Origin of the sequence: Kaistella treverensis (assembly GCF_900114045.1) — a bacterium.
In the GTDB taxonomy this organism is placed as follows: domain Bacteria; phylum Bacteroidota; class Bacteroidia; order Flavobacteriales; family Weeksellaceae; genus Kaistella; species Kaistella treverensis.
The window spans coordinates 57,672-111,259 of the sequence record NZ_FORQ01000003.1 but is presented as its reverse complement, the minus strand read 5'-3'; the positions used below and the strand labels follow the sequence as shown (position 1 = coordinate 111,259).

Sequence of the window (53,588 nt, the reverse complement as noted above, 5' to 3'; positions counted from 1 at the left end):
AATGCTTTGTCTTCAACTCCTAAAGAAGTTAAGATATCATCTGCGGCTTTTTTAATGATGCGTGCGCGCGGATCGAAGTTTTTGTAAACGCGGTGACCAAAGCCCATCAAACGGAAATTATCGTCCTTATTTTTGGCTTTTTCTACATATTTTGCAACGTCGCCGCCGTCTTGCTCGATCATTTCAAGCATCTCTATTACCGCTTGGTTTGCGCCACCGTGAAGTGGTCCCCAAAGTGCAGAAATACCGGCAGAAACCGAAGCAAACAATCCAGTGTGTGCGGAACCTACCATTCTTACCGTTGAGGTAGAACAGTTTTGCTCATGATCCGCATGTAAGATTAAAAGTTTTTCTAAAGCATCAACTACAACCGGATCCAACTCGAATTCCTGGTTTGGACGACGGAAACACATTTTGTAGAAATTCTCTACATAGTTTAAGCTATCATCACCATGGTTGATTGGCAGACCCATTTTCTTACGGTATGTCCAAGCACAAAGGTGCGAGAATTTCGCGATCAACATTTCTGCTGCGTGGTCCATATCTTCTTTGGAATTCACGTCTACAGCTTTTGGATTAAAAGCGGTAAGTGCAGAAGTAAGTGAAGATAAAACACCCATAGGATGCGCGGAACGAGGGAAAACATCGATTAATCTTTTCATTTCATCAGCGACGAAATTGTATTTTTTGATGCCTTTTTCGAAACCGTTGAACTGGTCTGCTGTTGGTAAATTACCGTTCAGCAAAAGGTACATTACTTCGGTAAAATTGGATTTTTCAGCAATCTGGTCGATTGGATAACCGCGGTAATACAATTCGCCGTTGTCACCATCCAGATAAGTAATGTCGCTTAAAGTAGCGCCCGTGTTTTTATATCCTAAGTCTAAAGTAATTAACCCGGTTTGGTCTCTTAATTTAGAAATATCAATTCCTCTGTCACCAATGGTGCTATCAATGATCGGATATTCGTAAGAATTGCCGTCATAGTTTAAGACAACTTTATTATCTGCCATTTTTAATTTATTTTTTTACTAATTTATGAATATTGAAAGGAAAACACAAAAGATTTTCGGCGTTCCCAATATATTTTGTCTATTATCTGTTTATTTTAAAAGCTGATAAACCCGGGAAAATTGCGGTTTCACCTAAAGCCTCTTCAATGCGGAGCAATTGGTTATATTTCGCCATTCTATCGGAGCGTGAAGCGGAACCGGTTTTTATCTGACCGCAATTCATAGCAACTGCTAAATCTGCGATGGTAGAATCTTCGGTTTCACCGGAACGGTGAGACATTACGGAAGTGTAACGGTTGTGTTGCGCCATTTGAACCGCCGCCATGGTTTCGGAAAGCGAACCGATCTGGTTTACTTTTACCAAAATTGAGTTTGCAATACCTTCTTCAATTCCACGAGAAAGTCTTTCTACATTGGTTACGAATAAATCATCGCCGACAAGCTGCACGCGGTCGCCTATTTTGTCGGTAAGCATTTTCCACCCTTCCCAATCGTCTTCGTGCATACCGTCTTCGATGGAAATAATCGGGTATTTATTTGCTAAATCTGTTAAGAAATTTACCTGCTCGCTTCTGCTGAAATGTGCAGATTCCGGAGTTTCGAATTTTCGGTAATCGTACATTCCGTCTTTGTAAAATTCGGAAGACGCACAATCTAAAGCAAACATAATATCATCGCCCACTTTATAACCCGCTTTTTCTACGGCTTGGGAAAGCGTGTCTAAAGCATCTTCGGTCCCTTTAAATTTCGGTGCAAAACCACCTTCGTCACCAACAGCAGTTGACAAACCGCGGCCGTGTAAAATAGATTTTAAACTGTGGAAAATTTCTGTGCCTTTTCGAAGTGAATCTGAGAAAGATTCAGCTTTTACCGGCATAATCATGAATTCCTGGAAAGCAATTGGTGCATCGGAGTGCGAACCACCATTAATTACATTCATCATCGGAACAGGAAGCGTGTTTGCGTTAACACCGCCAACGTATTTGTAAAGCGGCATTCTGAGTTCTGTCGCCGCAGCTTTTGCCGCCGCCAAAGAAACTCCCAAAATGGCATTTGCGCCTAAATTTCCTTTATTTTTAGTTCCGTCCAAATCGATCATAATCTGATCGATGAAATTCTGGTCTGTTACCGGCATTCCGATTAATTCCGGAGCGATGACTTCTCTTACATTTTCTACCGCCTTCAGCACGCCTTTTCCCAAATAAGCAGATCCGCCGTCGCGCAGTTCAACTGCTTCATGTTCGCCGGTAGAAGCACCGGAAGGAACTGCTGCCCTGCCCATCGCGCCACTTTCGGTAAAAACATCAACCTCTATGGTTGGGTTTCCACGGGAATCTAAAATCTGTCGGGCTTCAATGTAAGAAATGTAACTCATCTTAATTTTTTTAATATTTTAATGTAAGACAAATTTAGTTAAAATTGAGGGAAACTGCGCGTGCGTAAACCTGATTTTAATATGCTTTCCGTTAAAATTTAGTTAATTCTAAGTCTTTGATGCAGATTAAAAATGGATTCTTTAAATTTGAGTTAATACAATGCAAAATACCATGAAAAAATTACTATTAACCGTGGCGGGCTGCGCAGTGCTGATGGCGACGAGCTGCACGAAAAATACGGAAGGAAATACAAGTGTGATCAAAGACGATAACGGCGCGATAACCATTCCGGTTGACACTACGGTTTCTAAAACGAATGGCGTGACTGACAGCACGTCTGCCGACCAATACACGGACCGATATGTAGCGGAAGACGGAAGTTCTGCTTTGGTGACTTTTAAAAATGGCTCGGACAAAACCATCAGCATCCAGAGCAATAACAAAACGATTTCGGCGCCGCAGAAAGAATCAAACGCAGAACGCAGTGTATATGGAAACTATGACATTGAAATTGTGGCGAAAAATGACAGCGTGACGATTACGCAGGGAAACAATGTCATCAGGCTTCGGAAAGCGAAAGGTGAGTAGAATTTAAAAAGTGAAAAAAAGCAGCTTTTAGCGGGAAATTTTTTGGGTTTGGTGAATGGGAAAATTAGGTGAAATAGCGGCTAATTTTTTTGGAAATTTTGATGGGAGAAATGCCACGAATGCACGAATTTATTGAAATGGAAATTGGAAAAAAATGCCGGTAAAGCGTCTAATTTTTTGGAAATATCAATGGAAAGAATCGAGCAGATTTCGCAGATTTTCACGGATGAACTTCCTTAATTATTTATTGAAAAGTTGCCACGAATGCAGGAATATATTTTTAATAAAATTTAAAAAAAACAGGCTTTCAGCAGGAAATTTTTTGGGTTTGGTGAAATGGAAAATTAGGTGAACTAGCGGAGAATTTTTAAAATTCCTCAATAATAAAAAAGCCGCTCAAAATAAATTGAGCGGCCTTTTTTTTGGGGAATTATCTAACTGATTAATCAGTTTTGTTATCTGATGACTGTGCGGCTTCGCCGGTAGTTTCTTCAGATTTCGTTTCGTCTTGTGCAGGAGTTTCTTTTACTTCAGCAACAGTTTCTGCAACTTTTGGAGTTGCTCTTCTGCTTCTTCTTGTAACTTTTTTCTCTTCTGCATTCGGGTTGTAAAGTTCGTTGAAATCTACAAGCTCGATCATTGCCATATCAGCTGCATCACCTTGTCTGAAACCAGTTTTGATGATTCTGGTGTAACCACCATTTCTTTCTGCAATTTTAGGAGCAATTGTTCTGAAAAGTTCAGTAACTGCTTCTTTGCTTTGCAGGTAAGCGAAAACTGTTCTTCTGTTATGTGTTGTATCTTCTTTAGCTTTAGTTAAGATAGGCTCAACATACACGCGCAAAGCTTTTGCTTTTGCAACGGTGGTGTTGATTCTTTTATGCTCAATAAGAGAACAAGCCATATTAGAAAGCAAAGCACTTCTGTGCGAAGCTGTTCTAGATAAGTGATTGAATTTTTTACCGTGTCTCATTGTTTGTTATTTATCAGCGTCTAATTTATATTTTGCAACGTCGAAACCGAAGTTAAGACCTTTTGCATGCACTAATTCTTCTAATTCTGTTAAGGATTTTTTACCGAAATTTCTGAATTTCATCAAATCAGACTTTGTATAAGAAACCAGTTCTCCTAAAGTTTCCACTTCAGCAGCTTTCAAGCAGTTTAGTGCTCTTACAGACAGATCCATATCTACCAATTTGGATTTCAGGAGTTGTCTTGTATGTAAAGTTTCTTCATCATACTGGATGCTTGCTTTCACGGCTTCTGTTTCTAAAGTAATTCTCTCATCGGAGAATAACATGAAATGATAAATTAATATCTTAGAAGCTTCTGTCAAGGCATTTTGAGGGCTGATGGAACCATCAGTTTCAATATCCAATACTAATTTTTCGTAGTCTGTTTTTTGCTCGACACGATAGTTTTCAACACTGTACTGAACTTTTTTGATCGGTGTGAAGATAGAGTCAATCGCAATGGTTCCGATTGGAGCGTTTGCGGATTTGTTCTGCTCGGACGGAACATAACCTCTTCCTTTTTCAATATTGAATGTGATTTCAAATTTCACATCTTTATTGGCGGAACAGATTACCAAGTCAGGGTTCAAAACTTCGAATTCCTGCATTGTTTTTCCTAAATCACCGGCTGTAATCGTATTTTGACCAGATATTTTCGCGGTAACTGTTTCTGCAGAAGCAGTTTCAGTTTTAGCGCGAAGTCTTAATTGTTTCAGGTTCAGAATTACTTCTGTCACGTCTTCAATAACACCTGGAATCGTTGAAAATTCGTGCTCTACGCCTTCTATTTTGATAGATGTAATAGCATATCCTTCCAGAGAAGAAAGTAAAACTCTTCTCAAAGCATTACCGATGGTAAGACCAAATCCTGATTCTAACGGGCGAAATTCAAATTGCCCTTTGAACTCATCAGAATTAAGAAGTATTACTTTATCGGGTTTAATAAATGTTAAAATTGCCATATAATTAGGTTGAGCAAAAATTTGAAAAAATTATTATTTAGAGTAAAGTTCGACGATCAGTTGTTCTCTGATATCTTCCGGGATTTGGATTCTCTCCGGAGCTGATACGAAAGTACCTTCTTTTTTCTCGTCGTTAAATTGTAACCACTCGTAAGTTGATTTGTAAGCTAATGAATCAGCAATTACTTCAAGAGATTTAGATTTTTCTCTTACTGCAATTACATCTCCTGCTTTCAAGGAATACGATGGAATATTTACCAATTCTCCATTTACGGTAATGTGTCTGTGAGAAACCAATTGTCTTGCACCCGCTCTGGTTTTAGAATAACCTAATCTGTACACTACATTGTCTAATCTAGATTCACACAACTGTAAAAGAACTTCACCTGTTACGCCTTTTGCTCGGTTGGCTTTTTCATAAAGGTTTGCAAATTGTCTTTCTAAAATACCGTAGGTATATTTAGCTTTCTGCTTTTCCATTAACTGAACAGCATACTCGGACTTCTTTGATCCTCTTCTTTTGTTCACACCGTGTTGTCCCGGTGGTTGGTTTTTTCTTTTCTCGAAGCTTTTATCGTCTCCGTAGATTGCAGCACCAAATTTTCTTGCAATCTTTGTTTTTGGTCCTATATATCTTGCCATATTTCTTTAGATTTAAAGATTCAAGATTCAAGATTCAAGATTTAATCAATGAATTTTAAATGTTGAATGTTGAATTATTATACTCTTCTTCTTTTTGGTGGTCTACATCCGTTGTGTGGCATTGGAGTCACATCTACGATTTCACTTACTTCAATTCCTGAATTGTGAATAGTTCTGATAGCAGATTCTCTACCTGCACCTGGACCTTTCACGTAAACCTTTACTCTGCGTAGCCCAGCATCGTGTGCTACTGTAGAGCAATTTTCTGCTGCCATTTGAGCTGCAAAAGGAGTATTCTTTTTCGAACCTCTGAATCCCATCTTTCCGGCAGATGCCCAAGAGATGACTTCTCCGCTTTTATTTGTTAAAGAAATGATGATATTGTTGAAAGTAGCTTGGATATGTGCCTCGCCGATTGCTTCAACTTTAACTTTTCTTTTTTTAACTGCTTTAGTCTGTTTTGCCATAATTCTTACCGATTATTTACTTGCTTTTTTCTTGTTAGCAACCGTTTTTCTCTTTCCTTTTCGGGTTCTAGAATTGTTTTTTGTTCTTTGGCCTCTTAAAGGTAATCCCAGTCTGTGACGTATTCCTCGTTGGCAACCAATATCCATCAAACGTTTGATGTTTATCTGAGTTTCAGAACGCAATTCACCTTCTACTTTGATGTTTTCGGTGATGTAGTTTCTGATTAATGCCAATTCATCGTCATTCCATTCGTTGACTTTCTTGTCTTCGCTGATGCCGGCTGCTTTTAAGATTTCAGAAGAAGTACTTCTTCCAATCCCATAAATATAAGTTAAGCCGATAACGCCTCTTTTGTTCTTTGGTAAATCAATACCGGAAATTCTCGCCATAATTTAATTTTAGCCTTGTCTTTGTTTAAATTTTGGGTTCTTCTTGTTGATCACAAAAAGAACGCCCTTTCTGCGAACAATTTTGCAATCAGCACTTCTTTTTTTGATAGATGCTCTAACTTTCATTTTAAGTTTTCTATTTTAATTTTGCAACGGTTAAATGAGATCTTACGGAATCATTCCCATTTTGTTTAAATTATGAACTCCATAATTTCACAACTACAGATGTTCTCTTTTATATAAAGCTCAGCGGACGCTGAATTAATATCTGAATGTAATTCTCCCCTTAGATAAATCATAAGGAGATAATTCTAATTTTACCTTGTCGCCAGGTAATAATTTAATGTAATGCATACGCATTTTGCCGGAAATGTGCGCGATAAGTACGTGCCCGTTTTCCAGTTCAACGCGAAACTGCGCGTTCGAAAGTGCTTCCGTAATCACGCCGTCCTGTTCAATATGTTTCTGTTTAGCCATTAATAAATTTACTGGTTGGTTGTTGTTCTGGATAATTTAGACTGCATTAAACCATCATAATGATGATTCAACAAATACGTATTGATCTGTTGTACAGTGTCTAAGATTACCCCGACCATAATTAAAAGCGACGTGCCACCGAAAAACAGGGCAAACCGATCGGTCTGAACAAATGCTCCATACACAAGTGCTGGAAGGACTGCAAAGATAGCTAAAAACAACGAACCTGGCAAAGTAATTTTGGACAAAATATCATCCAGATAATCAGCGGTTTCCTTCCCAGGTCTAACCTTAGGGATCAAGCCTCCATTTCTCTTTAAATCGTCCGCCATCTGATTCACAGGAATCGTAATTGCGGTATAGAAAAATGAGAAAATAATGATCAAAATTGCAAACAAAACATTGTACTGCCAACTGAAGACATTTTTGAATCCGGCTAAGAAAGTATTAGATTCATCAACCTTGGTTAATAATCCTGGCACAAACATCAGCGCTTGCGCGAAGATAATTGGCATTACTCCTGAAGCATTTACTTTAAGCGGAATCCACTGACGTGCACCTTGCATTAAGTTTCTGTTTACACCGCCTCTGGCCTGCGCTCTGCTTACATACTGAATTGGAATTTTTCTTACAGCGACCGACAGTACGATTGCCAATAGAACTACAACCATCCAGAATAAAACTTCAATCAGAATCATAATGGTACCAAAACCACCTTTACCTGTTTGGGTTGCAACTTCCTGAATAAAAGCTCCCGGAAAGTCAGCTAAAATCCCTACCATAATTAAGATAGAAATACCGTTTCCGATACCTTTGTCGGTGATTTTTTCACCTAACCACATGGCGAATACTGAACCCGCAACCAATATTACGATACTTGGCAACCAGAACATGATTGACTGCGGATGCACATAGTAAGCCGAAGCGAACTGCGCATGCGGCAGGAACATCTGTGTGATTGAAGTAAGATAAGAAGGTGCTTGTACCAAACAAACTGCAATTGTTAACCATCTTGTAATTTGGTTCAGGGTATTTCTACCGCTTTCCCCATCTTTCTGCAATTTCTGTAGATATGGTATTGCCATACCCATCAGCTGCACAATAATGGAAGCGGAGATATAAGGCATAATTCCGAGTGCCATAATTGACGCCCGGCTGAATGCTCCACCTGTAAAAGAAGAAAGCAACCCAAGAAGTCCTGCTCCCTGTTTGTTGCCTCCCTGATCTTTATAAATATCCAAAAGATTTCCTACTTCTGCCATGTTAATAGCTGGTAAGGAAATATAAGATGCGAATCTATACACGAGGACGATACCGAGAGTAAAAAGTATTTTATCTCTCAATTCCTTAAGACTCCAAATGTTTTTTAGTGTTTGTATAAATTCTTTCATGGGTAATATTAAAGAGTAATTGCTTTACCTCCTGCTTTAGAAATAGCTTCTTCAGCAGATTTAGTGAATTTGTGTGCAGAAACTGAAACTCCTGATTTCAATTCACCTCTACCCATAATTTTTACAATCTCGTTTTTCTTTGCCAAGCCATTTTCTACCAAAACTTCTTGTGTAATTTCAGTGATATTTTTGGTATCTGCTAAAATCTGAAGTGTATCGATATTAATACCTCGGTACTCTTTTCTGTTGATATTGTTGAAACCGAATTTCGGTAATCTTCTTTGTAACGGCATTTGCCCCCCTTCGAAACCAATTTTCTGTGAATAACCAGCTCTTGCCTGCTGACCATTGTGACCTTTCCCGGCTGTACCACCTTTACCACTACCTTGTCCTCTTCCGATTCTTTTTGTGCTGTGAGTAGAACCTGCTGCAGGTCTAATATTATTTAAATTCATTATTATTTAGATTTGAGATGTTAAGATAAGAGATAAGAGACTTTAAAAAAAAAGCCTCTTTCCCGGCACTTTTTTCTATTTTACCACTACTACAAGGTGACTGATCGCCGATACCATTCCTAAGATAGAAGGAGTAGCTTCGTGCTCAACAACTTGGTGAAGTTTTTTTAATCCTAATGCTTCAAGCGTTCTCTTTTGAGTTTTGGTTCTACCAATAGCGCTTTTTACTTGTTTTACTTGAATTTTTGCCATTGTTATTTTATTAACCGTTAAACACTTTATCTAATGAAATACCTCTCGCTTTAGCAATTTCTTCAGGTCTTCTGATATCCAATAATGCTTTGAAAGTAGCTTTCACAACATTATGTGGGTTTGAAGAACCTTTGGATTTTGAAAGAATATCTTTAATTCCCGCAGCTTCTACTACCATACGTACAGTCCCACCAGCGATTACACCGGTACCGTGAGTTGCAGGTCTTAAAAAGATATCTGCACCACCGTATCTTGCGGAAGTTTGGTGAGGAATTGTATGATTAATTACCGGTACTTTTACCAAATTTTTCTTAGCATCTTCTACTGCTTTTGCAATAGCTGACGCTACTTCCTTAGATTTTCCCAAACCGAAACCTACAGTTCCAGCTTCATCTCCTACAACCACGATTGCAGAAAAACCGAAAGCTCTACCTCCTTTGGTTACTTTCGTAACTCTGTTTACTGAAACGAGACGATCTTTAAGTTCTAATCCTCCCGGTTTTACTTTTTCTATATTATCTAGTCCTAACATATTTCCGAAATTTAATGATTAGAATTTTAGTCCGCCTTCTCTTGCACCATCTGCTAAAGCTTTCACTCTACCGTGGTACACGAATCCGTTTCTGTCGAACACTATATTTTCAATTCCTGCAGCTTTGGCTTTTTCAGCGATTGCTTTACCAACTTCTGCGGAGATTTCTGTTTTGTTTCCTTTCGCGTTCAATCCTCTTGAAGAAGCTGAAGCTAAAGTTTTACCGTCTTTATCATCGATCAATTGCGCGTAAATTTCTTTATTGCTTTTGTAAACAGATAATCTTGGTAATTCAGCAGAGCCAGAGATTTTCCCTCTTACTCTTCTTTTAATTCTATTTCTTTTTTCTACTTTGCTTAGTGCCATGTTCTTAAGTTTTAAAATTAAGCAGATTTACCAGCTTTACGTCTTACAATTTCTCCAACGAATCTTACGCCTTTTCCTTTATAGGGCTCCGGTTTTCTGAAAGATCTAATCTTTGCAGCTACCATACCTAATAATTGTTTGTCGAATGACGTTAAAGTAATTACAGGGTTTTTACCTTTTTCAGATAATGTTTCTACCACAATTTCTTTAGGAAGATCCAATACAATCCCGTGTGAGAATCCCAAAGCTAAATCTAATCTGTTACCTTGATTAGAAGCTCTGTATCCTACCCCTACAAGTTCAAGTTTTTTAGTCCACCCTTCGGCAGTTCCTTGAACCATATTGTTGATTAACGCTCTATAAAGACCGTGTAATGCTTTATGTTGCTTTGATTCTGACGGTCTGTCTAACGTAAGTATTCCGTCTTCCTGTTTTAGAGTGATTCCATCGCTTAACTGCTGTGTAAGTTCGCCTTTCGGACCTTTCACAGTTACCAGACCGTCTTTCTCGGTTACGGTAACATTAGCAGGAATTTCTATAATTGATTTACCAATTCTTGACATTTTCCTTTGATTATTTATTAATAAACATAGCAGATTACCTCTCCACCAACTTTTTCCTGTCTGGCTTTTTTATCTGTCATCACTCCACGAGAAGTTGAGATAATAGCCACGCCCAAACCGTTCAATACCCTTGGAAGCTCAGCTGAACCTTTGTATTGTCTTAAACCTGGTCTTGAAGCTCTTTGGATGCTTTTAATAACCGGTTTGTTGGTTAGTTTGTCGTACTTTAAAGCGATTTTGATGTTTCCCTGTACAGCGTTGTCTTCGAACTTGTAGTTCAAAATAAAGCCCTGTTCAAACAAAATTTTTGTAATCTCCTTTTTAATTTTCGATGCAGGAATATCCACCACTTTGTGGCCTGCGCTTTGTGCGTTCCTTACTCTGGTTAGGAAATCTGAAATTGGATCTGTTACCATTTTTCTATTTTAATTATTGGTTTGTGATAAACAGTTTTCTTAATGCTGTATGCGAAACGCTTTAGCTATAGGCTAACAGCATTAAGAACTTATTTATCTCGATTGTTCTAAATTTATTACCAACTTGCTTTTTTCACTCCCGGGATAAGACCTTTGTTGGCCATTTCTCTGAAAGTTACTCTGGAAAGACCGAATGTTCTCATGTAACCTCTTGGTCTTCCTGTTAATTTACATCTGTTGTGTAGTCTTACTGGCGAAGCATCTTTTGGCAATAATTGCAAACCTGCATAATCTCCGGCTTCTTTCAAAGCTTTTCTTTTTTCTGCATATTTTGCTACCGTAGCTTCTCTTTTGCGCTCACGCGCTTTCATTGATTCTTTAGCCATCTTTTTAGTTCTTTTTGAAAGGTAAACCGAAGTGAGTTAATAATGATTTGGCTTCTTTGTCAGTTTTCGCAGAAGTTACGAAAGTGATGTCCATCCCCTGAATTTTTTTCACTTTGTCAATTGCGATTTCCGGGAAGATAATCTGCTCGGTAATACCCAAGTTATAATTACCTCTACCGTCGAAACCGTCAGCTTTGATACCGTTGAAATCACGGATTCGTGGTAAAGCTGAAGAGCTTAATCGGTCTAAGAACTCATACATTTGGTCAGCTCTTAAAGTTACTCTGGCTCCTACCGGCATACCTTTTCTTAATTTGAAAGCTGCTTCATCTTTCTTAGAAATAGTTCCAACTGCTTTTTGTCCGGTGATTGCTGTAAGTTCTTCGATTGCATAGTCAACAATTTTCTTGTCAGCTGTTGCAGCTCCTAAACCTTGTGAAACAACGATTTTAAGTAATTTAGGAACCTGCATAACAGATTTGTACCCAAATTCTTCCATCATTGCAGGAACAATTTTCTCTTTATATTGTTGTTTTGGTCTTGCTATATATTCCATCGTCGTTTAATTATAAAGTTTCACCGGTTGATTTCGCAACTCTTACTTTTATATCACCCTCCATTTTAGATCCGGTTTTAGTGCCTTTACCGTTTTTGTCGGTAAGCATAACGTTGGAAATATGAATGGATGCTTCTTTCTCTACAATTCCGCCCTGTGGATTTCCTGCTGATGGTTTGGTATGTTTTTTAACGATATTCAAACCTGCAACAATCACTCTGGCGTCTTTGCCTTCTTTACGGATCACTTCAATAACTTCACCTGTTTTACCTTTGATTTCTTTTCTTCCGGTAGTGATGATTACGTTATCTCCTCTTTTGATTTTTAACTTTGTCATTTTTTGTAAATTTTAAAATTAAAGTACTTCAGGAGCTAATGAAATGACTTTCATATATTCTTTATCTCTCAGTTCACGTGCAACAGGACCGAAAACACGGGTTCCTCTCATTTCGCCGGCAGCGTTTAAAAGAACACAAGCATTGTCATCGAATTTGATGTATGAACCATCTTTTCTACGTACTGCTTTCTTAGTTCTTACCACTACTGCTTTAGATACAGTTCCTTTTTTAGCCTGTCCTTGTGGCGTAGAATCTTTGATAGTAACTACGATCTTATCACCAACTGAAGCATATCTTCTTCTGGTTCCTCCCAGAACTCTGATTACAAGTACTTCTTTGGCACCTGTGTTATCAGCAACTTTTAATCTTGATTCGGTTTGTAACATTACTTAGCTTTTTCAATGATTCTTACTAATCTCCATCTTTTACTTTTACTTAAAGGTCTAGTTTCTGTAATTAAAACTGTATCGCCTTCAGTACACTCATTATTTTCATCGTGAGCTGTATATTTTTTCGTTTTAAGAACGAATTTCCCATACATTGGGTGCTTTACTCTGGTGGTTTCACTTACAACAATGGTCTTTTCCATTTTATTGCTGGAAACAATTCCAATTCTTTCTTTTCTTAAATTTCTATCCATGATAAAATGAAATTCTTATTGTTGTTTTAGTGTTAATTCAGTTTCCAGACGCGCAATAGTTCTTCTCAGGTCTTTGATCTGAATAGGATTTTCAATAGGGCTAATGCTATGAGATAATTTCATTTTGTTGAAATCTGCTCGTGCTTCAGCCAGTTTATTTTGAATATCTCCTGCGCTAAGATTTTTGATGTCAGCTTTTTTCATTTCTTAAAGATTATTGAGGTTGAACAAAATCGTTAGCCACTACAAATTTTGTAGTTACAGGAAGTTTTTGAGCTGCAAGACGAAGTGCTTCTTTGGCAACTTCGTAAGGAACTCCACCTACTTCAAACATAATTTTACCAGGCTTAACTACAGATACCCAATATTCCACAGCACCTTTACCTTTACCCATCCTTACTTCGGCTGGTTTTTTGGTAATTGGCTTATCCGGGAAAATCTTGATCCATAACTGACCTTCTCTTTTCATATATCTTGTAGCAGCAATACGCGCTGCTTCAATTTGTCTTGCAGTAATCCAAGCACCTTCATTGGCTTTGATCCCGAAAGTTCCGTATGCAAGTTGACTGCCTCTTTGAGCAATCCCCTTCATTTTCATCTTGTGAACTTTACGGAATTTGGTTCTTTTTGGTTGTAACATAATCTATTTAGATATTAGATGTTAGATTTGAGATGTTAGATGAAAAAATTAAAATACAGTTCTTGTAACGGAAGTTCTAATTGCTAATTTCTATCTTCTAACCTCTAATTAAATTATTTTCTGTCTCTTGGTCTACGGTCGTCTCTGTCTCTTCTGTCATTACGATCGTTACGGTCTCCTCTACCTGCAGGTCCTTTTTTCTGTTGTCCTACCAGTGGGCTAAGGTCTCTTTTTCCGTAAACTTCGCCTTTCATGATCCAAACTTTTACGCCCAATTTACCGTACTGAGTAAGTGCTTCACCGATATGATAATCGATGTCCGCACGGAAAGTTGACAATGGGATTCTTCCGTCTTTGAAAGATTCGCTTCTTGCCATCTCAGCACCGTTTAAACGACCGGAGATCTGAACCTTAATTCCTTCAGCTCCCATTCTCATGGTACTTTGAATTGCCATTTTCACGGCTCTTCTATAAGAAATTCTATTTTCGATTTGTTTTGCAATGCTGTCTGCAACTAAAACTGCATCAAGTTCCGGTCTTTTGATTTCGAAGATATTGATCTGGATATCTTTATCCGTCAATTTTTTTAATTCTTCTTTTAATTTATCAACTTCCTGCCCTCCTTTACCGATGATTAAACCCGGTCTAGCGGTTGTAATTGTAATGGTTACCAATTTCAATGTTCTCTCTATGTAGATTCTTGAAATTCCACCTTTAGATAAACGAGCCTCAAGGTATCTTCTGATCTTGTAGTCTTCTGCGATTCTGTCTCCATAATCTTTACCACCATACCAGTTCGAATCCCATCCTCTGATGATACCTAATCTGTTACCAATTGGATTTGTCTTCTGTCCCATACCTTGATTATTTAGTTTCTTTATTACCTAAGATTAATGTAATGTGGTTTGATCTTTTTCTGATTCTGTGACCTCTACCTTGTGGCGCTGGTCTCAGTCTCTTCAACTGTCTTGCACTGTCTACAAAAATTTCTTTTACAACTAAGTTTGCTTCTTCGATGTCTGCACCCTCATTCTTTAACTGCCAGTTAGCCATTGCAGAAAGAAGTACTTTTTCTAATTTATTTGAAGCATCCTTTTTTGAATATTTAAGGATATATAAAGCCTTATCTACCTCTACTCCTCTGATGATATCAGCAACTAATCTCATCTTTCTTGGCGAAGAAGGACAATCGTTATGTAACGCTTTTGCTACATCTTGGTTTGCTATTTTACGTGCTAATGCACTTTCTCTTTTTCTTGATCCCATGGTTATCTACCTCCTTTGTTTTTGTTACCGCCGTGACCTCTGAAAGATCTTGTCGGAGAAAATTCGCCTAACTTATGACCTACCATATTTTCAGTTACATAAACCGGGATAAATGATTTCCCGTTGTGTACCGCAATGGTTTGTCCTACGAAGTCTGGAGAGATCATTGATGCTCTAGACCAAGTTTTGATTACTGTTTTCTTACCAGACTCTATATTTGTCTGAACCTTCTTATCTAAAGTGTGATGAATGAAAGGTCCTTTTTTAAGTGATCTTGACATAATTATTTTCTTTTAGATATGATATGACGGTTAGACGCTTTATTTTTCTTTCTGGTTTTGTAACCTTTAGCAGGCATACCATTTCTAGATCTTGGGTGACCACCAGAAGATTTACCTTCACCACCTCCCATTGGGTGATCTACAGGGTTCATTACTACTGGTCTTGTTCTTGGTCTTCTTCCCAACCATCTGCTTCTACCTGCTTTACCGGAAACGGTTAGCTGGTGATCAGAGTTGGATACTGATCCAATCATCGCCATACATTCACCAAGAACCATTCTTGATTCTCCTGAAGGCAATTTGATGATTACATATTTCTTATCTCTTGAAGTTAACTGTGCCGATGAACCTGCACTTCTTGCCATAATTGCACCCTGACCAGGTTTCAATTCGATACAAGAAATTACAGTTCCTAATGGAATGTTTTTCAACTTCATTGCATTACCAACGTTTGGTTCTGCGGTTTCTGAGGAGATTACTTTCATATCTACCTTGATACCGTTCGGAGCGATGATATATCTCTTCTCTCCGTCTGTGTATTCAACAAGTGCGATGAAAGCAGTTCTGTTTGGATCATACTCAACAGATTTTACCGTACCTTCAACATCAAACTTGTTTCTTTTGAAGTCGATAATTCTGTATTTTTGTTTGTGTCCACCTCCGGTGTAACGCATGGTCATTTTACCAGTGTTGTTACGACCACCTGACTTACTAATACCAACTGTTAGAGATTTCTCTGGTTTGTTGGTAGTAATTTCCTCAAAGTTGTTTACAACTCTGAATCTCTGTCCCGGGGTGATAGGTTTTAATTTTCTAACAGACATTACTATTGTTTATATTAATTAATTTGCAAAAATATCTATCACTTCTCCTTCTGCAAGAGAAACGATGGCTTTTTTCAACTTGTTGGTTTTCCCAACCTGTAATCCTTTTTTCGTGTGTTTAGAAGAAACTTTAGGCGCATAAATCATGGTTCTAACGTCTGCTACTTTTACACCGTAAAGCTCTTCTACTGCCTTCTTAACCTGGATTTTATTCGCTTTAGTATTCACTAAAAAAGAATAAGCACCACGCAAATCAGTAAGATAGTTCGCTTTTTCTGAGATAATTGGTTTAATGATAACTGACATGATTTATTTTCTTAAATTTTCCTGAAATTTTTCTAATGCACCTTCTAAGAATACAATTTCTCCAGCATGTACCAAATCATAAGAACTGATCTCGTTGTAAGTCAAAACTTTCGTCTTCGGTAAGTTTCTTGATGACAAATACACGTTCTTGTTCGCTTCTGGTAAAATATAAAGAGATTTTTTTCCTTCAAATCCTAACGCATTGTTCAAAGTGATAAATTCTTTGGTTTTCGGAGCATCAAAATTGAAAGCTTCCAGAACTTTAATAGAATTATCTCTCATTTTTTGTGAAAGAACTGATTTCTTCGCTAATCTTTTTAAAGATTTGTTCAGTTTGAAACGGTAGTCTCTTGGTTTTGGACCGAATACTCGACCACCACCTCTGAAAGTTGGCGATTTGATATCACCATATCTTGCAGAACCAGAACCTTTTTGTTTTTTCAACTTTTTGGTTGAACCTACAATTTCGCTTCTTTCCTTTGATTTATGTGTGCCTTGTCGCTGTGCTGCAAGGTATTGTTTCACTTCTAAGTAAACCGAGTGCTGGTTTGGCTCTATACCGAAGATTGCTTCGTCCAGAGTTACTTTTCTTCCGGTCTCTTTTCCTGATGTATTAAATACTACTAGTTCCATTTTCTGATGATTACATAAGAATTTTTTGCTCCTGGAACAGCTCCTTTTACTACTAAAAGATTTTGCTCTTCATCTACTTTTAACACCTGTAGGTTTTGTACAGTAACCTGCTTACCACCCATTCTACCTGCCATACGCATTCCTTTGAATACTCGTGACGGGTCGGATCCTGCACCAATAGAACCTGGGGCTCTTAATCGGTTGTGCTGTCCGTGAGTTGCTTGCATTACCCCCGCAAAGTTGTGTCTTTTAACAACCCCTTGGAAACCTTTACCTTTTGAAGTTCCAGTAACATCTACAAATTCACCTTCGGCGAACAAGTTTACCTTCACTTCATCTCCTACGCTTAACTTTTCTACGAAAGCATGGTAGAACTCTACCAACTTAGCTTTAGGAGCTGAACCTGCCTTTTTGAAGTGGCCGGCTAACGCTTTACCAACGTTCTTTTCACTCTTGTCATCGAAACCAAGCTGAGCAGCTTTGTACCCATCTTTTTCTACGGTTCTGACCTGTAAAACCGAGCAAGGACCTGCTTGAATAACGGTACACGGCATGTTTTTGCCATTCTCGTCAAACAGGGAAGTCATCCCGATTTTTTTACCAATAATACCTGACATTATTTATATATATTATATTATGTTCACGTTTTCAATCCCAGGTTCGGTGATTTCTATTTCTGAAATAGGCATACTTCTTCCCTAAATTGAGTGTGCAAATGTATGAAGTTTTTTTGAATTGACAAACAGCGAGTTAAAAATATTTCCCCATTTCGCACAAAAAACTTCAGATGTCTCTGAAGTCTTGCGAATGAATTGAATCTTAAGCCATTAAATTGTAATTAATGCAATACCGCACCGCGGAAAAAAAGCACCGTTTAGCACAGAAAAATCCGGTGCTCTTTGACCGGATTTTTTCTTTTTCTTTTGAATTTTTGACGATTGAATTTTATTTGTCCTCCTTTTCTATTTCGGCTTCAATGTGCAGGTTGCGCATTTTCACCTCTTGGTTATCTTCCGCCGCATCTATGGAGTGTGAAATATGCAGGTCATTATCTTCCTGCGCGAGCTCCGAAAGCTTTTCGTAGTAGCGATGAAGCCTGTCCAGCTCTTTTTCCGTAAGATCTTCGATGTCAACAATTCTGTTGCTTGCTTTTTCGTGCGCCGCAATCAGCTCGTTGAGCTTGATTTGTATCGCTTTGGAATCTTTATTTTGTGATTTCTGGATGAGGAAAACCATTAAAAAAGTAATGATGGTCGTGCCGGTATTGATCACCAGTTGCCAGGTTTCCGAAAACTTGAAGATCGGGCCGGATATTGCCCAAAGGAGCACAATTACCGCGGCGCCAATAAAAGCGCCCGGACTGCCCGTAAATTTACTCGCCCAGTTTGCGAAATTATCGAAAAAATTTTCGCGTGGTTCTTTATCTTTTTCTGCAAGAGATGCCATTATTGTAAATTTTGTGATGAACGCAGAATCACTGGCAATAATTGTGCACATTTTTTACTAAGGTTCGAAAGTGAATTTGAAAATTTGAAAATGTGCTAATGTGATCATTTGAAGATTTCGAAAGCAGATATTTTTAGCTGCTATTTCGGTGTTTTTTTAAATTTTTTAAAACGGAAAAATTGGGCGTTTTAGCAGCGTATTTTTTCTCGATTTGAAAATGTGATAATGTGATAATGTGATAATGTGAACATTTCGAAAGCAGATAATTTTTCGCTGCTATTTCGGTGTTTTCTTCAATTCTTCTGAAATGAAAAAACTGTCCGTTTTAGCGGCGAATTTTTTTAAGGGCGCGAGCGAAGCGAGCGTCAATGTTTTCAAAGTGGTAAAGAAACTTTGTCGCGCCAGCATTTCACAATTTTTATGAATAAAGCCTTCAAGATAACAAAACCCTTTCTTCTAGCCCCGATTGCAGCGGCATCCTTTTTTGAGGAGGCACGACGAAAAAAAAGATACAGCGGAAAGCGGGAACCCATCTTCGGGAGAGGCGCCACTTTTGTTGCTTCTAAAAAAAAATTCGGTGCGAAGACGCAAATTAGAAATCGAAAAAAATGCTCAAATAAGTGCCAAAAAAAATCCCTGATCTTGCGAACAGGGATTTTCTATCATTGCAAAGTGTTTTGTGCAGCGGCCTAAAGCATAGTGCTTAAAGCTTACCGCTTTTTATCACACTTTGATTTCTACGTCTACTCCGGAAGGAAGCTCTAATTTCATTAGCGCATCTACCGTTTTGGAAGAAGAGGAATAGATGTCCATCAATCTCTTGTGAGCTGAAAGCTGGAACTGTTCTCTTGCTTTTTTGTTTACGTGCGGAGATCTTAGTACGGTAAAGATTCTCTTGTTGGTTGGCAATGGAATCGGGCCGTTTACAACAGCACCGGTAGCTTTTACCGTTTTTACGATCTTCTCAGCAGATTTGTCTACTAAATTGTAATCGTAAGATTTTAATTTTATTCTGATTCTTTGTGACATTTTGAACTAATTTAAATAATTAACCTCTTGCGATTTCGACTACTTTTTCAGCGACGTTTTGTGGTGCTGCTTCGTATTTCTCGAATTCCATTGAAGATGTTGCTCTACCTGAAGATAAGGTTCTAAGTGTAGTTACATAACCAAACATTTCGGAAAGTGGAACAAATCCTTTGATGACTTTCGCATTGTTACGGTCGTCCATACCATTGATGGTACCACGACGCTTGTTAAGGTCGCCTACGATATCACCCATATATTCTTCCGGTGTTACCACTTCAATTTTCATAATAGGTTCCATGATCACTGGTTTTGCTTTTTTACCAGCTTCTTTGAAGCCCATCTTCGCAGCAAGTTCGAAAGATAGTGCATCGGAATCCACCGGGTGGAAAGAGCCGTCTTTCAAAGTTACTTTAATTCCTTCGATTTCGAAACCTGCTAACGGACCGTTTTTCATAGCTTCTTTGAAACCTTTTTCTACGGACGGAATGAATTCTTTCGGAATGTTACCACCTTTGATTTCGTTCACGAACTCAAGGCCTGGTTTGTTGTCATCAGCCGGAGCCAACTCAAACACAATATCAGCAAATTTACCACGACCACCAGATTGTTTTTTGTAAACTTCTCTGTGGTTTGCAGACATGGTAAGGTTTTCTTTGTACTCTACCTGTGGCTGTCCCTGGTTAACTTCTACTTTAAACTCACGTCTCATACGGTCAACAATAATGTCGAGGTGAAGCTCACCCATACCGGAGATGATTGTTTGTCCTGAAGCTTCATCAGTTTTCACCTGGAAAGTTGGATCTTCTTCAGCCAATTTTGCCAAAGCGTTACCCATTTTATCCTGGTCAGCTTTTGTTTTAGGCTCTACCGCGATACCGATTACCGGATCAGGGAAAACCATAGATTCAAGAACAATAGGATGTTTCTCGTCACAAAGTGTATCACCGGTTTTGATGGATTTAAATCCAACCGCTGCACCAATGTCACCAGCTTCGATATAATCAATTGGCTCCTGCTTGTTAGCGTGCATCTGGAAGATACGGGAGATTCTTTCTTTATTGTTAGATCTGGTGTTCAAAACATAAGAACCAGCATCAAGTCTTCCTGAATAAGCTCTGAAGAATGCTAATCTTCCTACGAAAGGATCGGTAGCAATTTTAAATGCCAAAGCTGCAAATGGTTCAGTTACGGAAGGCTTTCTTGAAATTGGCTGATCTGTTCTTGGGTCTGTACCGTCAATCGCTTCCTTGTCCATTGGTGAAGGAAGATATCTACATACAGCATCAAGCATGAACTGTACTCCTTTATTTTTGAATGAAGAACCGCATGTCATCGGGATAATACTCATATCCAAAGTAGCTGCTCTTAGCGCTGTGTGAACTTCTTCTTCAGTGATGGAATTTTCGTCTTCCATAAATTTCTCAAGAAGGTTTTCATCGTACGCAGCAATTTCTTCAATCAGCTGTGCTCTGTACTGTTTCACTTCATCAGCCATTTCAGCTGGGATATCTACGATGTCAAAAGTAGAACCGTGGTTTTCCTCGTGCCATACAATCGCACGGTTTTTCACCAAGTCTACAACACCTTTGAAATCTGCTTCGTCACCAATTGGCAAGACGATAGGCACTGCATTGGAACCAAGCATTTCTTTAACCTGCTTACAAACATTCAGGAAGTCAGCTCCCTGACGGTCCATTTTGTTTACGAAGCCCATACGTGCAACTTTATAGTTGTCCGCAAGTCTCCAGTTGGTTTCGGACTGAGGTTCTACTCCGTCTACTGCAGAGAAAAGGAATACAAGACCATCAAGTACACGAAGTGAACGGTTTACCTCTACGGTAAAATCAACGTGTCCCGGTGTATCAATGATGTTGAAGTGATAATTTTTAGCATCTGCAAGTGCTTTTCCTTGCTCAGTTGGGAATTTCCAGTCTACAGTTACTGCTGCAGATGTAATGGTAATACCTCTTTCAGCTTCCTGCTCCATCCAGTCGGTTGTAGCGCCACCTTCGTGAGTTTCACCAATTTTGTGGTTCTTTCCGGAATAAAATAAAATTCTTTCTGTAGTGGTGGTTTTCCCTGCATCAATGTGCGCAGCGATACCAATGTTTCTTGTAAGTTTAAGATCTCTTGCCATTTCAGATTAGAATTTAAAGTGTGAAAATGCTTTGTTAGCTTCAGCCATTCTATGAGTGTCTGTTTTCTTTTTGTACGCAGCACCTTCTTCTTTCGCAGCAGCGATAACTTCAGCAGCTAATTTAGATGCCATAGATTTATCGTTTCTTGCTTTAGAATATTTGATTAACCATTTCATCGCCATAGAAATTTTTCTGTCAGCGCGGATTGGCATTGGAATCTGGAAGTTCGCACCACCAATTCTTCTTGAACGTACTTCTACGTGTGGCATAACGTTAGTCAAAGCATCTTTCCAAATTTCAAGTGCCGACTTTTCGTTTTCTCCTTTTTTGCTTTCTACGATATCTAATGCATCATAGAAAATTTTGAATGCGATGGATTTTTTACCATCAAACATCAAATTGTTTACAAATCTCGTTACCAGTTGATCACTAAATTTAGGATCCGGTAACAAGGGTCTTTTTTTCGCTTTCGTCTTTCTCATTGTTTCGTTTCTTAAAAATTAGTGATTACTTTTTCTTACCTTTTGCCGGTGCTGCAGCAGCCTGACCTGGTTTTGGTCTCTTCGCTCCGTACTTAGATCTTCTCTGAGTTCTTCCAGCTACACCTGCGGTGTCCAAAGCTCCACGAACAATGTGATAACGTACTCCCGGTAGGTCTTTCACCCTTCCGCCTCTAACCAATACTATCGAGTGCTCTTGAAGATTATGTCCTTCGCCCGGGATATAGGCGTTAACTTCTTTACCGTTAGAAAGTCTTACCCTCGCAACTTTTCTAAGTGCAGAGTTAGGTTTCTTTGGTGTGGTAGTATATACTCTTGTACATACACCTCGTCTTTGTGGACAAGATTCAAGGGCAGCCGATTTGCTCTTCTTGGCAAGCGAGACTCTTCCTTTTCTTACTAGTTGTTGAATAGTAGGCATTTAATTGCTTTTTATTTTAGGGGGCAAAAATACAATTTTTTTTCGAATTGGCAAACGTGCCTTTCTTTTAATTTTTAATTAAAATTTTCAGCATATCTATTTATATATCAACCTGCTAAAAGTTTTCCTCATTTAAAAATATTTATTTGCCGCTATTTTGCCTAAAAATTCCGTTTTACCAGTTTATTGGTTTTGAATTTCTAAATTTGCTCTTACACTAACCTATATATATGAGTGAAGTCCGTTTAAGGTCAATTCTGGATAATGATTTTTATAAAATCACCATGCAGAATGCCGTCATTAAACTCTTTCCGAACGAAAAAGTAAAATATCAGTTCATCAACCGCGGCAAACATTTCTTTCCGCCCGGTTTTGGCGAGGCACTTCGCAAATGCATCAATGCCATGGCAGAGTTAAAGTTGACGCGCGACGAAAAGAAATTTCTGCAAATCACATGTCCTTACCTCGATATGCCGTATCTGGATTTTTTAGCCGGATATCATTATGATCCTTCGGAAGTTACCATTGTTCAAACCGAAGATAATTTAGAAGTCACCGTAGAAGGTCAGTGGTACCGGGCAATTTTATGGGAAGTTCCCATTTTGGCGCTCATTTCCGAACTGCATTACGAAATGAATAATATGCAGCGCAATTCCGATGACTTTGTCATCCAGAATACTTTAGAAAAGGCCGGTCAGCTTAACAACCTTCATGTCACTTTTGCGGAATTTGGGACGCGTCGTCGTCATTCCTACAAAGTTCAAGATTTGGTCGTGGAATCGCTGGTGAAAAATAATTCCTCCGGAAACTTTATTGGCAGCTCCAATGTGCATTTTGCGATGAAATATGGTGTAAAACCCATCGGCACGCACGCGCATGAATGGTTCATGTTTCATGGCGCCGAATATGGCTTCAAAATGGCAAACGCACTTTCGCTCGAACATTGGGTTGATGTTTACCGCGGTGATTTGGGAGTGGCACTTTCCGACACCTACACCACCGAAGTTTTTTTCCGGCAATTTGACAAGAAATTTGCAAAACTCTTTGATGGCGTGCGCCACGACAGCGGCGATCCGATAGAGTTTGCGAATAAAACCATCGAACATTATGAAAAAAACGGCATCAATCCACTTTTTAAATACATTATTTTTTCTGATGGTTTAAACCTTGAGAAAGTAGAAGAAATCACCAAAGCCTGCGAAGGCAGAATCGGGATTTCTTTCGGAATCGGCACCAATTTAACCAATGATGTCGGCTTGAAACCGATGAATATCGTGATGAAATTAATCGCCGCGCAATCCATTACCGGCGACTGGATTCCGACCGTAAAACTTTCGGACGAACACGGGAAATACACCGGTGATCCGAAAATGATTGAGCTTGCTAAAGAATTTTTAAAAATCGATGCTTAAGCATCTTTCAAACCATTAATATCATGAAAAAAAATCTGCCATTTTTAGCCATTTTTTTGCTTTTTGCAAATTGCACCGCGCAGGTGAAGATTCCTGGAGAAAAATTCAGTCAAAGGTTAGCGGACTCTCTTGGCGCCGATCAGCGCGGCATGAAAAACTATATGTTGGTCATTTTGAAAACCGGACCAAATGACGCCGTGATTTCAGATAAAAAAGAAAGAGAAAAACTTTTCGAAGGTCATTTCACAAATATGACAGCGATGGAGAAAAGTGGCAAACTCAAACTCGCCGGTCCTTTCGCGACAAAAAACACCTTGAATTACCGCGGAATTTTTCTTCTTGATGTGCCGACAGAAACAGAAGCCGCAGCCTTGCTTCAAAATGATCCCACCATAAAAAACGGCATTTTTACCGTAGAAATTTTGCCGTGGTATGGTTCGGCCGCCATTCCGATGCATCTTAAATATCACCATCAAATTTCGAAAGCTAAACCTTAATTTAAAAGTTGAATTCTTCAGCTATTTTTCCACAATTTAAAAATATCCGCTTATTTCTCCCTATTTTTGAAATATGGAAATCACGACTTTATTTATAGGAATTCTTCTTGGCGCAATCATCGGCGCTGTCATTTTATATTTTGTACTGAAATCTTCGCATTTGCCTCGAAATTTATATGATGACGTAAATCAGAATTACATCAGAACGCGATCGGAACTCGAAAATTCTGCGGTAAAAATCCGGGAATTAAACGAATTTTTCCAAAAAGAAAAAGAAACCAATCAGGCTCAAACAGAAATTCTGAACCAGCTTAAAAATGAAATCGCCACATTAACAGCGGAGCACACTTCAATTCAAAAGCAGTTTCAGGAACAGCGCGAAACAAATACCCAGCAAACTGCGCAAATCAACCAATTAATAGCAGAAAAGCAGGATATTTTTGGTAAAAATTCCGAACTCAATGCCATTAATGAAACCTTGAAAAACTCCCTCGAAAACCAAAAAGAGGAAATTACCAAGATGCAGGAGTTGGCAAAAAACGAGTTTCAAAATCTTGCGACAAAAATTCTGGAAGAAAAAACGAAAAAATTCACCGAAACAAACCGGGAAAATCTTGATCTTTTACTGAAACCTCTGGGAGAAAACCTGGAAACCTTCAAAAAAAGAGTCAATGAAGTTTATGATAATGAAGCCAGAGAAAGGTTTTCATTAAATAACACCATCAAACTGATGATGGAACAAACCAACAAAATCAGTCAGGAAGCGAACAACCTTGCCAGCGCACTAAAAGGACAAACCAAAACCCAGGGCGATTGGGGCGAGCTGATTCTGGAAAGGATCCTGGAAGATTCAGGTCTCACAAAAGACCGCGAATATTTTACCCAGTTCAACATTAAAAACGAAAACGGTGAAAACCAACGGCCGGACTTTATGTTGAAACTTCCGGGAAACCAAATTGTAATCATCGATTCCAAAGTATCGCTAAACGCTTACGAAAGAATGGTTTCTGCAGAAAATGAAGATGACAGAAATGCAAATCTCAAGCTTCATATTGCAGCTGTACGAAAACACGTTGACACACTTGCGCTTAAAAGATATGATCATCTGAAGGAATCTTTGGATTTTACAATTATGTTCATCCCGGTAGAACCAGCGTTTTTGACCGCGCTTCAGTACGACACACAACTTTGGAACTATGCTTATAAAAAACACATTATTCTTTTAAGTCCCACAAATCTCATTGCTTATTTAAAACTTATTTCAGATGTTTGGAAAAGAGCTGATCAAAACCAGAACGCTGAAGAGATCGCGCGGCAGGCAGGCGCACTTTTCGATAAGTTCGAAGGATTTGTCAGCGATCTTTTGAAAATCGGAAAAAAGATGGATGACGCTAAAGGTGATTATGAAAATGCAATGAAGAAACTAACAACCGGTCGCGGAAATCTCGTTGGCAGCGTACAGCGGATTAAGCAATTAGGAGCATCAACGCGAAAACACCTGCCGGAAGCGCTTTTAGAACGGGCAAACGATGAATCAGAAATCAGTCTTTTTGATGAAAAAGAAGAAAATAATCAACTGTAACTATGCTGATTGAAAGCTTCCAGAACGAAAAAATAAAATATGTGACCCACCTGCTTTCGGACAACCGATTCCGGAAAAAAGAAGGCGTTTTTGCCGTGGAAGGAAAACAGGAAAATGAGCGCGCGCAAAAATTTGGCTTTAAAAACCAGGAATTTTATATCGCCGAAAATATTTTTAATGAACAGCTTCCGCACGGAAAAATTCATTTGGTTTCAGATAAAGTTTATGATAAAATCGCGTATCGAGGCACTTCGGAAGGAATAATCGGGGTGTACAAAACGCCGGAAACCAAGCTTGAAGATTTTAAACCTTCAGAAAATTCGGCGGTGATTATCGTAGAAAGTGTAGAAAAACCGGGCAATTTGGGCGCAATTTTAAGAAGTTGTGAAGCTTTCGGCATCGAAGCTTTAATTATTACCGACTCCAGGGTCGATTTTTTTAATCCTAATGTCATCCGCTCCAGCGTCGGCTGTCTTTTCGGAATGAACATTTTCGCTTCAAGCAACGAAAAGGTCGCAGAATTTCTCAAACAAAACGACTTTAATGTCTACACCACTTTTATGGATGAAAGTGCGGAACCTATTCAAAACAGAAATTTTTGCCAGAAAAGCGCCATAATTTTTGGTACTGAACATTCGGGGCTCACCGATTTTTGGCTGGGGAAAGGTTTAAACACCATTATCCCAATGGCTGGAAGTATAGATTCTCTGAATCTGAGCAACGCTGTCGCAATTTGCAGCTACGAAATTTTACGGCAGAAAATGAAATAAAAAAAACCGTTTCTAAAAAGAAACGGCTTTTTTTTGTGAGCTTTAAGCTAAGATTATTTTGCAGCGTCTGCAGCATCTTTAGCAGCATCTTTAGCAGCATCAGCAGCACCAGTTGCAGCATCAGCAGCACCTTTAGCAGCATCTTTAGCTTGGTCAGCAGCAGCGTCAGTAGTAGCAGAAGCAGCATCTTTAGCAGCGTCAACAGTAACTTCAGCAGCAGAATCAACAACAGTAGCAGCAGAATCAGCTACCATTGCAGCAGAATCAGCAAGAGTTGCAGATGCAGAATCAGAAGCGTTAGCAGTTTCTACAGTTTCAGTTTTGTTACAAGCTACTAAAGCTACAGCAGCGATTGCAGCTGCGAAAAATGATTTTTTCATAATAAGTTAAATTTAATTGTTTTGTTTTCTGTTTGCGTTCATTCATTTGAACAGGACAAAGATATAGCGAGAAAAAAAATTGTTTCTGAAAATTACTTGTAATCTCCTTGTAAAAATATTTTACAAAAAAACAAAGCTGATTTTCAACATCTTAAAGTAAAAACCTGCCTTTTTAAGGTTCCTCAATATATCATGTTAAGGATAAAACTTATCTTTAAATGATGAAGAATAATTAAAATAGAATTGCATTATGTGTTTTGCGCCAGGTGGGAGCGTTATTCATTTAAGAATAAAAAAACCGCCACGCACTGAAGCGGGCGGTTTTTATTGGAAGCTAAAATAATTATTTAGCAGCTTCTACGTCAGCTTTGATTGAATCAGTAGCAGCTTCAGCAGTTGCCTGAACTGAATCAACAGCAGCAGTTTCAGTAGAATCGATTGCTTCGATTGTAGAATCAGCAACAACTTCTAAAGAATCAGTTGCGTTAGCAGTTTCTACAGTTTCAGTTTTGTTACAAGCTACTAAAGCTACAGCAGCAATAGCAGCTGCGAAAAATGATTTTTTCATAATAAATTAAATTTAATTGTTTGTTTCTTGTTTGTGTTCATTAATTTGAACAGGACAAAGATATAGCGAGAAAAAAATTTGTTTCCGAAAATTAATTGTTTTATATTTGTAAAACCGATTTACAAAAAAGGACTACTGAAAATCAATAAATTACACCTATTCTGCAATTGAGCGATTTAGATTTATTACACTTCGAACAGCTAAAAAATGAGGTTCAAACTCAATATTTAGAAAACCATACGCCCTCCTTTGATGATATTTCAAAATGGAAGGGCATCGACATCATATATTTTCAGGAAGATCTGCGCAAAATCGCCAAAGGAAATATCAGCGAAAAAACTTTTTATACCTACTTTAAAAATTCGCCAGTTACCAAACTGCCGCGAATCGATATGCTGAATATTCTTTCTGTTTATGCGGGTTACGTATCTTGGTATGATTTCAAGAAAAACCATCTTTTCTCCGACGAGATCTTAAAAGACCTCGAAGAGGAAGACGAAAATCTGGAGGAAATTTTAGCTCAGGATATTAAAAATGCACCGGAAATTGAAGAGGAAGAAAAAAATCCGGTACCTAAGCCTAAAATTTCAGAAAAAACCGTTGAAAAGCAGGTAGAAAATTATGATTTACAAAACTCTACAACTGATATTCAAAACGTTAACAAAAACGGACCAACTTTTTCCTCTTACGACACTACGGAGCAAAAAGGCACATTCTCTCTTGTAAAAAAATATCTTTGGTTGGGAATTTCGCTCGTTTTGGCAATTTTGGTTGGTCTCCTTGGTTTCAAAGATGAACTTTTCAGCAAAAAATTCTATTACAGTTTTATAGATGCAGACCGAAACTCCAAAATTAATGCGGAACTGCAGGTTCAAATCCTCAAGGAAAACGAGTCACCAATCGTTTACACCGCGAAACCGAATGAGCCTTTCGTTTACACCACTCAGTCAAAAAGCCTGACAATGGTGGTTTCTTCACCATATTATAGGACCGATACCATTCACAGAAATCTTGAGACCGCGCCCGAAGTAGAAACCATTGAGCTTAAGCCGAATGATTATGCGATCATGCTTTTCTATTATTCCAAATCCATAAAAGATTTGAAACGCAAAAGAGAAACGCTAAACTATCTGATCAGCGATGACGCCCTGATTTACCAGGTTTATGACAATGAAACCTACGGCGTAGAAACAATGGATAAACAGCGGTACATCAACCTAGTAACTTTGCCTTCAACTTCGCTTGAAAACCTGGAAGTAATTGAAACTAAGGATGATAAATCGAATAAAATTATAATGATTAAATTTAAAATCGCTACCGATGAAAAAATTAACTAACATATTTTTTATTGCATTCACCATGCTCTTCTTCTTTGTTGCGTGCAAAAAAGAAGAACCACAACGCTCTGATCTCGAAATTGTAAGAAATAACAACAACCAATTGTCTTATCCCGTAACAAAAATGGACAGCGCACAGGCAATTACCACCATCACCAAACAAAAAATTCAGGAATTGCTGGATTTATCTACGCTCTATACCTCAGGAAACAAAGACACAGAAATCGATTCGGTAATTTACGCGCAGATGATTAAAAGTTATTTTGTAGATCACGATTCCGTGAAACTTACCGCAATTTTGTCGCAGCTCGACAGTTTGAAGGTAAAAACCGCGAAAGTCGGAAACATTAAGGTTTCCAAGAAAATGAACGAAAAAGACACTTTGGATTTTGCGCAGTTCAGCGTGGAATATTTTGACAGTAAAAACAGGTCGCTGGGAACTTTCGAAAAAACCGCGCAATATGTTTTGAAACCGTCACCGGTGAAATTCCAGAAAGAATTTAAGTTTTATTTTGTAGATTTTGATTCAAAATTGCCAAAAGACAGCACGTCGGTCGGTGTTACCAAATAATCCAGCGGAATATCAAACTCAGAAATATCTTCAACATCGCTTTCCGGTTTGAAAAAACTCACGCCAACTTTTGGCGCATTCGGGTTGATTTCAGCTAAAAAACGGTCATAGAAACCTTTTCCGTAACCTACTCTGTTTCCGATTTTATCAGCGTAAAGCAAAGGCATAATCACCAAATCGAAATCTTTAACACCTGAATCTTCATTACCGACCGGTTCTTTTATTCCCCAAGAATTGGTTACCAGCGGCGTTTCCGCTAAGATTTCTATTGCGATTATTTTTTCATTCACAATTTTCGGCACAAAAACCCGGATATTTTTTTGAAAAAAATAATTTAAAAAAAATGACGTTTCAACCTCCTTTTTTTTCGAAATGGATAGGAAACAATGCACTTTCTGCCCTTTGGAAAGCTGAAATTTTTCATTAAAATTCCGGAAAATTTCTTCTGATAAATTTTGAACCTCAGCCAAACTAAGGTTCATTTTTTTCTCCGAATATAATTTTCTCAGGGCTGTTTTGGTCATTTTTTCTAAATTTCCTTTACAGAAATAATCTTTACCGGACAGGCTTTTGCAGCTTTTTCGCAAGGTTCCAGAGCTTCAAAAAGAGGCGTTTTAAGGGTGAAAAAACCTTTTTTATCCACCGTTTTCAGCAAAACCGATTTGCCGTCTTTTTTCGACATCCGGAAATATTCCGGCGCAAATTCGGCGCAATAATTACAGCCGATGCATTTTTCACGCTGCAAGGTTACGATGACCATCAGTTATTCTCTACGACTTTGTAAAGCTTGTCAGACGGACGAATTTTAAATTCGGTTTTAAAAGTAATGACATCCGACTTCGAAGCTTTCGATGCGTTAGGTTTTGTGTCCACAAGCATTGCATCTAAAACCATTTCCTGGGAACCGGTCGTAGGACCTTGAATTAAAACTCTATCTCCCACGTTTAGATCATACGCTTCCACCAGAAACTCTGCAACATTAGATTTTGGGTAAAAATGTCTGCCTTTTCCGATATAAATTTTCTTTTGAGTTGCCGCTGAACCCGAAACATTGGACCATTCGCCCAATTCCTGACCAAGGTAATAGCCCGCCCAGAAACCTCGGTTATACACCGTTTCAAGTCTTGCCATCCAGTCCGCAACTTTTTCCGGGCTGAAAGTTCCGTCTGCAACTGCATCAATCGCTTCGCGGTAACATTTCGTAACCGTTGCCACATATTCGGGCGCACGGCCACGACCTTCAATTTTCAAGACTTTTACGCCAGAATCTACCACATGATCTAAAAAATTGATGGTGCACAAATCCTTTGGCGACATCATATATTCGTTATCGAGCTCGATTTCAAAACCGGTTTCCTGGTCAATTACCGTATATTTCTTACGACAGTTCTGCTTGCACGCACCACGGTTTGCAGAGGAATTATGCGAATGCAAACTCAAATAGCATTTCCCCGAAACTGCCATGCACAAAGCGCCGTGACCGAAAATTTCAACTTCAACCAAATTTCCCGATGGTCCGCGAACATCATCTTTAACAATCTGATTGCAGATTTTTTTCACCTGCGTGATAGAAAGTTCACGGCTCATCACCATCGTATCGGCAAAAAGCGCGTAGAACTTCACGGTTTCGATATTGGTGATATTGATCTGCGTAGAAATATGCACTTCCATGCCGATTTGTCTCGCATAGGAAATCACCGCTTGATCCATCGCAATCACCGCCGTAAGATTTGCGGCTTTTGCTTTGTCTAAAAGCGTTTTGATGAGCGATAAATCGTGATCGTAAATGATGGTATTTAAAGTTAAGTACGTTCTGACGTCCTTTTCAGCACACCTTCTGGAGATTTCCGGTAAATCATCAATGGTGAAATTAATGGATGCGCGCGCTCTCATATTAAGCTGCTCAACACCGAAATAAATAGAATCTGCACCATTATCTAAAGCGGCCTGCATTGACGTGAAATCACCCGCAGGTGCCATCAGTTCGATTTTTCCTGAAGATGTCATTAGTTTAAGATTTTAAAAAGTTTATCAGACAGGCGAACTCTGAACGGAATCGGGAAAGTAATCTGGTCACCGGCTTTTGCGGTTTCGCAAGCTTCACCATTGGTAAAAATTTCAGTTAGGGTAAATTCCTGTTCACCTGTTGTAGGTCCAGAAATCAAAACTTTATCACCTAACGAAAGCTCACCACTTTCAAGTAAAAACTGTGCGATTTTCGATTTCGTGTAATAATGTTCAGCTTTGCCCAGCAATACTTTTTTGAAACTAATTTTCTGTCGGATATTTTTTTCCGCCTTTGCAAGCGCTTTTTTTGGTAATTCGCCGGACTTTTTAAATTTCAACGCTGGCGATTTTCCTTTTCTGAAGATTTTGTTACCTATATTAATGCCTTTTCGCAATTTAATTTGCTCGTTTAACGGCAAATGAATGATTTCCTGACATTCTGTTGAACAACAATTTTCCATCGCGGCTTTACACTCGTCACACTGGATGAAAAGCAAATGACAACCTTCGTTCGCGCAGTTGGTGTGATTATCACAGGGTTTTCCGCACTGGTGGCATTGCGAAACAATATCGTCGGTAATTCTTTCCCCAAGTCGGTGGTCAAAAACGAAGTTTTTCCCGATGAATTTACTTTCAATATTTTCTTCCTTGATCTGGCGCGTATATTCGATGATTCCACCTTCCAGCTGATAAACATTTTTAAAACCCTGATGTTTAAAATAAGCGCTCGCTTTTTCACAACGGATTCCGCCGGTGCAATACATCAGCAGGTTTTTATCTTCTTTATAATCCTGTAATTTTTCGTTGATAATCGGTAAACTTTCTCTGAAAGTTTCCACATCAGGTGTAATCGCTCCTTCAAAATGTCCGACTTCACTTTCATAATGATTTCGGAAATCTACCACAATGGTATTCGGATCTTCAAGCAAAGAATTGAATTCTTTAGCTTTCAGATGAATTCCATTATTGGTAACATCAAAAGTTTCATCATTTAACCCATCCGCCACAATCTTATGCCGCACTTTGATGGTTAATTTTAAAAACGAATGGTCATTGTGTTCTATCGCTTCATTCAGGCGGATTCCCTTCATGAAATCATAAGCTTCCAATGTTTCGCGGAAAGCTTCCAGATTTTCTTCAGGAATACTCATCTGAGCATTTATTCCTTCGTGAGCAACGTAGATTCTGCCAAGCGCATCGAGGGCGTTCCAGGCTATAAATAATTCGTCGCGAAATTGTTTGAGATTTGGGATTTTGGCATACGCATAGAAAGACAAAGTAAGGCGCTGCTTACCGGCTTCATCAATTAATTGAGCTCTTTCTTCTGCGCTTAAAGTGTTGTACAGTTGCATGCTATAAACGGTTTAAGTGAGAAAATTTTTGCAAATATAACCATTCCGCCAGGAAACGGAAAATTTAGAATCTTTATTTGGGCAGACATTTCCGCCCTCCGTTCCCGCTTTTTTGCAAATTTCCTACCGCTTTCCCGATGCGAAAATTTGCAAAAAGAGCTCCACTCAGGTCGGGCTGCAATTTCTAGCCGCTAAAATCAGTAATTTTCGTAAATATATTTAAGGATGTTCTGGTCGGTTTCCGTGAACGGAACTTTTCGCCTTGCCATCGCCAGTTCCGCGACTTCATAGGCTTTTTCAAGTTTGAATTTCTCGTCACCTTTCATTCCGCCCCAGGAAAAACTCTCAATTAAATTCGGCGGAAAACCCGATTTAAAAATATTGGCTGCTACGCCTACTACCGTTCCGGTGTTAAATTGAGTATTGATCGCAGATTTCGAATGATCGCCCATAATTAAGCCCGCAAATTGCAGCCCTGTAGAGGCAAATTTTTTCGTTTTATAATTCCACAACTTTACGACGGCGTAATTGTTTTTCAGGTTGGAGGAATTCGTGTCAGCACCGAGATTACACCATTCTCCAATCACAGAATTTCCGATAAAACCATCGTGACCTTTGTTCGTGTATCCGAAAATTACAATATTGTTCACCTCGCCGCCCACTTTACAGTGCGGACCAATAGTCGTCGCTCCGTAAATTTTTGCACCTAAATTAAATTTAGAACCTTCGCAAAGCGCAATTGGGCCACGCAAATTGCAACCTTCCATTACTTCGGCGTTTTTACCGATGTAAATTTTTCCGGTTTTCGTATTCAAAGTTGAAAATTCCACCTCCGCGCCTTCTTCGATAAATAAATCTTTTTCGTCACCCAAAAATCCGTTGGTAGCCGAAAGTTTTTGCGAAATTCTGCCTTTCGTCAGCAATTCAAAATCAAAATCCAGCGCTTGGTCATTAAACGAAAATAAATCCGTCGGTTGCGTGAAAAACAAAATTTCTTCCTCAATATCCGTCATTTTATTGATTTGGCTCAAAGAAAAGTTTTCCATATTAATTCGCACTGCAAGCAGTTCATCCTTGTAAACCAAAGCTTCACCCAATTTCAAATCTTTTATCTGAGCTAAAATCGCAGGCGTTGGTAAAAAGTTCGGAACCAAAAAAATGCTCTCTTTAGCGGCATATTTTTTAAATTTTTCCTGCAGATAATCTTCCGTCAAGTAAGAAACATCGGAAATTTCCAGCAATTTCTGCCATCTTTCGGAAAAAGTCAGGATTCCGCAGCGCATTTCTGCGACGGGGCGTGTGAACGTAAGTGGTAAAAAATCTTCCCAGAACTGGGCATCGGAAAATACAAGCTGCATGTGATAGATGTTAGGTGTTGGCTGTAAGATAATCGATAAAAAATTGCAAATAAAAATACCATTTTTTACCGAAAATAACTTCAAAAAATTGGAATAAAAAAAGTCTTTCAAAAAAAATTGAAAGACTTTAGTTCTAAAAATTCGGCGCTTATTTCGCGAATTTTTTGTATTTGTTCATGAATTTGTCAACTCGACCTGCTGTATCAACTAATTTCACTTTTCCGGTATAGAAAGGGTGAGAAGTTGAAGAGATCTCCATTTTTACCAATGGATAAGTTTCTCCTTCATATTCAATCGTATCTTTGGTATCTGCTGTAGATTTGCAAAGAAACACCTCGTCGTTACTCATATCTTTGAAAACAACAAGTCTATAATTTTCTGGGTGGATTCCGTTTTTCATAACTTATTTTATTATTAATAATTAAAGCTTTGCTTTCGAAATAGTAATGGTATTTCTCTGCTAAATTTTAGACCGCAAAAGTACAATTATTTTTTTAATCTACAAATACATCACCTATTAAAATTAAAACTTTACACCTCAACATTTTTAATTAAATTTGAAAAATCTGTATTCTTTCCTCTATGAACAGCTATAAAACCATTCTTGCCACCGTTTTTTTTCTGCTTTTGGCGGTTTTAAGCTGTACGCGCGATGACATCGAATTTGAAAATCCTTCAAAACTTTTACGTGTTTCTGCTGACACGGTTTTTCTGGACACGGTTTATAATCAGGTTCGTTCCGAAACTTATGCGGTGAAACTGTACAACGACGAAAACAAGGATGTGCTGATTCCTGAAATTTCCCTTAAAAAGGGCGAAAATTCTCTGTATAGAATTAATGTTGACGGAAAATCCGGCACCACGTTCCGCGAGGTTCCGTTAAGAAAAAAAGACAGTCTTTATATTTTTGTTGAAATTGCGCCCGTTGCAAACGCTCCGGAAGCAATTGCCGAAGATTTCATCAGCGTAAAAAGCGCCGCCGGAACTCAGGAAATCACCTTGTTTTCTGTGGTTCAGGACGCAGAATTTTTTATTGAAAACAAAACCAATCCAAATATTCTTACCGAAAATACGACCTGGAACAACGAAAAAGCAAAAATCATTTTCGGTGATTTGACGCTTGCATCGGGAAAAACTTTAGACATAAAAAAAGGAACCAAGGTTTATTTCTTTAAAAACAGCGGCCTGAAAATTTCAAAAAACGCGACTTTAAATATTACCGGAGATTTGGGCAATGAAGTAATTTTCCGCGGTGACCGAAATGATCCGCGTTACGACACCATTCCGAAAAACTGGAACCGGATTTCGCTTGACGAAAATGCGAAATTAAATATGAATTACGTGAAAATCTTCGGCGGAACGCGTGGCTTAGAACTTAATCACGCGACTGCAAACATCGAAAACAGCATCATTCACACACATCAGGAATACGGTGTTTACGCCGTAAACTCCGTGGTAACCACAAAAAATTTGGTGATGAATAATTGCGGCGAAGCGGATTTTGGTATTTTTAAAGGCGGAACGTATAACATCATTCATTCCACGCTCGCGAATTACTGGGATTTAAATCCGTCTTTGCCGGCGCTTGGCTTGTATGCCACAAACGAATTTAATAACGGAACTTCCCCGGAACAAGGTGCTTTAACTTTAAACATCCGAAATTCCATTATTTATAACAAGCGGGAAAATGCGATCGTTTTTAAACCAACTTCGGGGCAAATTTTCAATTATCAAATACAAAATTCTTTGCTGAAATACGGAACTAATGCAGGTTTTAATTTCGATTCAAATCAAAATGTCATTAATTCCCTTAAAAACGAAGACCCGAAATTCCAAAATTATTTCACCGAAAAACTGAATTTAAGGTTGAAAGACGATTCACCGGCAAAAGGAAAAGGAAATACCGCGGTTGCGGCGACGGTTGCTTTGGATATTGTAAAAGTTTCCCGACTCGTAAATCCAAGTTTAGGCGCCTATCAATAATTAAAAAATTTGCCCTTAAAGCAGCAAGAATGGAAATCACCAAACTACAGAACGAAGTTGATGAATGGATAAAAACCGTGGGGGTCCGCTATTTTAATGAGCTGACGAATATGGCGATGCTTACTGAAGAAGTGGGCGAAGTCGCGCGAATTATTGCGCGCAGATATGGTGAACAAAGCGAAAAAGAATCTGATAAAACGAAAGATTTAGGTGAAGAATTGGCGGATGTGCTGTTCGTGACTTTATGCCTGGCAAACCAAACCGGCACGGATTTACAGGCAGCTTTCGACCGAAAAATGAAAAGCAAAACCGAGCGTGACAAAGAGCGTCATCAGAATAATAACAAACTAAAATAACCACGCGAAATTGCGGTTCAAGAAAGAAAATGCAGCTGGAAAAATCAATTTTAAAAGACAATGAAACCGTTGAAATCAGCGGTTCGAAAAGTATTTCAAACCGTCTCCTCATCCTTAATCAGTTATACGATAACTTGATTATTGAAAACCTTTCAACTTCGCAGGACACACAGCTTTTGCAAGCCGCGCTGGAAAGTTCAAATGAAACCATTGATGTTCACCACGCGGGAACTGCGATGCGTTTTCTAACATCCTATTTCGCGATGGAGGACGGAAAAACCACTATTTTAACCGGTTCCGAACGGATGAAACAGCGTCCGATAAAGTTTCTGGTCGATGCGCTGCGCGACTTGGGCGCAGAGATTTCTTACCTTGAAAATGAAGGTTTTCCACCTTTAAAAATAACCGGCAAAAAGCTGCAAAAAAATACGGTCTCCATTCCTGCGCACGTCTCCAGCCAGTTTATTTCCTCATTAATGTTAATCGGCGCGAAGCTGGAAAACGGTTTGAAAATAAATTTAGTTGGTGAAATTACTTCGAGGCCGTATCTCGAAATGACTTTAAAATTGTTGAGGACCATCGGAATACACACCGAATGGACCGAACAGACCATTGAAATTTCCGCCGGAGTTTCCATTGAAAACGCTTCGCAAACTCTGAAAATACAGACAGAAAGCGACTGGAGTTCCGCGTCGTATTATTACTCGCTTGCGGCAATCGGCCGGAAAAGTATTAATTTGAAATCTTTCCGTCCGTATTCATTGCAGGGCGATTCCGTTATCAAGGAAATTTACTGGACGTATTTCGGAGTGAACACCATTTCCGAAGGTGCGGAAAGCAAAATTTCACTGCTTCCGGAAAGTTCTTTTGTTTTGCCGGAAAAAGTTGAAATCAATATGAACGACTGTCCGGACATTGCGCAAACTTTGTGCGTTACCGCGACAGCTTTGCAGATTCCTTTTGAAATTACAGGACTTTCCACTTTAAAAGTGAAAGAAACCGACCGTTTGGTTGCGCTGAAAAATGAACTTTTCAAAATCGGCTGCATTTGTGAAATAACTGAAGATTCTATTGCCTCTGTAAAATTTTTCGAGGCAAATGACCATATTTTTATCGAAACCTATAACGATCACCGCATGGCGATGAGTTTTGCACCTTTTTGCTTAATAAAATCACTTGAAATTAAAAATTCCAGCGTTGTAGAAAAATCTTACCCAAACTTTTGGAAAGATTTTCGGCAGGTTTTGCAATAATTTATCTGAATAAAAATGACAATAATAATCACCGGTACCTCGGCCGGAATTGGTTTCACACTCGCCGAATATCTTGGCAAGAAAGGACACAAAGTTTTTGGACTGAGCAGAAAAAATGTGGAATCCGAATTTTATAAAACGATTCCCACCGATATTACCGATCCGGCACAAGTGGAAAATGCTATTGCTGAAATTTTGAAAACCGATATACGCATCGATGTGCTCATCAACAACGCCGGAATGGGAATGGTCGGTCCGGTTGAAGATTCTTCGAAAGAAGAAATTTTAAAATTATTCAATCTGAATCTCGTCGGTTCGGTGCAGATGATGAGCGCGGTTTTGCCGAAAATGCGTGAGCAGAAAAGTGGCAAGATCATCAACATTTCCAGCATCGGCAGCGAAATGGGTTTACCTTTCCGTGGGTTTTATTCCGCTTCCAAATCGGCGCTGGATAAAGTGACTGAAGCCATCCGCTACGAAGTTTCGCCGTGGAATATTCAGGTTTGTGCGCTGCATTTGGGCGATATTAAAACCAGAATCGCCGAAAATCGGGTAAAAACCAATGTTTCCGAACCTTACCAAAAAACGTTCGGAAAAGTATATGGTTTAATGAATTCTCACGTCGATGACGGCACAGAACCACAAGAAGTCGCAGAATACATTGAAAAACTGCTCGCGAAAAAATCCTGGAAAGCACATTTTTATTTCGGCAAATTCGGTCAAAAAATTGGTGTTCCGCTGAAATGGCTTTTATCACAGAATTTCTACGAAAACCTGATGCGGAAATACAACAAAATCGACTAAAATTATTTGTTTTCGCTGAGTCTTAAAATATCACCAAAAACGCCGCGTGCCGTAACTTTTACGCCTGCACCCGCTCCTATAATCACCAGCGGATTTTCACCATAATTTACAGTATAAATTTCAAAAATAGAATCTGAGCCTTTCAATTGTCCAAGCGCTGAATTTGCCGGAACCGAAATAAGCTGAACATCCAGCTTACCTTTCTCCTGCTGTAAATCGCCGTGTAGTTCGCCGATATAGCGCAGCACGTGACCGTCTTCTTGATTTTTTTTGAGATTTTCAAAAATTCCGTCCAGTTCGGGCAGATTTTCCGAAAATTCCGAAACGCTCACTTTTTGCAGATTTTTGGGAACCAAATTTTCGATGTTAATATCTGAAAATTCATTTGCCAAATCCAGTTCGCGTGCCAAAATTAGAAGTTTCTTCGCAACATCATTTCCGGACAAGTCTTCTCGCGGATCAGGCTCGGTAAAACCTTTCGAAATCGCTTCTTTTAAAATGTCAGAAAACCTGTCGTCGCGAACGGAGAAATTATTAAAAATATAGCTCAGCGACCCGGAAAAAACACCTTTAATGCGCGTAATATTTTCACCCGAAAGATGCAGCAATTTAATGGTATACATGAGCGGTAAACCGGCTCCGACATTGGTTTCGTAGAGATATTTTTTATTCTTTTTCCGCAAAACATTACGCAAATCGCGGTAATCGGAAATGGGTAAAGTGTTGAAAATTTTATTGGACGAAACCAAATCAAAACTATTTTCCGCAAGAAAAACATAATTCTTTGCCAGCGTGGCACTTGCTGTTACATCCACTGCAACTAAATTTTCCAGGTGATGACGCTGCGCGAAAGTAACGAGCTTTTCAACATCCGGTTTTTCCTCCGCATGCGAAATCTCCTGCTGCCAGCTTTCAGAAAAACCTTCGGTATTAAAAGCAACTTTTTTCGAATCTGCGATGGCAAAAATTCTCAAATCGAGTTTTTTCCGGTTTCTGATGTCTTCCGTTCTGTCCAAAATCTGATTGATAAGTGTAGCACCAACTTTTCCGTGACCGAAAATAGCGAGATGAACCGTTTTTGGTTTCGAAAAAATTTCGGCTTCCAGGATGTTTTTTGCTTTTTCACCTTGTGAAGAAGTCACCACCAAACTGACTTTATTTTCTGCGGAATTTTGGTTTAAAATCAACGGGAAAACATTGTTACGTGCGAGCTCGGTCATAATTTTATTGAAATCTTTAACGACAAAACTTAAAACCGAAACATTATTGATGCTATAAATCTGCCGCACTTTGCCGCTTTTTCTTTCGTTTTCAAACTCGTCGATTAGGCAGTTTACAGCTTTTTCGGAATCGGAATCGGTCACTAAAACGGAAATACCGTTTTCTGCAGCCTGTTGCGAAATAACGCCAACGCTGATTCTGGCGTACGTCAACGCTTTAAAAATTCTGCCGTCAATACCAACTTCGCCCAGAAAATCTTTTCCTTCAAATTTGATGATGGCTTTATTTTTCAAAATTTTTATTTCAGCTCTGTTTTTCATTAAAATGGATTTAAAAATGTTTTTATTTAAAAATGAAACATTCAGCTATTTTAAATAATCGAAATGCTAAAACTGAAAAATATGCCGTTACAAGGGCAATTTTTTTCAAAATGAAAAACGCAAAACTGCTATCAGAAAAATCGCCTGATATAAAAATTGAATGGTATAATTTAATAGTTTGTAGCAGAGTTTTCAATTTTTTAAAATAAATAAATTGAAAATGCTACCGGAAAAGTGGTAAAAAAGTTTCTGTTATCTTCTCCCGATATATCGAGGTAGAATGTAGCACCTTCTCCGTTGCCGAAGGGTTGCCAAGGTATCATAGAGTCTAATCTCTCCACCTTTCTTAATAACATTTTCAGTATGTGAATGAACTTAATCTGCTGCAAAGAAAAGCAATAAAAACACAACAAGCAATTTTTCATAATTTTTTATTTCCTAATTTCGCGGCAGAAATTTTTTTTAGGAGATGACAACCGAACGAGAAAGAATGCTGGAGGACGAATGGAAAACCTGGGGCCCATATGTAAGCAACAGGCAATGGGGAACGGTGCGCGAAGATTACAGCGCCACCGGAAATGCCTGGGGATACAGCACTTACGATGATGCGATGAGCCGCGCTTACCGCTGGAGTGAAGATGGAATTGCAGGAATTTGCGACACGAAACAATACCTGTGTTTCGCACTTTCTTTCTGGAATTACAAAGATAAAATGCTAAAAGAACGATTTTTCGGGCTGAGCAATCACCAGGGAAATCACGGCGAAGATGTAAAGGAACTGTACTATTATCTCGACAATACGCCAACACATTCTTACATGAAAATGGTGTATAAATATCCGATCAATGAATTTCCATACACCGATTTAATCGAAGAAAACCGCCGCCGCAGCAAGCGTGAACCGGAATATGAAATCTTTGATACCGGGATTTTTGACAATAATGAATATTTTGATATTTTTATTGAATACGCGAAAATTCACCACGACGATATTCTCATCAGAATTTCGGTGAGCAACAGAAGCAACGAGAAAGCGCCAATCGCGATTTTACCTACTTTATGGTTCCGCAACAACTGGAAATGGGGCTACGGAACGTATGAACCTGAATTAAAATCTACGCGACCAGACATCATCGATATTGAACACGGCTCTATTTCTGCTAAAAAACTGTATTCCAGAAACAAAAACTGCCAGGCTTTTTTCTGTAATAACGAAACCAATCCGGAAGTTATCCCGAACACGAAAACAGAAGCAAAATTTTACAAAGACGGCATCAATAATTTTGTTTTACACGGCGACGAAAACGCTATAAATCCCGAAAAAAAAGGCACTAAAGCAAGCTTTTTTTTAGAAGCTGAAATTGAAGGCGGTGAAACTCAGGTTTTCGACTTCAGGATGAGTCCGCACGATATGGAAGACGCTTTTTTCGATTTCGATGAGGTTTTTCATTTGCGGAAAAATGAAGCAGACGAATTTTACGGCGACGTCCAGTGTCAGATTGAAGACGAAGAAGAAAAAAACATACAAAGACAGGCATTTGCCGGACTTTTATGGAATAAGCAATTCTACCATTATAATGTTTCAAAATGGCTGAAAGGTGATCCGCAACTGGAAGCGCCGCGCAATTTCAACCATTTTGTACGCAATATGGAATGGGAACATATGCAGAACAAAGACATTATTTCCATGCCCGATAAATGGGAATACCCATGGTTTGCGACCTGGGACTTGGCTTTTCACTGCGTTCCGTTTGCCATTTTAGATTCCGATTTTGCCAAATGCCAGCTGAAACTGCTGACCAAAGAATGGTATATTCACCCGAACGGACAATTGCCGGCGTACGAATGGGATTTCAGCGATGTAAATCCGCCAGTTCATGCCTGGTCGACTTTCCGCGTTTTTAAGATTGATGAAAAAATGCACGGAAAGCCGGATATTCCTTTTCTGGAAAGCGTTTTCCAAAAACTATTATTGAATTTCACCTGGTGGGTGAACCGGAAAGATAAAAACGGAAATAATGTCTTCGGCGGCGGCTTTTTAGGTTTGGATAATATCGGCGCATTTGACCGAAATATGCAGTTTAAAAACGGTGATCACCTGGAACAGGCCGACGGTACGAGTTGGATGGCAATGTTTGCTTTAAATATGATGCGGATTTCTATGGAGCTAGCACTATATAATGCTGTTTATGAAGATATGGCGATTAAGTTTTTCGAACATTATCTTTATATCGCCGAAGCCATGGAAAATCTGGGTGACAAGAAAAATGGCCTTTGGAACGAAAATGACGGTTTTTTCTATGATTTGCTTCAATTAAATAACGGTGATTCAAAATCCCTGAAACTCCGCAGTATTGTGGGATTAATTCCGCTTTTTGCCGTAGAAATCATTGAACATGAAACGCTGGAAAAACTGCCGAATTTCCGCGAACGGATGGAATGGATTCTAAAAAATAAACCCGATCTAGCGGACTTGGTTTCACATTGGGAAGTTGAAGGCCAAGGCGGAAAACACCTCATGAGCATTTTGAGAAAAACGCGGCTGAAACGAGTGTTGAGCCGCATGGTTGATGAAAAAGAATTTTTATCGGATTACGGAATTCGCTCCATGTCGAAATATTACGAAAACGATCCTTTTGTTTTTAATATTGACGGGCAGGATTTCGTGGTGAAATATACGCCTGCAGAAAGTGACAGCAGCATGTTTGGCGGCAACAGCAACTGGCGCGGCCCGATTTGGTTCCCGATTAATTTCCTGATTGTAGAAAGTCTGCAACGCTTCCATTATTATTATGGCGACAGCCTTCAAATCGAATATCCGACGGGCAGTTTGGAAATGCGCAATCTGGATTTTGTGGCGAATGATTTGAGCAAGCGCCTCTACTCCATTTTCAGTAAAGATGAAAACGGAAACCGACCGTTTAACGGCGGAAACGAATTTTTGAATCAAAACGAATTTTTCAAAGATTACGTGATGTTCCATGAATATTTCAATGGTGATACCGGCGAAGGAATTGGCGCCTCACACCAAACCGGCTGGACGGCGACCATCGCAAAACTTATCCAGCCAAGAATGGGTTCGCGGCCTGCTTAAATTTAATAAAATTTTAGAAATATAAAAATTTCGTGCTTTTAGCGCGGAATTTTTAGTTTTTAAAATACGGTGCACCAAATTTCTGATAAGCAAAGTACAGCAGAAGTAACCAAAAAAACACGATTATAACGCCGAAAATCCAGCTGGTTTTCTGAAGCTTTTTCGGATTTTCCGCAACGTTTTTCCGGGCTTCTTCCAAAATGTTTTTTGGTATTAAATTTATCGACCACATAATTAAAAGAAGCACGATGATGAGGTCATCAAGAATGCCGAGAACCGGAATAAAATCCGGGACTAAATCTATTGGACTCAGCATATAACCAACCGTGAGGCCAATCACCAGTTTCGCCAGCAAAGGCGTTACTTTTGGACTTTTTCTTTTATTTGGTCTAAAAATTTCACACTTTTTCGCCGTTAACGAAAACTTCGTAAGTCACCGTGACATTTGGCTCCATGGTTTTGGAAACCGAACAGTATTTCTCAAAAGAAAGCGAGGCAGCGCGCTCGGCTTTTGCATGATCAATATTTCCTTGCAGAAAAAATTTCACCAAAATATTTTTAAAAGGTTTTGCTTCGTCTTTCTGAATTCTTTCGCCTTCAACTTCCGCGGAAAAGCCGGTGAGTTCCTGTCTTTGTTTCTTTAATATCGAAACCATATCAATTCCGCTGCAGCCCGCGACAGCCATCAAAATAGTTTCCATGGGCGAAACGCCTGTCGTTCCAGGCGATTCAGAAATATTATCCAAAAGAATTTTGTTGCCCAAAGCGTTGGTGCATTCAAACAAATAATCGTCGTTCAGGCGGTTTAGTGTTATTTTCATTAATAATATTTAATCCAAATTTAAAACTTTAATCTTGAAAAAAACAGGCTTTTAACAGCCAAAAAATATCAATTAAAATTATTTTGTTAATTTTAAACCACCAAAAAAAAGACAAATATGAACTACAGCAACAACCGCTCAGGAAACGGCGGCATAATTACACTCTCAAACGATGAAGAAATTGGCAGATTGACTTATACAATTGCTCCCGAAGAAAATAAAATGATCATTTCGTACGTCCTTGTTCACCCGAAATTTGAAGGCCGCGGAATGGGAAAATATCTCGTGCAAGAAGGAATAAAATTCGCGCGCGAAAACAACTGGAAAATTTACCCGCACTGCTCCTACGCGCGTTCAGTAATGAACCGGATGAACGATGTAGACGATATTTTGATGCAACGCTAAAACAAAAAAAATCCCCTAAATAAGGGGGATTTTTTTATACCGAAATTTTACGGTTTGCTGATGTGGTAATACGCCAGCATTTTGTAATACAGCTTCGCCGCTAAAAAAGCCGTAGGTTTTGGCATCGGCGAATCCATGAGTTCCACAATGTCGAAAGCAACAACGTTGCATTTTTCAAAAACCTTGCGGAGCAATTCTAAAGTTGGATACCACTGCAATCCTCCTGGTTCCGGAGTACCGGTTGACGGCGCGATTGACGGATCAAAAGCATCCAAATCGATGGTAATGTACACGTTTCCGGAAACTTTTTCCAGCACGTCATTCACCCAATTTTCGTTGTTTGCAATTTCATGCGCGAAAAAGCACTGCTCTTTGTTCACATACTGCATTTCTTCAATGTCACACGAACGTATTCCGATCTGAACCAAATTATGTTTCTGGCTTGCTTCAAAAACCGCGCAGGCGTGATTGGAAGTGGAACCGTGAAAATCGGGACGCAAATCTGTATGAGCATCGAGTTGTAAAACCGTAAGATTTTCAAATTTCTCGCCTACCGCGCGGATGGAACCAATGGAAACCGAATGTTCCCCACCGAAAAGCGTGAAAAGTTTGTCGTCGTAATTAAGTAGTTCCCTTGTCTTGTTGTAAACCGCTTCCGTCATGGCTTCCGGCGAAGATTTTTCGGAAATTTCGCCAGCCAGGAAGACACCTTCCAAATACGGTTCGGTTCCGGTTTCGATGTCATATAATTCCATATTTTCGGAAGCGTCTAAAAAAAGCTCCGGACCTTTGTCGGCGCCTTTTCCCCAGGTTGAAGTTCCGTCGTACGGAACGGTAACAAGCACCACTTTTGAAGTTTCAAATTGTGCGTTTTCTTCAGGAATGCCGGCGTATGTTTTCATAGTATTTTTGAATTAAGATTGATGAAATTTAAGATTTCAAAGATAAAAATTTCAACAGACTTCACCGAATTTTCAGTTTGCTTAAAAAATGTAAAAACGAAAAAACTGCCGTTTTAAGGGGAAATAAATTGCTTTCGGAAATATTCAGCGTTATTCAGCCCTTATTTCCTATTTTTGTAAAAACCGCAAATGCCACTAAAAGCAGTATTATTCGATATGGACGGCGTCATCGTCGATACAGAACCACTTCACCGAAAAGCATATTTTAAAATGTTCGATGATTTGGGGATTGTGGTGCCGGAAGATCTTTACACCACATTTACGGGTGCTGCAACGAAAAAAGTCTGTTCTGTATTGATCGAAAAATATGGCCTGAATGCCAACATTAATGAACTGGCGGCGATTAAACGAAAATATTTTAAATATTTCTTTTACCACGATGAAGATTTTGCTTTGCTTCCCGGCGTTGAAGATCTGATTAAAAACTATTTCGAAAACGGAATTAAACTTGTGTTGGCCTCTTCGGCGAGTATGGTGACGATTGATATGGTTTTTGAAAAGTTCAAGTTGGCAAAATATTTTATCGGAAAAATAAGTGGTGATGATTTAAAAGAATCCAAACCAAATCCGGAAATTTTTCTGCTTGCTGCGGAAATCGCGCAGGAACCGAAAGAAAACTGCGTTGTCATCGAAGATTCTACGAACGGAATTTTAGCCGCTCATAATGCCGGAATTTTCTGCGTCGCCTACAAAAGCGAACATTCTCTTCATCAGCATTACGAAAAAGCCAATCTGCTGATTTCTGATTTCTCCGAGATTACGACAGAAAAAATTAGCCTCTATTTTTAGGTTTTTTTTGAAAACTTAAACCAAAAAAAATCAGCTTTAATTTTTGTTACTTTCGAAAACTTACATGAAAAAAAATCGCTATTATTTCCTGGTTTTTTTTGTTTTAGCGAAGTTGAAGGCGCTGCAATTCTAGCCCCGATGGGAACGGCATCCTTTTTCTGCCGATAAAATCGGCAGAAAAAGATACAGTGGACAGCGGGAAATAGCTCCTAAAAAAAAGAAGCAACTTACCGCTGCTTCTTTCTAATAAATTTCCTGCTTAATAGCCCAGTAATTTTAAGACATCATCAGGTTTCTGTTCGTCTCGGAAAACCGAATAGGTAAAGTTTCCATCGGCATCTTTGTCGATCAAAATATGTTTGGGCTGAGGCATCAAACAGTGGTGAACGCCGCCGTAACCGCCGATGGTTTCCTGGTACGCGCCGGTGTTGAAAAAGCCGATGTACAGAGGTTTTGTATCGCTGAAAACCGGCAGATAAATGGCGTTGGTGTGCTGTTCGGAGTTGTAATAATCGTCGGAATCGCAAGTAAGTCCGCCGAGGAATACGCGCTCGTAGGTATCTTCCCAACGGTTGAGCGGCAACATGATGAATTTGCGGGAAATCGCCCAGGTATCGGGAAGTGTGGTCATGAACGAGGAATCGATCATGTTCCATTTTTCGCGGTCGTTCTGGCGTTTTTGTGAAATGATTTTGTAAAGGTGACCGCCGCTTTCGCCAACGGTAAAACTACCAAATTCGGTATAGATGTTCGGTTCTTCAACGCCTTCTTCTTCGCAGAATTTTTTAATTTGGGATACGATTTCGTTCACCATGTATTGGTAATCATAATCGAAATTCAAAGAGGTTTTAATTGGAAAACCGCCGCCGATATTCAGCGAATCAACTTCCGGAGCAATTTTTTTCAAACGGGCGTAAACGCGCAGACATTTGTAAAGCTCGTTCCAGTAATACGCAGTGTCTTTGATGCCGGTATTGATGAAAAAATGCAGCATTTTGAGGCGCGCGTTCGGGTGTTCCGCGATTTTCTGGCTATAATACGGGATGATATCTTTGTAACCAATGCCAAGTCTGGAGGTATAAAATTCGAACTTTGGTTCTTCTTCGGAAGCGATTCGGATTCCGATGTTGAAAGTGGTATCTATGCTTTCGGTGAGTTTGTCGAGCTCGCGGTAATTATCTAAAATCGGCGTGATGTTGTGAAAGCCGCTATTGATAAGCCCCGAAATTTTCGCGAGATAATCGTCGGTTTTAAAACCGTTGCAAATCACTTCGACATTTTTGTCAAACTTTCCTTTTTCGTACAATGATTTCACAATATCCATGTCGTACGCGGAGGAAGTTTCAATTGAAATATCGTTTTTCAACGCTTCTTCCAAGACAAAGGCGAAGTGACTCGATTTGGTGCAATAGCAGTAACGATAATCTTTTTTATAATCGTTGATTTCAAAAGCTTCCTTAAACCAGGCTTTTGCACGCTGAATATTGGTAGAAATTTTCGGCAGATAATTAAATTTCAAAGGCGTGCCAAACTTCTCAACGACCTCCATAAGCGGAATATCGTGAAAACTGAGACTATTTTCGGTAACACTGAATTCTTCGGTGGGAAAATAGAGGGTCTGGTCTATAAGTTCTGAATATTTAATTTTCATGCTAAATCTGAAGTTGTACTATTATTAAAGACTGCAAAGTTGAGAAAAAAAGTTGGGTTTTTATTTTAAAATTCCGTTAAAGTTCAGCTGCCGGCCGGTGCGAGTGAAAAACCAACAAATCACCATTTTCAAAAGTGATTTTCACGTGATCTTCAACGGCAAAATTTCTTGTGCCGATTCTACTGGTGAGGTTTAAGTTTTCTTTTTTTAAAGGCCAGTTTAGGCCAACAGAAGTCACATTTTCGGTAAACGGAAATGGATATAGCGAAATTTTGCAATGCTGCACATTTTCTAAAACTAAATTTTTCGGTGAGAAAAAATAGGTGCCGAATTCATCAAAAAAAGTAATTTTAAGCGCATCTTTTGCTTTAAAAGCCACGGTTAAATTCCCGAGAAAATGATCCATTTCTCCGCCGGAACCGCCATAAACGTCAACCTCTGGTGCGCCGCGCTGCATCAAGATTTCAAGCGCTTTTTCAAAATCGGTTTTATCCTGATCCGGTGTATAAATAAATTTTTCTTGGTAAATATTTTCATCATTTCCGGAGTGCGAATCGAAATCGCCTGAAATAAAATCAAGCTTTTCAAGCGGAAAATTTTTATTTTTTAAATAATGAAAAGCACCGTCGGTACACGCAATTAAAAAATATGCCTCTAAAGCAGGTAAAATTTGCGGCGGCATACCATTGATAAAAAGTAGCGCTTTACCGGTCATTGGGGTTCCAGTATTCTTCAGGTTCGTTGGCAAGTTTCGAAGCGTGGCGCGCCAAAACAAAAAGATAATCCGACAATCTGTTGAGATATTTCAGCAATTCCGGACGTATTTCTTCGGTCTCATTTAGAAAAACCAAACTGCGTTCTGCGCGGCGGCAAACAGTACGACAAACGTGAAGTGATGTTGCAGATTTTCCGCCACCAGGCAAAATAAAATATTGCAGTGGTTTTAGATCTTGCTCCATTTCGTCCATCCAATGTTCCAATTCTTCAATTTCTTTTTCCGAAATTTCGAGTGCTAAACGCGATTTTCCGTTTGCCATCTTTAATTTATCCGTTGGAGTTGCAGATTCTGAACCGACGGTAAAAAGATCAAACTGAATTTTTTTAAGCTGAGAAAGCACCTGTTCATCAGTAATTTCGCTTTTCGCCACACCGATAAAAGAGTTAAGCTCATCGATGGTTCCGTAAGCTTCCACCCGAGCGGACGCTTTGGAAACCCGCGTGCCGCCGTAGAGCGCAGTTTGGCCTTTGTCGCCGGTTTTTGTATAGATTTTCATGGGTTTTACTTTGATGTAAATTTAAGGATTTTAAAACTGTTGCCAGAACTTCCGCGTTCGCGTAATTTTAAAACTTAAATGTTTTTTAAAGTTTTTTGTAATAATTTCAAAACTTTTTTATCCAATAGATAGAAAACACAAAAATTTGCCGTTGAAACAGCCAAAATTTTAAAAATGAAAATAAAAATTTACCACCTGAAAATCCGCACTAATGACCTACGAATTTGACGAGCTTTACCGGGAATTTTCGCCGCGTATTTATAAACTTTGTTTGAGTTATTCGGGTGACCGGCTTTTTGCGGATGATCTTCACCAGGAAACCTGGATCGCGGTCTGGCACAGTTTGCCGAAGTTTCGGAACGAAAGTAAAATCGGAACCTGGATTTACCGAATCGCAATAAATACGTGTCTGGTCGGACTGAAAAAAGAAAAAAACAAGGCAGATGACTCGGAAAAAATATTATCGAAACTGGTTTACGAGGAAACGCAGGACAATTCGAAAGAAATCAACCGTTTATACGAATCCATCAGCAAACTGAAGGAAAATGAAAGAATTATTATTACGTTGGTTTTAGAAGAAAAGGCCTACGAAGAAATCGCAGAAATCACCGGAATTACCGAGAACAATCTGCGTGTAAAAATCCACAGAATTAAAAAAGAACTTCAGCAAATCTATAGCAGCCATGGAAGAATTTAAAAATCTGGAAAACCTCTGGAAAACCTCGGAGACAAAAATTCCGGCTAAAAACGACCAAATTTCTAAAATTAAAAACAACCGTATGAAACTGAAAAACACTTACACCAAAGGCGCAATTCTGCTCGTCGCAACAGGAATTTTCATCCTGATTTTAATGACAACTTTCGATGCCAAAATCTTAACATTACCAATTGTTTCGGCGATGGTTATTATTTCGCTGGTTTGCTTTCTACAAGCTGGTTTAATGTTTTTTACCGCGAAAAAAATCAGCGGCATTGATGAAACGCAAACACCGGCTTCTCACCTTCAGCAATGGCTGGAATTTCGCGAATTCCAGAAAAAACTTCGCCACTGGAACATGCCGGTTTACTATATTTTGCTCAGCCTCGCGCTCGGCGTTTATATGTTTGAATTGCTGAAAACGGTGGATCTGTGGAAAATGCTTCTGGCTTTTGCCATAACGTATTCGTGGCTGCTTTTTGCTTATTTTTATCTCGGAAAAAAAGAGGTAAAAAAACAGGACGCAAAAATGGACAGAATTATTTCGGAGCTTAAAAATCTCGAAAACCAGTTCAACTAAAATTTAAAGCCGGAAATTTTTTCCGGCTTTTTTGCTATATTTTTTCTAAAATAATCTTCCAGAGCGGTCGGTTATAAGTTCGAAAAAAGTTCACGTGTCCGATTTCAAGTTTTGGAGATTCCTTCACCCAAACTTTTCGGTAGGTTTTTCGGAGGTTTGGATACACATTTTTCATCAGATTTTCCATGCCTTTCATCGTCACCCACGGGTCGTCTTCCGCATAAATAATCAAAGTTTCCTGATCTAAATTTTCGGCGTTATTTGCGCCAATTTTTTCATAAAGCCTTTTGGTGGATTTCTTATTTATAATTAAAGTTTTCCAGTCGTACGCCACGCCTTTCGGTAAAGATTCGCCTAAACCAAAACGGTGCGCTGGGAAATAACCAAATATTTCAGACAGAATCGGCAGTGCAATTCCGAAACCCAAAAAGCCGGCAACAGCAACTTTTAAACTCAAATTTGAAAGTTGTGCATCCTGAGTCGCCACAAAAATAAATTTGCTGAAAATCGCAGAATCTTGGTTCATTCCGACAATTAACGCGCCTACGGAATGTCCCAGACAATATTTCAATTCCTCCGGATATTCCTGCCGGATATAATAGGTGAGCGTTTTAAAATCTACGGTTCCCCAGGTGCGCATATTTGCCGCAAAACCGACTAATTTTTTCGGTTTAGATTCACCAATGCCGCGGTAATCGTAAGTGACGACAGTGAAACCATTTTCAGCAAAATATCGAGCGAAAGAAAAATACACTTGCTGTTTCACACCGGTTGCGGAATTGATGAGCAAAACTTTTCCGTTTGAAATTTTTGGTTCAAAAACTTTAACAAAAAGCGGAAAATTATCGGAGGTTTTTAAAGTTAGCTCTTTCATCATAAAAAAATTCCACTAAAAAAAGTGGAATTAATATTTAAAAATATAAAATTTCAAGCTTTAAATTTAATAAAGCGATATGTTTGAAATAGCAAATTATTCTGAAACAATGTCTTTCATATAAGGTAAACCACGCTGTGAACCACGGTTTTTGGTAACTTTTAGGGAGACATCATTCCCAAAGCGCACACAATCATCAATAGAATTTTGGTGGCAAAGTGCAACCGCAAATCCACCCGCAAATGCGTCGCCCATTCCCATTTTATGAAGCACAGAATCGTGGTCGTTGCGGTAATATTTCATTTCCGTTCCGTTGAAATAAGTGGTGGAATTGGTATCGTCGCGAACGAATAATTTATTAGGGTATTTCCGTAAAATTTCTTCGCGCGGCTGATCGCCGAAAATAATGGAAAGTTCGTTACTTTTGGCGACGATAAAAGTTGCGGAGTCGATAACTTCTTCAGACAGTTTTTTTGCCGGTGACGCATAAAGTCCGATTTTTTTGCCGTTAGAAGCGGTTAATTTTGCAGCATATTCTACGGTTTCCATTGGAATTTCAAGCTGAAGCAAAACCAAATCTGCAGTGCTGAACAGTTTTTCAGCTTCAGCGACATTTTGCGGTTGTAAACAATAATTAGCGCCAGGCACCACAACGATTGAATTTACACCTTTTGCTGCAATTACATAAGCGGTACCGGTCGAAGCTTCTTCGGTTTCTACAACATATCCCACATTTACACCTTCATCAACCAAATTCCGCATTATCTGCTGCCCGAACGGATCCATACCAACCGCTCCGATAAAATAAACGCTCGCGCCCAGACGCGCCGTGGCAACCGCCTGATTGGCGCCTTTACCACCAAAGAAGCTTTCAGATTTCTCTGCCATCACCGTTTCATTCGGTTGCGGCGGATGTTCGGTATTTAAAACTAAATCTATTGAAGAACTGCCAATTACAATAATTTTTGGTTGTTCGGAAGTGATGTTCATTATGGTAAAAAGTATACTTTTAATTAGAAAAATATCGTTGCCTAAAGCTATTAAATAATCTCTATAAATTCACACACCAGTTTTACGGGATTGTTATTTTGGTCAAAACCGATATAGCTTGCGTAAAAACCTTCACCATAGCCGGTTTCGAATGCAAAAAGATTTCCTTCTTTTTCCTGGTGAGGTTTTAGAAATGCATACTGATTAACGGCGCCGTCCTGCTGAAAAAAGTGTTCGTGAAAAAATTCCTCGTAAATACCCATAAAATCTTCACCTTTTCGGTGAAACAAATGTTGCTCCAAACTGTTTAGGTCCTTTTGAGATTCAATATCCATCAAACAACCCATGCCGCTTTCCACCTGAAATCCAAAAATTTCGCCGTCCTGCAGCTCATCCAGGTTCTGTCCTTCCGCTGTGGCGAGTTTCCAGCTGGTAATCGGTGTATTACCGAAAACCACTTCCACGTACGCGATGCAGTTGCTTTCCGCTTCTTTGTGCACCAAAACAGGGAAACTTCCGTGTGGAAACATAGTTGAAAAAGCCGGCATTTCCGCGGTAATCATGGGATCAGAAGCAGTTAAATGTCCGCTGGTGATCAGAAGATTTCCAGCTTCAAAAGTTTCAATTAAAGGATTTTCAATGAAGTTTTTTGTGAATAGTTTCTGGATACTTTCGATGTGCTTCATGATAAAGATTTTAGTTTTTCTTCCAACAATAATAGTTTATCCTGAGCATCTTTCTTTTTTTTCAGCTCAATGTCCACAACCTGCTGTGGTGCTCCCGCCATAAACTTCTCATTTCCTAGCTTTTTTTCCACCGAAATTAAAAACCCGTTCAGATATTTAATTTCTTCTTCAGTTTTAATTTTTTCTTCCGCTAAATCAAGTTTTTCACTGAGTGGAATTGAAACTTCCGTCGCGCCGACTAAAAATGAAAAAGTAGGTTTCTCGGTTTTTTCATTAAATTTAATGGCTTCAATGTTCGCTAATTTCTGGATAAGCTCTTCATTTTCGAACGACGTTGCATTGGTGAAAACATCAACACTTTCGCGCGGCGGAATACCTTTCGTCTGGCGGTAATTCCGAACACCTGAAATGATTTCCTTGGAGATTTCGAAATTTTTGGTCAATTCAGCGTCAAAATTTTCAGCTTTCTTTTGCTGAGCAATAACTAAAGCTTCCGCTGGACTTCTTTCAGCAATATTTTGCCACAATTCTTCCGACAAAAACGGCATGAATGGATGCAATAACTTCAGTAATTCCTCGAAATACTGAATGGTTTGGTCGTAAACGGCGCTCGAAATCGGTTCACCAAAATTTGGCTTCACCGCTTCTAAATACCACGAACAGAAATCGTCCCAAATTAATTTATAT

Annotated in this window: 70 protein-coding genes and 1 riboswitch (2 of these 71 cut by a window edge); of the genes, 16 read left to right on the top strand and 54 right to left on the bottom strand. The window is 39.0% G+C overall.

What is annotated here, in order from left to right; translation table 11 throughout:
• Together BMZ55_RS08735 and eno are read right to left on the bottom strand one after the other, a co-directional pair.
• Window positions 1-1,013: the 5' portion of a citrate synthase gene (locus tag BMZ55_RS08735; RefSeq protein ID WP_089820014.1), read on the bottom strand. The gene continues 274 nt to the left of window position 1, outside the view; 1,013 of the gene's 1,287 nt are visible here — the first part of the coding sequence; the start codon lies at window positions 1,011-1,013; its stop codon lies beyond the left edge, outside the window.
• An 82-nt stretch (window positions 1,014-1,095) separates the two neighbouring features.
• Window positions 1,096-2,388, bottom strand: a complete 1,293-nt coding sequence (eno, locus tag BMZ55_RS08730) for a phosphopyruvate hydratase (protein ID WP_089820013.1) — start codon at window positions 2,386-2,388, stop codon at window positions 1,096-1,098.
• A 172-nt stretch (window positions 2,389-2,560) separates the two neighbouring features.
• Between eno and BMZ55_RS08725 the strand changes: the two genes are divergently transcribed.
• Window positions 2,561-2,977, top strand: coding sequence for a hypothetical protein (locus BMZ55_RS08725; RefSeq protein ID WP_143068764.1), 417 nt, complete (start codon window positions 2,561-2,563; stop codon window positions 2,975-2,977).
• Between the two features lie 442 nt (window positions 2,978-3,419).
• Here BMZ55_RS08725 and rplQ read toward each other — a convergent pair whose 3' ends face one another.
• From rplQ to rpsL, 33 genes are all read right to left on the bottom strand, one after another.
• A complete protein-coding gene (gene rplQ, locus BMZ55_RS08720; protein WP_089820011.1) occupies window positions 3,420-3,950 on the bottom strand; it encodes a 50S ribosomal protein L17 in 531 nt (176 codons plus the stop codon).
• A gap of 6 nt (window positions 3,951-3,956) precedes the next feature.
• On the bottom strand, window positions 3,957-4,952 hold the full coding sequence (locus tag BMZ55_RS08715) for a DNA-directed RNA polymerase subunit alpha (RefSeq protein WP_039341496.1): 996 nt from the start codon (window positions 4,950-4,952) through the stop codon (window positions 3,957-3,959).
• A gap of 33 nt (window positions 4,953-4,985) precedes the next feature.
• Complete coding sequence (gene rpsD / locus BMZ55_RS08710) at window positions 4,986-5,594, bottom strand: 30S ribosomal protein S4 (protein WP_089820010.1); 609 nt, start codon at window positions 5,592-5,594, stop codon at window positions 4,986-4,988.
• A 77-nt stretch (window positions 5,595-5,671) separates the two neighbouring features.
• Entirely contained in the window at window positions 5,672-6,061 is a 390-nt protein-coding gene (rpsK, locus tag BMZ55_RS08705) for a 30S ribosomal protein S11 (protein WP_027376638.1), read from the bottom strand.
• A 12-nt stretch (window positions 6,062-6,073) separates the two neighbouring features.
• Complete coding sequence (gene rpsM / locus BMZ55_RS08700) at window positions 6,074-6,451, bottom strand: 30S ribosomal protein S13 (RefSeq protein ID WP_039341509.1); 378 nt, start codon at window positions 6,449-6,451, stop codon at window positions 6,074-6,076.
• A 9-nt stretch (window positions 6,452-6,460) separates the two neighbouring features.
• Window positions 6,461-6,577 (bottom strand): 50S ribosomal protein L36, encoded by a 117-nt coding sequence (gene rpmJ / locus BMZ55_RS08695; protein WP_007839480.1) that lies wholly within the window; start codon window positions 6,575-6,577, stop codon window positions 6,461-6,463.
• A 135-nt stretch (window positions 6,578-6,712) separates the two neighbouring features.
• Window positions 6,713-6,928 carry a translation initiation factor IF-1 gene (gene infA / locus BMZ55_RS08690; protein ID WP_031503426.1) on the bottom strand — a complete coding sequence of 72 codons (216 nt, stop codon included), beginning with the start codon at window positions 6,926-6,928 and terminating at the stop codon, window positions 6,713-6,715.
• An 8-nt stretch (window positions 6,929-6,936) separates the two neighbouring features.
• On the bottom strand, window positions 6,937-8,319 hold the full coding sequence (gene secY / locus BMZ55_RS08685; RefSeq protein WP_039341517.1) for a preprotein translocase subunit SecY: 1,383 nt from the start codon (window positions 8,317-8,319) through the stop codon (window positions 6,937-6,939).
• A gap of 8 nt (window positions 8,320-8,327) precedes the next feature.
• A complete protein-coding gene (rplO, locus tag BMZ55_RS08680) occupies window positions 8,328-8,774 on the bottom strand; it encodes a 50S ribosomal protein L15 (protein WP_089820009.1) in 447 nt (148 codons plus the stop codon).
• Between the two features lie 75 nt (window positions 8,775-8,849).
• Window positions 8,850-9,026, bottom strand: coding sequence for a 50S ribosomal protein L30 (rpmD, locus tag BMZ55_RS08675; protein ID WP_039341523.1), 177 nt, complete (start codon window positions 9,024-9,026; stop codon window positions 8,850-8,852).
• Between the two features lie 10 nt (window positions 9,027-9,036).
• Window positions 9,037-9,558 carry a 30S ribosomal protein S5 gene (gene rpsE / locus BMZ55_RS08670; protein ID WP_039341526.1) on the bottom strand — a complete coding sequence of 174 codons (522 nt, stop codon included), beginning with the start codon at window positions 9,556-9,558 and terminating at the stop codon, window positions 9,037-9,039.
• 18 nt (window positions 9,559-9,576) lie between these two features.
• Window positions 9,577-9,924 carry a 50S ribosomal protein L18 gene (rplR, locus tag BMZ55_RS08665; RefSeq protein ID WP_039341529.1) on the bottom strand — a complete coding sequence of 116 codons (348 nt, stop codon included), beginning with the start codon at window positions 9,922-9,924 and terminating at the stop codon, window positions 9,577-9,579.
• Window positions 9,925-9,941: 17 nt separating this feature from the next.
• Complete coding sequence (gene rplF, locus BMZ55_RS08660; protein ID WP_089820008.1) at window positions 9,942-10,487, bottom strand: 50S ribosomal protein L6; 546 nt, start codon at window positions 10,485-10,487, stop codon at window positions 9,942-9,944.
• Window positions 10,488-10,504: 17 nt separating this feature from the next.
• Window positions 10,505-10,903 (bottom strand): 30S ribosomal protein S8, encoded by a 399-nt coding sequence (gene rpsH, locus BMZ55_RS08655; RefSeq protein WP_039341536.1) that lies wholly within the window; start codon window positions 10,901-10,903, stop codon window positions 10,505-10,507.
• 116 nt (window positions 10,904-11,019) lie between these two features.
• The gene (gene rpsN, locus BMZ55_RS08650) at window positions 11,020-11,289 is read right to left on the bottom strand and encodes a 30S ribosomal protein S14 (protein WP_039341538.1); all 270 of its coding nucleotides are present in this window, start codon (window positions 11,287-11,289) and stop codon (window positions 11,020-11,022) included.
• A 4-nt stretch (window positions 11,290-11,293) separates the two neighbouring features.
• Window positions 11,294-11,845: a 50S ribosomal protein L5 gene (rplE, locus tag BMZ55_RS08645; RefSeq protein ID WP_039341540.1), complete on the bottom strand. Its 552-nt coding sequence runs from the start codon at window positions 11,843-11,845 to the stop codon at window positions 11,294-11,296.
• A gap of 10 nt (window positions 11,846-11,855) precedes the next feature.
• Complete coding sequence (gene rplX / locus BMZ55_RS08640; protein ID WP_089820007.1) at window positions 11,856-12,182, bottom strand: 50S ribosomal protein L24; 327 nt, start codon at window positions 12,180-12,182, stop codon at window positions 11,856-11,858.
• 18 nt (window positions 12,183-12,200) lie between these two features.
• Window positions 12,201-12,569, bottom strand: coding sequence for a 50S ribosomal protein L14 (rplN, locus tag BMZ55_RS08635; protein ID WP_039341546.1), 369 nt, complete (start codon window positions 12,567-12,569; stop codon window positions 12,201-12,203).
• Entirely contained in the window at window positions 12,569-12,826 is a 258-nt protein-coding gene (gene rpsQ, locus BMZ55_RS08630) for a 30S ribosomal protein S17 (RefSeq protein ID WP_088263399.1), read from the bottom strand. Before rpsQ ends, rplN begins: the two co-directional genes overlap by 1 nt.
• A 12-nt stretch (window positions 12,827-12,838) precedes the next feature.
• On the bottom strand, window positions 12,839-13,027 hold the full coding sequence (gene rpmC, locus BMZ55_RS08625) for a 50S ribosomal protein L29 (RefSeq protein ID WP_089820006.1): 189 nt from the start codon (window positions 13,025-13,027) through the stop codon (window positions 12,839-12,841).
• A 10-nt stretch (window positions 13,028-13,037) separates the two neighbouring features.
• On the bottom strand, window positions 13,038-13,463 hold the full coding sequence (rplP, locus tag BMZ55_RS08620) for a 50S ribosomal protein L16 (protein ID WP_089820005.1): 426 nt from the start codon (window positions 13,461-13,463) through the stop codon (window positions 13,038-13,040).
• A 113-nt stretch (window positions 13,464-13,576) separates the two neighbouring features.
• A complete protein-coding gene (gene rpsC / locus BMZ55_RS08615) occupies window positions 13,577-14,320 on the bottom strand; it encodes a 30S ribosomal protein S3 (RefSeq protein WP_039341561.1) in 744 nt (247 codons plus the stop codon).
• 7 nt (window positions 14,321-14,327) lie between these two features.
• Complete coding sequence (gene rplV, locus BMZ55_RS08610) at window positions 14,328-14,729, bottom strand: 50S ribosomal protein L22 (protein ID WP_039341563.1); 402 nt, start codon at window positions 14,727-14,729, stop codon at window positions 14,328-14,330.
• A 2-nt stretch (window positions 14,730-14,731) separates the two neighbouring features.
• Window positions 14,732-15,010 carry a 30S ribosomal protein S19 gene (gene rpsS / locus BMZ55_RS08605; protein WP_039341565.1) on the bottom strand — a complete coding sequence of 93 codons (279 nt, stop codon included), beginning with the start codon at window positions 15,008-15,010 and terminating at the stop codon, window positions 14,732-14,734.
• Between the two features lie 2 nt (window positions 15,011-15,012).
• Entirely contained in the window at window positions 15,013-15,834 is an 822-nt protein-coding gene (rplB, locus tag BMZ55_RS08600) for a 50S ribosomal protein L2 (RefSeq protein WP_039341569.1), read from the bottom strand.
• An 18-nt stretch (window positions 15,835-15,852) separates the two neighbouring features.
• Window positions 15,853-16,140, bottom strand: a complete 288-nt coding sequence (rplW, locus tag BMZ55_RS08595; protein WP_039341572.1) for a 50S ribosomal protein L23 — start codon at window positions 16,138-16,140, stop codon at window positions 15,853-15,855.
• A 3-nt stretch (window positions 16,141-16,143) separates the two neighbouring features.
• The gene (gene rplD, locus BMZ55_RS08590) at window positions 16,144-16,773 is read right to left on the bottom strand and encodes a 50S ribosomal protein L4 (RefSeq protein WP_039341575.1); all 630 of its coding nucleotides are present in this window, start codon (window positions 16,771-16,773) and stop codon (window positions 16,144-16,146) included.
• Window positions 16,764-17,390 (bottom strand): 50S ribosomal protein L3, encoded by a 627-nt coding sequence (gene rplC / locus BMZ55_RS08585; protein ID WP_039341578.1) that lies wholly within the window; start codon window positions 17,388-17,390, stop codon window positions 16,764-16,766. The genes rplD and rplC overlap by 10 nt, the downstream gene beginning before the upstream one ends.
• 328 nt (window positions 17,391-17,718) lie before the next feature.
• Entirely contained in the window at window positions 17,719-18,219 is a 501-nt protein-coding gene (locus BMZ55_RS08580) for a low affinity iron permease family protein (RefSeq protein ID WP_089820169.1), read from the bottom strand.
• 723 nt (window positions 18,220-18,942) lie between these two features.
• Window positions 18,943-19,248 carry a 30S ribosomal protein S10 gene (gene rpsJ / locus BMZ55_RS08570; protein WP_002661363.1) on the bottom strand — a complete coding sequence of 102 codons (306 nt, stop codon included), beginning with the start codon at window positions 19,246-19,248 and terminating at the stop codon, window positions 18,943-18,945.
• 19 nt (window positions 19,249-19,267) lie between these two features.
• Entirely contained in the window at window positions 19,268-21,385 is a 2,118-nt protein-coding gene (fusA, locus tag BMZ55_RS08565; protein ID WP_089820003.1) for an elongation factor G, read from the bottom strand.
• Between the two features lie 6 nt (window positions 21,386-21,391).
• Entirely contained in the window at window positions 21,392-21,868 is a 477-nt protein-coding gene (rpsG, locus tag BMZ55_RS08560) for a 30S ribosomal protein S7 (protein ID WP_039341606.1), read from the bottom strand.
• 25 nt (window positions 21,869-21,893) lie between these two features.
• Window positions 21,894-22,307, bottom strand: a complete 414-nt coding sequence (gene rpsL, locus BMZ55_RS08555) for a 30S ribosomal protein S12 (RefSeq protein ID WP_034718671.1) — start codon at window positions 22,305-22,307, stop codon at window positions 21,894-21,896.
• A 230-nt stretch (window positions 22,308-22,537) separates the two neighbouring features.
• Here rpsL and pncB point away from each other — a divergent pair, with 230 nt between their 5' ends.
• The 4 genes from pncB (at window position 22,538) to BMZ55_RS08535 (ending at window position 26,568) form a co-directional block, all read left to right on the top strand.
• Window positions 22,538-23,719 (top strand): nicotinate phosphoribosyltransferase, encoded by a 1,182-nt coding sequence (gene pncB, locus BMZ55_RS08550; RefSeq protein WP_089820002.1) that lies wholly within the window; start codon window positions 22,538-22,540, stop codon window positions 23,717-23,719.
• Between the two features lie 23 nt (window positions 23,720-23,742).
• Window positions 23,743-24,216: a YciI family protein gene (locus tag BMZ55_RS08545; protein WP_089820001.1), complete on the top strand. Its 474-nt coding sequence runs from the start codon at window positions 23,743-23,745 to the stop codon at window positions 24,214-24,216.
• Window positions 24,217-24,289: 73 nt separating this feature from the next.
• A complete protein-coding gene (gene rmuC / locus BMZ55_RS08540; protein WP_089820000.1) occupies window positions 24,290-25,798 on the top strand; it encodes a DNA recombination protein RmuC in 1,509 nt (502 codons plus the stop codon).
• Window positions 25,799-25,800: 2 nt separating this feature from the next.
• Window positions 25,801-26,568 (top strand): TrmH family RNA methyltransferase, encoded by a 768-nt coding sequence (locus tag BMZ55_RS08535; RefSeq protein WP_089819999.1) that lies wholly within the window; start codon window positions 25,801-25,803, stop codon window positions 26,566-26,568.
• Window positions 26,569-26,621: 53 nt separating this feature from the next.
• On the opposite strand, the gene BMZ55_RS08530 is transcribed toward BMZ55_RS08535, so the two are convergent.
• Both BMZ55_RS08530 and BMZ55_RS08525 read right to left on the bottom strand, forming a co-directional pair.
• Complete coding sequence (locus BMZ55_RS08530) at window positions 26,622-26,948, bottom strand: hypothetical protein (protein WP_039341615.1); 327 nt, start codon at window positions 26,946-26,948, stop codon at window positions 26,622-26,624.
• A 343-nt stretch (window positions 26,949-27,291) separates the two neighbouring features.
• Window positions 27,292-27,516: a hypothetical protein gene (locus BMZ55_RS08525; protein ID WP_039341617.1), complete on the bottom strand. Its 225-nt coding sequence runs from the start codon at window positions 27,514-27,516 to the stop codon at window positions 27,292-27,294.
• A 167-nt stretch (window positions 27,517-27,683) separates the two neighbouring features.
• Between BMZ55_RS08525 and BMZ55_RS08520 the strand changes: the two genes are divergently transcribed.
• Both BMZ55_RS08520 and BMZ55_RS08515 read left to right on the top strand, forming a co-directional pair.
• The gene (locus BMZ55_RS08520) at window positions 27,684-28,853 is read left to right on the top strand and encodes a hypothetical protein (protein ID WP_089819998.1); all 1,170 of its coding nucleotides are present in this window, start codon (window positions 27,684-27,686) and stop codon (window positions 28,851-28,853) included.
• Window positions 28,837-29,424: a hypothetical protein gene (locus BMZ55_RS08515; RefSeq protein WP_089819997.1), complete on the top strand. Its 588-nt coding sequence runs from the start codon at window positions 28,837-28,839 to the stop codon at window positions 29,422-29,424. The genes BMZ55_RS08520 and BMZ55_RS08515 overlap by 17 nt, the downstream gene beginning before the upstream one ends.
• Here the strand turns inward: BMZ55_RS08515 and BMZ55_RS08510 are convergent.
• The 6 genes from BMZ55_RS08510 to BMZ55_RS08480 all read right to left on the bottom strand — a co-directional run bounded on the left by BMZ55_RS08510 (window position 29,361) and on the right by BMZ55_RS08480 (window position 34,541).
• The gene (locus BMZ55_RS08510) at window positions 29,361-29,948 is read right to left on the bottom strand and encodes a 5-formyltetrahydrofolate cyclo-ligase (protein WP_089819996.1); all 588 of its coding nucleotides are present in this window, start codon (window positions 29,946-29,948) and stop codon (window positions 29,361-29,363) included. The genes BMZ55_RS08515 and BMZ55_RS08510 overlap by 64 nt on opposite strands.
• Window positions 29,949-29,953: 5 nt before the next feature.
• The gene (locus BMZ55_RS08505; RefSeq protein ID WP_089819995.1) at window positions 29,954-30,184 is read right to left on the bottom strand and encodes a ferredoxin; all 231 of its coding nucleotides are present in this window, start codon (window positions 30,182-30,184) and stop codon (window positions 29,954-29,956) included.
• Entirely contained in the window at window positions 30,184-31,431 is a 1,248-nt protein-coding gene (locus tag BMZ55_RS08500; RefSeq protein WP_089819994.1) for a peptidase U32 family protein, read from the bottom strand. The genes BMZ55_RS08505 and BMZ55_RS08500 overlap by 1 nt, the downstream gene beginning before the upstream one ends.
• Window positions 31,431-32,783, bottom strand: coding sequence for an oxygen-dependent tRNA uridine(34) hydroxylase TrhO (trhO, locus tag BMZ55_RS08495; RefSeq protein WP_089819993.1), 1,353 nt, complete (start codon window positions 32,781-32,783; stop codon window positions 31,431-31,433). Before trhO ends, BMZ55_RS08500 begins: the two co-directional genes overlap by 1 nt.
• Before the next feature lie 197 nt (window positions 32,784-32,980).
• On the bottom strand, window positions 32,981-34,141 hold the full coding sequence (locus BMZ55_RS08485; protein ID WP_089820168.1) for a GlmU family protein: 1,161 nt from the start codon (window positions 34,139-34,141) through the stop codon (window positions 32,981-32,983).
• Window positions 34,142-34,289: 148 nt separating this feature from the next.
• The gene (locus BMZ55_RS08480) at window positions 34,290-34,541 is read right to left on the bottom strand and encodes a type B 50S ribosomal protein L31 (RefSeq protein WP_039341630.1); all 252 of its coding nucleotides are present in this window, start codon (window positions 34,539-34,541) and stop codon (window positions 34,290-34,292) included.
• A gap of 182 nt (window positions 34,542-34,723) precedes the next feature.
• Between BMZ55_RS08480 and BMZ55_RS08475 the strand changes: the two genes are divergently transcribed.
• From BMZ55_RS08475 to BMZ55_RS08460, 4 genes are read left to right on the top strand one after another with little or no spacing between them, the layout of a single operon-like run.
• Window positions 34,724-36,124, top strand: a complete 1,401-nt coding sequence (locus BMZ55_RS08475; protein WP_233701929.1) for a hypothetical protein — start codon at window positions 34,724-34,726, stop codon at window positions 36,122-36,124.
• A gap of 29 nt (window positions 36,125-36,153) precedes the next feature.
• Window positions 36,154-36,480 carry a nucleotide pyrophosphohydrolase gene (locus BMZ55_RS08470; protein ID WP_089819991.1) on the top strand — a complete coding sequence of 109 codons (327 nt, stop codon included), beginning with the start codon at window positions 36,154-36,156 and terminating at the stop codon, window positions 36,478-36,480.
• A 29-nt stretch (window positions 36,481-36,509) separates the two neighbouring features.
• Window positions 36,510-37,733 (top strand): 3-phosphoshikimate 1-carboxyvinyltransferase, encoded by a 1,224-nt coding sequence (locus BMZ55_RS08465; RefSeq protein ID WP_089819990.1) that lies wholly within the window; start codon window positions 36,510-36,512, stop codon window positions 37,731-37,733.
• Window positions 37,734-37,748: 15 nt separating this feature from the next.
• Window positions 37,749-38,537, top strand: a complete 789-nt coding sequence (locus BMZ55_RS08460; protein ID WP_089819989.1) for an SDR family oxidoreductase — start codon at window positions 37,749-37,751, stop codon at window positions 38,535-38,537.
• Between the two features lie 2 nt (window positions 38,538-38,539).
• On the opposite strand, the gene BMZ55_RS08455 is transcribed toward BMZ55_RS08460, so the two are convergent.
• Window positions 38,540-40,078, bottom strand: coding sequence for an ACT domain-containing protein (locus BMZ55_RS08455; protein ID WP_089819988.1), 1,539 nt, complete (start codon window positions 40,076-40,078; stop codon window positions 38,540-38,542).
• Window positions 40,079-40,327: 249 nt separating this feature from the next.
• Window positions 40,328-40,434: riboswitch (SAM riboswitch) on the bottom strand.
• A gap of 113 nt (window positions 40,435-40,547) precedes the next feature.
• On the opposite strand from BMZ55_RS08455, the gene BMZ55_RS08450 reads away from it, so the two are divergent.
• A complete protein-coding gene (locus tag BMZ55_RS08450) occupies window positions 40,548-43,172 on the top strand; it encodes an MGH1-like glycoside hydrolase domain-containing protein (RefSeq protein ID WP_089819987.1) in 2,625 nt (874 codons plus the stop codon).
• Window positions 43,173-43,224: 52 nt separating this feature from the next.
• Here the strand turns inward: BMZ55_RS08450 and BMZ55_RS08445 are convergent, their stop codons facing one another.
• A complete protein-coding gene (locus BMZ55_RS08445; RefSeq protein ID WP_221404032.1) occupies window positions 43,225-43,527 on the bottom strand; it encodes a YkvA family protein in 303 nt (100 codons plus the stop codon).
• Window positions 43,528-43,570: 43 nt separating this feature from the next.
• On the bottom strand, window positions 43,571-43,993 hold the full coding sequence (locus tag BMZ55_RS08440; RefSeq protein WP_039341651.1) for an OsmC family protein: 423 nt from the start codon (window positions 43,991-43,993) through the stop codon (window positions 43,571-43,573).
• A 117-nt stretch (window positions 43,994-44,110) separates the two neighbouring features.
• Between BMZ55_RS08440 and BMZ55_RS08435 the strand changes: the two genes are divergently transcribed.
• On the top strand, window positions 44,111-44,398 hold the full coding sequence (locus BMZ55_RS08435) for a GNAT family N-acetyltransferase (RefSeq protein WP_089819986.1): 288 nt from the start codon (window positions 44,111-44,113) through the stop codon (window positions 44,396-44,398).
• Between the two features lie 47 nt (window positions 44,399-44,445).
• Here BMZ55_RS08435 and speB read toward each other — a convergent pair whose 3' ends face one another.
• Window positions 44,446-45,300 (bottom strand): agmatinase, encoded by an 855-nt coding sequence (gene speB, locus BMZ55_RS08430; protein ID WP_089819985.1) that lies wholly within the window; start codon window positions 45,298-45,300, stop codon window positions 44,446-44,448.
• Between the two features lie 189 nt (window positions 45,301-45,489).
• Between speB and BMZ55_RS08425 the strand changes: the two genes are divergently transcribed.
• A complete protein-coding gene (locus BMZ55_RS08425) occupies window positions 45,490-46,149 on the top strand; it encodes an HAD family hydrolase (RefSeq protein WP_089819984.1) in 660 nt (219 codons plus the stop codon).
• Between the two features lie 259 nt (window positions 46,150-46,408).
• Here the strand turns inward: BMZ55_RS08425 and BMZ55_RS08420 are convergent, their stop codons facing one another.
• The 3 genes from BMZ55_RS08420 to BMZ55_RS08410 form a co-directional block, all read right to left on the bottom strand.
• Window positions 46,409-47,800, bottom strand: coding sequence for a type III PLP-dependent enzyme domain-containing protein (locus tag BMZ55_RS08420; protein ID WP_089819983.1), 1,392 nt, complete (start codon window positions 47,798-47,800; stop codon window positions 46,409-46,411).
• 76 nt (window positions 47,801-47,876) lie between these two features.
• Window positions 47,877-48,515: a thiamine diphosphokinase gene (locus BMZ55_RS08415; RefSeq protein WP_089819982.1), complete on the bottom strand. Its 639-nt coding sequence runs from the start codon at window positions 48,513-48,515 to the stop codon at window positions 47,877-47,879.
• A complete protein-coding gene (locus BMZ55_RS08410; protein ID WP_089819981.1) occupies window positions 48,505-49,074 on the bottom strand; it encodes a cob(I)yrinic acid a,c-diamide adenosyltransferase in 570 nt (189 codons plus the stop codon). Before BMZ55_RS08410 ends, BMZ55_RS08415 begins: the two co-directional genes overlap by 11 nt.
• A gap of 211 nt (window positions 49,075-49,285) precedes the next feature.
• On the opposite strand from BMZ55_RS08410, the gene BMZ55_RS08405 reads away from it, so the two are divergent.
• Complete coding sequence (locus tag BMZ55_RS08405; protein ID WP_089819980.1) at window positions 49,286-49,771, top strand: RNA polymerase sigma factor; 486 nt, start codon at window positions 49,286-49,288, stop codon at window positions 49,769-49,771.
• Window positions 49,758-50,351, top strand: a complete 594-nt coding sequence (locus BMZ55_RS08400; RefSeq protein WP_089819979.1) for a hypothetical protein — start codon at window positions 49,758-49,760, stop codon at window positions 50,349-50,351. Before BMZ55_RS08405 ends, BMZ55_RS08400 begins: the two co-directional genes overlap by 14 nt.
• Before the next feature lie 34 nt (window positions 50,352-50,385).
• On the opposite strand, the gene BMZ55_RS08395 is transcribed toward BMZ55_RS08400, so the two are convergent.
• The 4 genes from BMZ55_RS08395 to BMZ55_RS08380 form a co-directional block, all read right to left on the bottom strand.
• Window positions 50,386-51,225: an alpha/beta hydrolase family protein gene (locus tag BMZ55_RS08395; RefSeq protein WP_089820165.1), complete on the bottom strand. Its 840-nt coding sequence runs from the start codon at window positions 51,223-51,225 to the stop codon at window positions 50,386-50,388.
• A gap of 96 nt (window positions 51,226-51,321) precedes the next feature.
• Window positions 51,322-52,215 (bottom strand): ribokinase, encoded by an 894-nt coding sequence (locus BMZ55_RS08390; RefSeq protein WP_089819978.1) that lies wholly within the window; start codon window positions 52,213-52,215, stop codon window positions 51,322-51,324.
• Window positions 52,216-52,265: 50 nt separating this feature from the next.
• Window positions 52,266-52,901, bottom strand: a complete 636-nt coding sequence (locus BMZ55_RS08385; RefSeq protein ID WP_089819977.1) for a DUF4241 domain-containing protein — start codon at window positions 52,899-52,901, stop codon at window positions 52,266-52,268.
• A protein-coding gene (locus BMZ55_RS08380) for a valine--tRNA ligase (RefSeq protein ID WP_089819976.1) crosses the window boundary here: on the bottom strand, window positions 52,898-53,588 show its 3' portion. 1,931 nt of this gene lie beyond the right edge of the window; the window shows 691 of its 2,622 coding nt (coding positions 1,932-2,622); its start codon lies beyond the right edge, outside the window; the stop codon is at window positions 52,898-52,900. The genes BMZ55_RS08385 and BMZ55_RS08380 overlap by 4 nt, the downstream gene beginning before the upstream one ends.

Coding starts and splice junctions, on each gene's coding strand:
- BMZ55_RS08385 (WP_089819977.1), bottom strand. CDS start 52,901: ATGAAGCACATCGAAAGTATCCAGAAACTATTCACAAAAAACTTCATT.
- rpsJ (WP_002661363.1), bottom strand. CDS start 19,248: ATGTCACAAAGAATCAGAATAAAATTAAAATCTTACGATTACAATTTA.
- secY (WP_039341517.1), bottom strand. CDS start 8,319: ATGAAAGAATTTATACAAACACTAAAAAACATTTGGAGTCTTAAGGAA.
- rplE (WP_039341540.1), bottom strand. CDS start 11,845: ATGGAATATATAGCAAGACCAAAACAACAATATAAAGAGAAAATTGTT.
- rpsN (WP_039341538.1), bottom strand. CDS start 11,289: ATGGCTAAAGAATCAATGAAAGCGCGTGAGCGCAAAAGAGAAGCTACG.
- BMZ55_RS08440 (WP_039341651.1), bottom strand. CDS start 43,993: ATGAAAATAACACTAAACCGCCTGAACGACGATTATTTGTTTGAATGC.
- BMZ55_RS08460 (WP_089819989.1), top strand. CDS start 37,749: ATGACAATAATAATCACCGGTACCTCGGCCGGAATTGGTTTCACACTC.
- BMZ55_RS08455 (WP_089819988.1), bottom strand. CDS start 40,078: ATGAAAAACAGAGCTGAAATAAAAATTTTGAAAAATAAAGCCATCATC.
- rplN (WP_039341546.1), bottom strand. CDS start 12,569: ATGTTACAAACCGAATCAAGATTAAAAGTTGCTGATAACACAGGTGCC.
- rmuC (WP_089820000.1), top strand. CDS start 24,290: ATGGAAATCACGACTTTATTTATAGGAATTCTTCTTGGCGCAATCATC.
- rpmC (WP_089820006.1), bottom strand. CDS start 13,027: ATGAAAAAAGCTGACATCAAAAATCTTAGCGCAGGAGATATTCAAAAT.
- rpsK (WP_027376638.1), bottom strand. CDS start 6,061: ATGGCAAAACAGACTAAAGCAGTTAAAAAAAGAAAAGTTAAAGTTGAA.
- rplX (WP_089820007.1), bottom strand. CDS start 12,182: ATGACAAAGTTAAAAATCAAAAGAGGAGATAACGTAATCATCACTACC.
- BMZ55_RS08510 (WP_089819996.1), bottom strand. CDS start 29,948: ATGACCAAAACAGCCCTGAGAAAATTATATTCGGAGAAAAAAATGAAC.
- BMZ55_RS08400 (WP_089819979.1), top strand. CDS start 49,758: ATGGAAGAATTTAAAAATCTGGAAAACCTCTGGAAAACCTCGGAGACA.
- BMZ55_RS08435 (WP_089819986.1), top strand. CDS start 44,111: ATGAACTACAGCAACAACCGCTCAGGAAACGGCGGCATAATTACACTC.
- BMZ55_RS08415 (WP_089819982.1), bottom strand. CDS start 48,515: ATGACCGGTAAAGCGCTACTTTTTATCAATGGTATGCCGCCGCAAATT.
- BMZ55_RS08505 (WP_089819995.1), bottom strand. CDS start 30,184: ATGGTCATCGTAACCTTGCAGCGTGAAAAATGCATCGGCTGTAATTAT.
- rpsL (WP_034718671.1), bottom strand. CDS start 22,307: ATGCCTACTATTCAACAACTAGTAAGAAAAGGAAGAGTCTCGCTTGCC.
- rpsG (WP_039341606.1), bottom strand. CDS start 21,868: ATGAGAAAGACGAAAGCGAAAAAAAGACCCTTGTTACCGGATCCTAAA.
- BMZ55_RS08500 (WP_089819994.1), bottom strand. CDS start 31,431: ATGACATCTTCAGGAAAAATCGAACTGATGGCACCTGCGGGTGATTTC.
- trhO (WP_089819993.1), bottom strand. CDS start 32,783: ATGCAACTGTACAACACTTTAAGCGCAGAAGAAAGAGCTCAATTAATT.
- pncB (WP_089820002.1), top strand. CDS start 22,538: ATGAGTGAAGTCCGTTTAAGGTCAATTCTGGATAATGATTTTTATAAA.
- rpsD (WP_089820010.1), bottom strand. CDS start 5,594: ATGGCAAGATATATAGGACCAAAAACAAAGATTGCAAGAAAATTTGGT.
- rpsH (WP_039341536.1), bottom strand. CDS start 10,903: ATGGTAACAGATCCAATTTCAGATTTCCTAACCAGAGTAAGGAACGCA.
- rpsE (WP_039341526.1), bottom strand. CDS start 9,558: ATGTTAGGACTAGATAATATAGAAAAAGTAAAACCGGGAGGATTAGAA.
- BMZ55_RS08395 (WP_089820165.1), bottom strand. CDS start 51,225: ATGAAAGAGCTAACTTTAAAAACCTCCGATAATTTTCCGCTTTTTGTT.
- BMZ55_RS08470 (WP_089819991.1), top strand. CDS start 36,154: ATGGAAATCACCAAACTACAGAACGAAGTTGATGAATGGATAAAAACC.
- BMZ55_RS08480 (WP_039341630.1), bottom strand. CDS start 34,541: ATGAAAAACGGAATCCACCCAGAAAATTATAGACTTGTTGTTTTCAAA.
- infA (WP_031503426.1), bottom strand. CDS start 6,928: ATGGCTAAACAGAAACATATTGAACAGGACGGCGTGATTACGGAAGCA.
- BMZ55_RS08410 (WP_089819981.1), bottom strand. CDS start 49,074: ATGAAAATCTATACAAAAACCGGCGACAAAGGCCAAACTGCGCTCTAC.
- rplD (WP_039341575.1), bottom strand. CDS start 16,773: ATGGAACTAGTAGTATTTAATACATCAGGAAAAGAGACCGGAAGAAAA.
- BMZ55_RS08465 (WP_089819990.1), top strand. CDS start 36,510: ATGCAGCTGGAAAAATCAATTTTAAAAGACAATGAAACCGTTGAAATC.
- rplB (WP_039341569.1), bottom strand. CDS start 15,834: ATGTCTGTTAGAAAATTAAAACCTATCACCCCGGGACAGAGATTCAGA.
- BMZ55_RS08545 (WP_089820001.1), top strand. CDS start 23,743: ATGAAAAAAAATCTGCCATTTTTAGCCATTTTTTTGCTTTTTGCAAAT.
- rpsS (WP_039341565.1), bottom strand. CDS start 15,010: ATGTCAAGATCACTTAAAAAAGGACCTTTCATTCATCACACTTTAGAT.
- rplF (WP_089820008.1), bottom strand. CDS start 10,487: ATGTCAAGAATTGGTAAATCAATTATAGAAATTCCTGCTAATGTTACC.
- BMZ55_RS08485 (WP_089820168.1), bottom strand. CDS start 34,141: ATGCAGCTTGTATTTTCCGATGCCCAGTTCTGGGAAGATTTTTTACCA.
- rpsC (WP_039341561.1), bottom strand. CDS start 14,320: ATGGGACAGAAGACAAATCCAATTGGTAACAGATTAGGTATCATCAGA.
- BMZ55_RS08715 (WP_039341496.1), bottom strand. CDS start 4,952: ATGGCAATTTTAACATTTATTAAACCCGATAAAGTAATACTTCTTAAT.
- rpmJ (WP_007839480.1), bottom strand. CDS start 6,577: ATGAAAGTTAGAGCATCTATCAAAAAAAGAAGTGCTGATTGCAAAATT.
- BMZ55_RS08405 (WP_089819980.1), top strand. CDS start 49,286: ATGACCTACGAATTTGACGAGCTTTACCGGGAATTTTCGCCGCGTATT.
- rpmD (WP_039341523.1), bottom strand. CDS start 9,026: ATGGCAAAAATTCAAGTAAAACAAGTAAAAAGCGCTATTGGTAGAACC.
- BMZ55_RS08725 (WP_143068764.1), top strand. CDS start 2,561: ATGAAAAAATTACTATTAACCGTGGCGGGCTGCGCAGTGCTGATGGCG.
- BMZ55_RS08475 (WP_233701929.1), top strand. CDS start 34,724: ATGAACAGCTATAAAACCATTCTTGCCACCGTTTTTTTTCTGCTTTTG.
- eno (WP_089820013.1), bottom strand. CDS start 2,388: ATGAGTTACATTTCTTACATTGAAGCCCGACAGATTTTAGATTCCCGT.
- rpsM (WP_039341509.1), bottom strand. CDS start 6,451: ATGGCGAGAATTTCCGGTATTGATTTACCAAAGAACAAAAGAGGCGTT.
- BMZ55_RS08535 (WP_089819999.1), top strand. CDS start 25,801: ATGCTGATTGAAAGCTTCCAGAACGAAAAAATAAAATATGTGACCCAC.
- BMZ55_RS08450 (WP_089819987.1), top strand. CDS start 40,548: ATGACAACCGAACGAGAAAGAATGCTGGAGGACGAATGGAAAACCTGG.
- BMZ55_RS08515 (WP_089819997.1), top strand. CDS start 28,837: ATGAAAAAATTAACTAACATATTTTTTATTGCATTCACCATGCTCTTC.
- rplC (WP_039341578.1), bottom strand. CDS start 17,390: ATGTCAGGTATTATTGGTAAAAAAATCGGGATGACTTCCCTGTTTGAC.
- BMZ55_RS08390 (WP_089819978.1), bottom strand. CDS start 52,215: ATGAACATCACTTCCGAACAACCAAAAATTATTGTAATTGGCAGTTCT.
- speB (WP_089819985.1), bottom strand. CDS start 45,300: ATGAAAACATACGCCGGCATTCCTGAAGAAAACGCACAATTTGAAACT.
- fusA (WP_089820003.1), bottom strand. CDS start 21,385: ATGGCAAGAGATCTTAAACTTACAAGAAACATTGGTATCGCTGCGCAC.
- BMZ55_RS08525 (WP_039341617.1), bottom strand. CDS start 27,516: ATGAAAAAATCATTTTTCGCAGCTGCTATTGCTGCTGTAGCTTTAGTA.
- BMZ55_RS08425 (WP_089819984.1), top strand. CDS start 45,490: ATGCCACTAAAAGCAGTATTATTCGATATGGACGGCGTCATCGTCGAT.
- BMZ55_RS08420 (WP_089819983.1), bottom strand. CDS start 47,800: ATGAAAATTAAATATTCAGAACTTATAGACCAGACCCTCTATTTTCCC.
- rplO (WP_089820009.1), bottom strand. CDS start 8,774: ATGAATTTAAATAATATTAGACCTGCAGCAGGTTCTACTCACAGCACA.
- rplW (WP_039341572.1), bottom strand. CDS start 16,140: ATGTCAGTTATCATTAAACCAATTATCTCAGAAAAAGCGAACTATCTT.
- BMZ55_RS08530 (WP_039341615.1), bottom strand. CDS start 26,948: ATGAAAAAATCATTTTTCGCAGCTGCAATCGCTGCTGTAGCTTTAGTA.
- rplR (WP_039341529.1), bottom strand. CDS start 9,924: ATGGCACTAAGCAAAGTAGAAAAAAGAAATAGAATTAAAAGAAGAGTA.
- BMZ55_RS08580 (WP_089820169.1), bottom strand. CDS start 18,219: ATGGCATCTCTTGCAGAAAAAGATAAAGAACCACGCGAAAATTTTTTC.
- rplP (WP_089820005.1), bottom strand. CDS start 13,463: ATGTTACAACCAAAAAGAACCAAATTCCGTAAAGTTCACAAGATGAAA.
- rplQ (WP_089820011.1), bottom strand. CDS start 3,950: ATGAGACACGGTAAAAAATTCAATCACTTATCTAGAACAGCTTCGCAC.
- rplV (WP_039341563.1), bottom strand. CDS start 14,729: ATGGGATCAAGAAAAAGAGAAAGTGCATTAGCACGTAAAATAGCAAAC.